This is a genomic window from Micromonospora sp. CNZ299, from assembly GCF_002754415.1.
The window spans coordinates 2,613,045-2,668,642 of sequence record NZ_PEFG01000001.1; the positions used below are offsets into that span (position 1 = coordinate 2,613,045).

Here is a 55,598-nt window from a genome sequence, read left to right on the forward strand (position 1 = left end):
CGCGAGTGTCGCCAGGGCCGGTGCGGGAGCGGGCACCGTCGAGGTCCGGTTGGGGTCACCCACCGGCCGACTGCTCGGCACGGCCACCGTGCCCAGCACCGGCGACGACTACCGGTACGTCAGCACCAGCACCGAGTTGGCCGGGGCCGCCGGCAAGCAGGACGTGTACCTGGTGTTCGACTCCCCGCTGCGGCTGGCGGAGTTCTCCATCAGATGACCGGAGCCCGGGGTCGGGTCGATCGTCGACCCAACCCCGGGCCGTTGCCCCGAGCCCGGCACCGACGTCCCTGGCGCTCAGCGGGCTCGCCACCGCGAGGACGCCGACGTTGAACCCCGGTAGGCGACGACCAGGGCCCTGTTGATCGGGGCCAGGGGGGTGGATCGCCGGTCCGTCCCGGGGGTGAGCCGCTCGGAGTCCCATGACCGCCAGCGTGGGCGTGGGCGGGGCTGAGTATCTGCGGTGCCTATGGAGCTGATGCCGCAAACGAATCAGGCGAGAGGACCCGTGGCGGTGATGTCGTAGGCGATTCAGCTCCAAAGGAGCGCCACCCCACCTGCGCCCCCTGGGCCGGCGGCCCGGTGGCCCCTGATCTACTCGCGACGGTTCAGCGGAAACCCGGGTGCGCGGCCTCCGCCACCCGAACAGGCCGGCCGGCGGCGAGTGGTGGTCTTCCGGTACGTGCGAGTGCTCGCGGGTCTCGACGACCAGCCCTGCGTCGCTGGGGATTCGTCGGACGACGCACGTAGGGGTGCGCCGTCGACGTGGTTGATCTGCCCGATCCGAGGGCATTTCGGCATAGACGCCCTCCAATTTCCTGTTGCATTGGTCAGACGTGTGACCTACGCTCCCAGTAAGAATTTCGGGGCGGTTAACAAAGAGTGCGGTCGGGGCGACGGAAGTCCCCGCCGGCCCTTAGTGGCGTCGCTGTTCCGTACTCGTCGCTCGATACGCACTTTCGGCACCACATCGACGGCCAGTGAGAGGAACAGACGTGAAGTCAGCCATATCCACCGCTCGAATGTCAGTGTTGGGGGTGGCGGCGCTTGTCGCCGCCACGCTGCCGGCCGTGCTGACAAACCAGCTACCGGCCGCCGCCGCAGTCCAGGCGACCTACTATGTCGCCCCGGACGGTAACGACGCCAACCCGGGCACCCTGCAATCGCCGTTCCGAACTCTGCAACGTGCCCGGGACGTCGTTCGCACGATAAACACGAACATGACCGGCGACGTCGACGTCCTGCTCCGTGGCGGCACCTATCCGGTGAGCAGCACTGTCGAATTCGGGCCGAGCGACTCCGGCACCAACGGATACCGGGTCATCTACGGCGCCTACCCCAATGAGAAGCCGGTCCTCGACGGCGGTGTCCAGGTGAACGGGTGGACCCAGCACAGCGGCAACATCTGGAAGGCGCCGCTCGACCGCGCCAACAAGCTGCGGGCGCTCTACGTCAACGACAAGCGCGCGTACATGGCGTCGAAGACGATCAGCTCGGCGGGCTGTTACGGGACGTACAACATCACGGCCAACCAGGCCGCGTGGGCCTGGGAGTCGGGGTCGCAGTGCGACGGCGCCAAATACAGCCTGAACGACTTCCCGGCCGTCGCCCGCAACCAGGACGACATCGAGATCGAGACGGGCACGACCTGGACCACGGCCATCGTGGGCGTCCGCCAGGTGACCACGAGTTCCGACGGCGCGAACCGGGTGGCCCTCTTCCAGCAACCGGGCGCTGCCATCGCCCAGGGCGCGTTCAACGGCAACGCCCAGGTGGGCGGCACCCACAAGCTCATGAACGCCTACGAGTTCCTGGACGCGCCCGGTGAGTTCTACTTCGACAAGGGCACCCGGACGGTCTATTACTACAAGGCCAGTGCCGACAACATGTCGACCGCGACCGTCTACGCGCCGAACAACGTCACCAACCTGCTGCGGGTCGCCGGCACCTCGACCAGCAGCCACGCGCGCAACATCACGTTCTCCGGGCTGACGGTGCAGCACTCCGACTGGAACCTGTTCAACGTCGCCGGCGCGTCCTTCAAGCAGGCGCAGCAGGGCAACCTCGGAGCCCAGGTGTACGCGAAGGGCAACTTCCACGTCTACCACTACCGGAACGTGGATGTGACGCCCGGCATCATCCAGATCCAGAACGCGGACGGGATCCTCCTGCAACGCAACCGGATCCAGCACACCGGCGCTGACGGGATCAACATGATCAACGACGTGCAGGGCACGCAGTTGATCGGCAACCACACGAACGACATCGCCGGGTCCGCCATCACCGTGGGCCATCCGCAGCACGTCTACATCGGAGACGGCACCTCGACCAACCGCGAGAAGTTCTCCGCACAGGTCGAAGGGCTGCCGAAGAACATCGACATCAAGAACAACTATCTGTACGACAGTGCTGTGCTGTTCAACGGGCACAGCCCCATCTCGGCGTACTTCGCCGACACCCTGACCATCCAGCGCAACCGGATCGAGAAGACCCCGTGGTCCGGCATCACGCTCGGCTGGGGCTGGTGGAACTTCGACGGATCGTCGGGCTCGATCGTGCCGAACCGACCGACCACGACGGCGAGAAACAACACCATCAGCTACAACCACATCATCGACACGGTGCAGCGGCTGAGTGACACGGCGCCGATCTACACGTTGGGCAGTCAGCCAGGAACCACGATTACCAACAACTATCTCCAGGGTGTTCCGTCGGGTCACAAGTACGGGCTGCACCCGGACGAGGGGTCGGCGTTCATCACGTTCCGCGACAACGTGCTGAGTATCGACAAGAACGTCACCTGGATGATCAACTCAGACGACTTCGGGCGTAAGCACGATCTGAGCATCACGCAGATCTACGGCCCGATCAACAAGGTCTCGAACAAGAGTCTGCCGAACAGCACGATCGGCGACATCCTCGTCTCCTCCGACTATGTCTGGCCGGCGGCGGCCTACGGCATCGCCGCGAATTCCGGCCTTGAGGACGCGTACCGGGACATCATTCCGGCGAGCACCTTCTCCGCACCGAACTACGTGCTGCCGGCCAGCACGTTCGTCACCAGTGCCACGGCGTCGATCCCGATCCGGAGCATCGGCGACGCCACCAGGTCGGTCTGGTTGGCCCCGTACGGCACGACCACCTTCACCGCCGGGGCGACCATGACCAGGGCAACCGGTACCGCCACGTCCATCGCCGTGCCGGCCACCCAGGGCGAGTACCGGCTCTACGTCGTCGACGCACAGGGCAACCGGTCGGCCGAGTCGACAGCGATCGTCCGGCAGCAGCAGGGCGGGGGCAGCGGTACGGGCAACGGACACCTCGTGGGTGGCCAGTCCGGTCGCTGTGTCGAGGTGCCCAACGCCTCGACCACCAACGGCACCCAGACGCAACTCTGGGACTGCTCCACCGGCACCAACCAACGCTGGACCCACACCTCCAGCAAGCAGCTGACGGTGTACGGCAACAAGTGCCTGGACGCCTCCGGGGCCGGCACGGCCAACGGCACGGCGGTCATCATCTGGGACTGCCACGGCGGGCTCAACCAGCAGTGGAACGTCAACACCAACGGCACCGTGACCAACGCCCAGTCCGGGCTCTGCCTCGACGCCTTCGGCGCCGCCACCGCCAACGGCACGAAGCTCATCCTCTGGTCCTGCAACGGCGGCGCGAACCAGCAGTGGACGCTGCGTAGCTGACCGACCGGACCCCGGGGCCAGGCCGACACGGGCCTGGCCCCGGGCTATTTAAAAGGTGCTGCCGGACAACGAGTGGGTAATGGTGGGCGATGACCTCAACCTGGAAGCCTCACGAGAAGCACGGTGGCCTGTCGAGCAAGGACAAGCGCGAGCTGCCGGAGACCGTCTTCGCGTTCCCCAAGGAGCGCAAGGAACCCATGACCGACGCCGGTCACGTCCGTAACGCCATCGCACGCTTCGACCAGGTGCAGGGCGTCACCAACGCGGACCGGGACCTGGCCTTCCAGAACATCCTCGCCGCCGCCAAGCACTACGGCGTCGACGTCGCGGAGACCGACTGGCGCCAACTCGGTCGACTGCCGCACACGCCGAACCCCGCTCACTGAGGCAACCCCACGCGATATGGCGCTACCGCCGGATAGGTTCGCCTTCGGCGGGTAAGCGGCGCGAATGCCCGCGAATCAGGAGCCGGCAGCCCACTCCGACCCGGCATCGGGTGAGGCGTCCCGGACCGACCGGACGGTGGCCGGCCTGCGCGCGCGGCTACGACACGCGGTAAGTGCCCGCGTCTGGCGGTTCCGCCTCTTCGGGCTGCTCGCCGTGCAGGCCGGCGTCGCGGCGACGCTCGCCTGGTTCGTGGGAGCCCAGTTCCTGGACAACCCCTCCCCGGTCCTCGCGCCCACCACCGCGGTCGGCATCGTGGCCGCCTCGATGGGCACACGCCTGCGGCGCACCATCGAGCTGCTGGTCGGGGTGGTCCTGGGCCTCGCCGTCGGCGACGTGCTCATGTCGCTGTTCGGTATCGGGCCCTGGCAGACCGGTCTGGTCGTGGTGCTGGCGATCATCGTCGCCGTGCTGCTCAAGGGCGGTGGATCCCTGCTCGCCCAGGCCGGCGGCACCGCGGTGCTCATCGCCACCCTGGAACCGCCCGTGCGTGAGCTGTCCGTTCCCCGCTTCGTCGACTCCGCAGTCGGCGGGCTCATCGGTCTGGCGGTCGGCCTGCTGTTGGTGCCCATCCACCCGCAGCGGACGGTGCAGCGGCTGGCCGAACCGGTCCTCGACCCGACCATCGCCGCCCTGCACAACCTGGCCGCGGCGCTGCGTCGTCGGGACCTTGGCGGCGCCGAGCAGAGCCTGACCGGTCTGCGGATTCTTGGATCACGGATGACCGCGCTGGACGAGGGGCTCGGGGCTGCCCAGGAAGTGGTGCGACTGGCGCCACTACGGTGGCACCAACGCAAGATTCTGGCCCAATACACCCGGTCCATCCACCATCTCGAACGCAGCCTGTACGGCTGTCGGGCCGTCGCGAGGAGGCTCACCAAGGCTCTCCGGGACGATGAGCCGATACCGGATGAGTTCGCGGCTGCCATCGACCTGCTGGCCACCAGCGTGCAGACGCTGAGACGCATCACCACCCCCGAGCGTGCGGACCCTCAGGACGCGCGCCGGCAGATCCTCACCGCTGTCGCGCTGGTCGGAAAGGCGCAGGGAAAACCCGCGCGGGATCCCACCCGTCCGCACACCCACCGGTTGGGCTACTCAGGAATGATCGCCGCGGGTGAGTTCCACACGGCCGCCCACGACCTTCTCATGGCCAGCGCGATGGGCACCGACGAGGCGGGAGAGCTGGTACGGCAGACACTGGATCGGGCCGGTCGGGACTGAGCAGGCGGGGCCTGCGCGGGCACCGCCGCCGCGTCGGGAAAGCCCAGTGCGTCACGTCGCCTTCAGCGACGCGAGGATGTCGAGGTAGTGCGGGTTCCTCATGACGCCCAGCACGTTGCCGAACGGGTCGACCACCGCTGCCGTGATGAACCCCTCGTCGCCGTGCGGAGTGATCGGTTGGTACTCCGTGGCCCCCAGCGCCAGCAGCCGCTCGACGGCGGCGTCGAGGTCGTCGACACACCAGTGCATGACCGCGCCGCCCGGCCCCGTCGCGGCCCCGGGCGGCGCGTACCTGCGGTCGATGATGCCCAACTCGGCCTGGTAGTCGCCGATCCGGAACTCGGTGTAGGCCGGGCGCCCGTCGGGCCCCGGGCGCATGAAGTACGCCTCGACCCCGAGGAAGTTCGCGTACCAGGCCGTTGCCGCCTCCACGTCGTCGGCCCAGATGTTGAGTGTGGCGAATCCTCGCAGGCTCATCAGGTGTCCCTTCGTCGATGTCGTCAACAAGGACGCTATCGGCGATTGCGGAAGGTTTGCTTCCGCAATGACCAGCGGGTTGGGAGGAGTTCGCGTGTAGCCCGCAACTTCCCCGGGTAGTCGCCGCCGTTGCCATCACGAGCGGCGGGGGACCAACGTGGAAGCGACGTATCCGGCGATCGAGGCGCACGGTCTGATCGGTGACCTGCAGACCGCCGCGCTGATCAGCGCGGACGGCGCGGTCGACTGGTTCTGTGCGCCCCGTTTCGACTCACCGAGCGTCTTCGCTGCGCTGCTCGACCATGACAAGGGTGGCCACTTCCGGCTCACGCCCGACGGCATCGACTACACGAGCAAGCAGCTCTACCTACCCGGTACGCCGATCCTGATCACCCGCTTCCACAGCGCCGACGGAGTGGGGGAGTTGTTGGACTTCATGCCCGTCACCGGCGAACGCGCCACCGACCAGCACCGGTTGATCCGGCTGGTGCGGATGGTCCGGGGGAGCATGCGGTTCCGCTTCGACTGCCGTCCACGGTTCAACTACGGGCGTGACCCGTACGAGCTTGAGGTGCATCCCGAGGGCGACGTTTTCCGGAGCCCGACTCTGGCCCTCACCCTGGCCGCGTTCAAGGACTCGGAACGGAAATTCGATGCGACGGGGATCCGGCGGGACGCGGACGGCGTGTCCGCGTCGTTCACCCTGCACGCGGGTGACATCGGCGGGGTCGTCCTGGAGACGGCCTGCCCGCATGCGCCCCGCGCGATAAGCACCGAGGAGGCGTGCGACCTGCTCGCCGAGACCCGCGACTACTGGCGGCGGTGGGTGGGCGGCTCCCGCTACAAGGGCCGCTGGAGGGAGGTGGTCGAGCGGTCGGCGATGACGCTCAAACTGATGACGTACGCGCCGACCGGCGCCCTGGTCGCCGCACCGACCGCCGGGTTGCCGGAGCAGATCGGCGGGCAGCGGAACTGGGACTACCGCTACACCTGGATCCGGGACGCGTCCTTCTCCGTGCACGCGCTGCTGCGGCTGGGCTTCACCGACGAGGCCCAGAAGTATCTGTTGTGGCTGAACGAGCGCATCCGCGAGGCCCGGGACGGCGGCCTGCCCCTTCAGGTCATGTACCGGATCGACGGCTCACCGGACCTCAACGAGGAGGTGTTGGGTCACCTGGAGGGATACCGGGGCTCGGCGCCGGTGCGGATCGGAAACGGCGCAGCCGGCCAAGTGCAACTCGACATCTACGGCGAGGCGCTCCTCTCGTTGGAACTCGCGGACCGGAACGGGCTGATCCCGCCGTACGAGGGGTGGCAGAAGACGGCGGCTCTGGTGGACTGGCTCTGCGAGCACTGGGACCAGCCCGAGGACGGCATCTGGGAGACCCGGTCCGGCCGGCAGGACTTCACCTACGGGCGGGTGCTGTCCTGGGTCGCACTCGACCGTGCGATCCGCATCGCGCACCGCCGAGGGCGCCCAGGCGACACCGCCCGGTGGGCCACCGAACGGGACGCCATCTACCAGCAGGTCATGACCCGCGGGTTCAACCAGGAGCGTCGCGCGTTCGTGCAGCACTACGGGTCCGACATCCTGGACGCCTCGCTCCTGGCGATGCCCGGGCTGAACATCATTTCGCCGACCGACCCGATGTGGGAGTCGACGCTGCGGGCGATGGACGCCGAACTGGCCTCCGACAGCCTGGTCTACCGCTACGACCCGAAGGCCTCCCCGGACGGCCTCGCCGGCACCGAGGGCACCTTCAACATGTGCACCTTCTGGTACGTGCAGGCACTCGCCCAGGCCGGTCGGCTCGACGACGCCCGGTTGACCTTCGAGAAGATGCTCACCTACGCCAGCCCGCTGGGTCTCTACTCCGAGGAGATCGCTCCGACCGGTGAGCAGATCGGCAACTTCCCGCAGGCGTTCAGCCATCTCTCGCTGATCAGCACCGCTGCCCACCTCGACGACCTGCTCGACAAGGAGCAGTGTTGACCCGCCCGGTCAGAACAGCGTCAGCGGCTCGACCGGGATCGGCTCGGGCAGCGCGTCCAGCTCGGGTACGCGTGCCCGTACCTCGTCGTGGAACCGGCGGGCGAGCACGGGCGCCTCGGCGTTGTCCGGGGTGTGGACGAACATCGTCGGTGAGCGACCCTCCCGTAGCCAGGCCACTGTGACGTCGACCCAGTGTCGCCACCCCTCGACGGTGCGCGTCGAGTCGTCGCGGCCGAGGTAGCGGACGACCGGCCGGTCCGTCAGCGCCAACGACCGCAGCGGCACCCGGGGCTTCTTTGTCCAGGCGTCCCGCTCCGCGTCGCTGGTCGGCGGGCTCGCGAAGAAGGCGGTCGTGTCGAAGGGGATCCATTCGGCGGACGCGGCGGTGAGGGTCGCCTCCAGCAGCCGGGTAGCGCGGTCGTCGGTGAAGAACGCGGGATGGCGCACCTCCACCGCGTACCGGTGTGATCGGGGGAGCTGGGCCAGGAAGCGGGTCAGGGTCGCAACGTCGGCGGGACCGAACGAGCCGGGCAACTGGATCCAGAGAGCGTGGGCACGCGGGCCGAGCGGCTCGATCGCGTCCAGGAAGGCGCGCAACGGCTCGCCGACGTCGGTGAGCCGACGTTCGTGCGTGATGACCTTCGGAAGCTTGAGGACGAACCGGAACTCGGGTTCGGTCTGCGCGGCCCACGACTGCACGGTGTCCCGGGCCGGGGTCGCGTAGAACGTCGTGTTGCCCTCAACGGCGTCGCACCAGCTGCCGTAGTGCCGCAGGCGCTCCGCGGAGGGCAGCCGGTGACCCGGCCACGACCGGTGGCTCCACATCGCGCACCCCACGTGCAGACGCATGACCGCCCTTTCCGCCAGTGAACCGCGCCCTGACCGCAGCCACCGTATACGCGCCACCAGACGCGACCCGAGCGACGGGTAGCGTCCGGCGCCATGCGTGTGCTGTTCGCCAGTCTTGCGTCCGTCGGTCACACCTATCCGCTGATCCCGCTGGCGATCGCCGCCCGGGACGCCGGTCACGAGGTGCACTTCGCCGCCGGCCCGGCGGTGCACGCGCCGCTGGCCGCGAACGGCCTGCGGCCGTTCCGCCCGGGCGACGCCTTCTACGAGGTGTACGCCGAGGATCTCGAACCGGAGCTGGCGCGGCTGAGGCCCGACCTGGTGGTGCACGAGTGGGGGCTGCCCGGGGCGGCCGTCGCCGCTCATCGGGCCGGCATCCCGGGCCTCTGGCACGGCTTCGGGCGGATGTTCCCCGACGGCATCGGCCTCGACCTTCCCACCCGCAACACCGAGGTCGTCGGCCGACCGCACCTCGACATCTGCCCGCCTTCGCTCCAGGACGCGAACTTCCTCGCCACCGAACGTCGGATCGAGCTGCGACCGGTCCCGTTCTCGACACCGACCCCGCTACCGGCGTGGGTGAGCCGTCGGACGTCCCGGCCGCTGATCTACCTGACCCTCGGTACGGCGTTCGGCACACCGGAGCTGCTCCGCACCGTCATCGCCGGCCTGGCGACGCTGGACGCGCAGGTGGTGGTCGCGGCGGGCCGGGTGCCTCCGGAGCAGCTTGGCGAGCTGCCCGACCACGTCACCGTGCACCCTTGGGTGTCGCAGGCGGAGCTGCTGCCGCTCGTCGACGTGGTGGTGCACCACGGGGGCAGCGGCACAACCCTCGGTGCGCTCGCGGCTGGCGTACCGCAGGTGGTGTTGCCCCAGGGTGCCGACCAGTTCGCCAACGCCGACGCCCTCGACTCCGCCGGTGTCGCCGTGCGGCTGCTTCCCGAGGAGGTGAACGCGGACGCCGTCGCCGAGCGGACGCACCGTCTGCTGCCGCAGCACGGCAACGCCGAGCACCGCGACGCGGCCCGGGTGGTCGCCGAGGAGATCGCCCGCATGCCGTCGCCAGCGACCGTGGCCGAGCGACTACCGGAGTACGCCGGCTCGGGAGCCTGAGCGCAGGAACGAGATCGTCAACCCAGGGTTGACGATGACGCTACGTCAACCTATGGTTGACGCATGACGGAACCTACCCAGATGAGCAGTCGGGTCAAGCTCGACGACCTGATCCAGGCGATCAAGACGGCACACACCGACGCCCTCGACCAGCTCACCGACGCGGTCATCGCCGCCGACCACCTCGGTGAGATCGCCGACCACCTGATCGGTCACTTCGTCGACCAGGCTCGGCGCTCGGGCGCCTCCTGGACCGACATCGGCCGCAGCATGGGAGTCAGCAAGCAGGCCGCCCAGAAGCGCTTCGTGTCGAAGGCGACCGACGGGCCGCCGCTCGACCCGAACGACGGCTTCGGCCGGTTCACCCCCCGGGCCCGCAACGTGGTGATTGCCTCGCAGGAGGAGGCCCGGGCCAGCGGAAACGCCGAGATCGGGCCCGAGCACCTGGTGCTGGGTCTGCTGGCGGAGCCGGATGGGCTGGCAGCCAGGGTGATGGCCGGTCGGGGCGCGACCCCCGAGGCGGTGCGGGAGACCGTCGGCGCGGCCCTGCCGCCGCGGGTCGACCAGGTCCCGGACCTTATCCCGTACGACGCGCGCGGCAAGAAGGCGTTGGAGCTGACCTTCCGGGAGGCGCTGCGCCTCGGGCACAACTACATCGGCACCGAGCACATCCTGCTCGCCCTGCTGGAGCAGGAGGACGGCACCGGTGTGCTCACCAACCTCGGCCTGACGAAGCCGTCGGTCGAGGCCGACCTCGCGACCGCCCTGGCCGCGGTGGTCAAGGCCACCTCCACGGGCGGCGACGCCCAGTAACGGCACCAGGACCACCATTCCGCGCCGTCCCGCGAGTGTGAATGTCCTCGCTGGGGCGGCGCGGCGTTTCCCTCGCCTCAGGCGGCGTATGACGTAGTGCCGGCGTGGGATCGCTTGCCGACGGCGGGATCCGGGTTGTAAGTCCGGAAGGTTGTATATGCCGTCACGGTCCGCGCGTCGAGCGGCCCTCACCTAGCCTCGGGTGGCCATGCGCACATCAACGTATCGGCATTCGTGAACGGGTGGCCGAATTGAGAAATTCCTCAGTCAGTTTGTGCGGCGTGCTGTGGCGGCTGCCGTCGTGCTGACCGTGGCGGGCCGAATGTTCGCCGCGCCAGCGCATGCCGACCCACCGACTCCGGCTGGGCGAGAACTGCTGACCAGAGCAAGGGTCCGGGCGGTGGGCGTCCTGGTGACGCTCGCCGCCCTGGCGGGGCTGACCGCCTGCTCCCCGGCAGGCAAGCCGCTGACTGCGCTACGAGTCGTCAACGGGCAGCCGGTTCTGGTGGTGGCGGAGTGTGCCGTCTTCACGGCGACCAGGATCGCCGTCTTCACCGGAGAGCCCGCGCCGCCCGCGAAATGGGCAATCGAACGTGCAGGCACCGAGCAGCTTGCGGCGGTGACCCTGTTGCAGCCACCGCCAGGCTGGAATGTGGCCGAGCAGTCACTCGCCGCGTTCGAGCTCGACATCGAGTATGCGGTCACCGCCTACGGCGATCAGAACAAAGCCGAGTCCATTAATTTCACCCTGACACAGGTGAGCGAGCTGCGGCCGGACCAGGTTCTGGTCAGCGATGGCGGCACGAAGCGGAAGGCGGTCACCGAGACCGCCTTCCGTGATCGGGCGAAGAAGGCCTGCTGAAGCCGTTGGGTCAGGAGACGTCGGGGAAGCCGTAGCGCAGGGCGTGCTCCGGGTCGGCAGGGTCGATCTGGCGCACGCCCGCGTCGGCGAGGCGCTTGTTGACCTCGTCGAGCTGCTCGCGTACGAGTCGGGCCTCCTCCTCGGTGACCCGTCCCCGGTGCGGTTTGCCGGCGTGCTCCAGCGTGCCGTAGTCGATCTTCTCGGCGCTCTTGCGGGCCTTGGGCGGGCGGACCCGCTCGGCGGTCTTCAACAGCTGCGCCATCGGCACGTCGGTGGCCATCGCGTCGAACTCGCTGGCAGTCAACACCACCCGGCGGGGCTCGCCACCGCCGTGCCGGTCATGGATCTCCACCACCGCCACGTCCAGGGCGGCGTCGTCGAGGTTCTCCACCTCGGTCGGGGTGGCGTCCAACTGCACGGGCCCGGCGACCAGGTCCGGGTGCTCCAGCACGACGACGCGGACCACCTCGTCGTCCTGCTGTAGAACCGTGCCGCTGAAGTCGGAGACGTGGATCGTCTTCTTGCCCATGCGCGGAGCTTCTCCTGTCGTTGGCCGGATGGCGGACCACAAGAAATTACCCGACAGGTGTGCGAAAGCCCTCGCTGGACCTCCCCGGTGTGTCGCCGTCCGGTTGAACTCGTCAGCTGCCCTTCGACCGGTGTCAGTGGGTGTTCAGGCGGTGCCTGCCGGAGCTGCCGACGGACAGCTTGTTCAGCCTGGACCAGGAGAGGGTGCCGCGGCCGACCGCCCGGGGGTTCCGGTAGCGCGGCTGGGGCGGGACGCCGCCAACGCTCTCCGCTGCCTGCCAGAGTCGCTCGGGGTCCTGCTGGTAGTGGTCGTTCGGCTGAATCGGCATGCGCCTACCGTCCCAAATAAAGGTGTCCAGGTATGGAAATACATATGACGGTCGATAGGTGAGGTTGGTTACCCGGCGTTCGTCCGGCTCCGGCCCTGACGGTTCGTCCGCCCGGCCCGGCCGCCCGGCGTACGGTGATCCACGACGGCCGGGGTGACGGGGGAGGTCTGCATGCTCGACCGGCGGCTCCAGCTGCACCTGGCCACCTGGCTCGGCCAGTGGCCGGCCGGGCCGGGGCTGCACGTGGTCGCCTCGCATCGGCGGGCCAGGCCGGCCTGGGACGGCCGACTGCGCCCCGCGCTCGCCGTGGACACCGGGCGGAGCGCAGTGCTCTCCGTGGCACCGGATCGGGTGGCGGCGATCCGCTCGCTGGTCCGGCGTACACCGGATCGGCTGCTCGCCGCGCTGCCGGAGGCCGTCGGGCTGCCCGACTGGTGCGTGCACGACGGCCCCTTCCGGTGGAGCGTGGCCCCCGCGCCGCTTCCCGACGTGGGGGAGTGGACCGAGCCGACGGCTCCCGGGTTGCCGCCCTGGCTGCGGCTCTTCGACCGGCAGGTGCTGGTGGTCCGTGACCCGGACGGCAGCTACCTGGCCGGTGCCGGGATCAAACGGCATGACGCGTACGGGCACGAGTTGGCCATCGGCACCGCGCCTGCTGCCCGGGGTCGCGGCCTCGCCCGCCGACTCGTGGCGCAGGCGGCGCGGCGGGTCCTCGACGAGGGGGCGGTGCCGACGTACCTGCACGAGCGGGACAATCAGGCCTCCGCCCGGGTCGCTGACGCGGCCGGTTTCCCGGACCGGGGCTGGCGCGCGTACGGGGTCTATCCGCGCTGAGCTCACAACGGGCGCGGACCGTGGACCCCGGGCCGGATCCACGGTCCGCAACCTCCCCCCAGGCCCCGGTTCCGGGTGTGCCGGTCGTGCTCTGCACGGGCCGGGACATGCCGATCACGCTACGTATCGATCAGGCGCTCGGCAAGGGGCGAGCTGTCGGTTCGGAGTGTCGAAAAGCGGACTTGACCTGCTTCTTCGCGGTCGAGCGGTGCCGGCCGGCTCAGTGACGGAGCGTGCGAATCAGCTCGAGCACCTGTCGGGTAACCGGCCGCAGGACCCGGAGCCGGGACAGCGCCACGAGCCGGTCGACCAGTGGTACGGCTCCGTCGATCAGCTGGCGGGTCTTGGTCTGGCCCGGCGATCGGTCGTGCACCCAGTAGAGGATCACGCCCATGTACGCGAGCCAGAGCAGCTCGGGCAGCTGTGGGCGCAGCTCGGCGTCGACCTTGGCCGTCGAGCCCGTCAACACCTCGCCGAAGAGGTCGATGGCCGCCTCTCGGGGGCCGGAGGACTCCGCCGAGAAGGGGCTCAACGGGGAGGTGGGCTCCGCCGCCGTCTTGAAGAAGGTCGCCGCGAACTGGTGCGAGGGCGTCAACACGTCGATCCCCGCGTGCAGCACTCCGGCGAGCCGCGGACCGAACGCCTCCTCCCGGTCGAGCACGGGCTGCGCGGCGGCCCGGTGCTCGATCTGGGACTGGGCGTAGAACTCCTGGATCAGGTGGTCCTTGGAACCGAAGTAGTAGTAGGCGTTGCCGACCGCCACGCCGGCCTCCTGCGCGATCGCCCGCATGGTGGTCTGGGCGTAGCCGCGTTCGCGGAACAGCCGCATCGCGGTGTCCCGGATCAGCTGCCGGGTCTGCTCGCCTCGGGCGGTGGCAGGGTCACCCGCAGTGGTGGTCTGCGCAGGCTGCTCGGTCATCGGGGCCACCGTATCCCGCCGTTTCGTCGATCGGCTCGGCCGACGGGTCGCGGAGCCGTTCCCGGATCGCCGAGGCGGCGGCCACCGTCTGCCGGGCGAGGGGCAGCAGGGCCGGCCGGGCCAGCCGCTCGGCCATGGGCCGATGGTCGGCCAGTGCCCAGAGGCAGGCGAACCAGGCACCGTCGCCCGCGTACACCTCGCCGGTGTCGGCGATCACGGTGAGGTCGCGCAGCGTCGCGTCGTGGTCCAGGCCGGGGAAGCGCCGCCGGGCCTCGGCGGACCCGGCCGGCACGAACTCCAGGGGTACGAGTTGGGCGCGGGACGACAACCAGCGGCGGGCGGCCCGGCAGAGCGGGCAGGCCGCATCGAACAGGACGGTGAGCCCCCGCATCCCACCGCCGACGTGAGCGGTGGGGTCCGGGAACCGGCCGACGCCATCGGCCGGGGGCATGGTCATCGGGTCGGCGGGTTGCTCGTCGGTCCGGTGCCCGGCTGCGGTCCGGCCGGCCGCGGACCGGTTGGCTGGGGTCCTGCCGGGTACGCGCCGGTCGGGTGGGGTCCCGCCGGGTACGCGCCGACCAGCTGCGCCCCGGGTGGGGTGGGCGGCATGGGGAGTCGACCGATCGGGGCCAGCGGGGGGTGGGTGGCGAGCTGGCGGAGTCGGTTCCGGCGGTAGCGGCCGAGTGCGAAGACGTTGAAGAAGTGCAGCGCGCCGAGCACCAGCAGCACCAAGCCGATCTTGAGAGACAACTCCTCCATGGCCTGGCTGGTCGATTCCACCGGGTCGGGGTGCTTCATCGCCACCGTGACGTAGCCGAGGTTGAGCAGATAGAAGCCGACCACCAGGAGACTGTTGACCGCTCGGGCGAGACGTTCCTCGGCGAACACCTCCTCCAGGAAGACCTGCCCGTTGCGGGACAGTGCTCGAGCCACCCAGATGGTCAGGCCGACGCTGACCGCGAGGTAGATCACGTACATCCAGACCTTGATGTCCATGTGGACGCCCTTCTTGAACGTGTTCAACTACCAGCATCGTCAGCCTAGGGCGCATATTGAACATGTTCAAGAAGAGGCGACCAGTGACTGTGGACACCGAGGCGGACGCTGCGGCGCGCCGACCCGGCCGGGCCTGGAGCCCGGCCGGAAGACGCCGTGGCCTAGCCGGTCAGACCGAGCGCCTCGGCCGCCGCCCGACCGTTGGCGTGGCTCGCGCCGTACGTGGTGACGAACGCGCGTACGCCCTGCGGGCGCCACTGTGCCGGCCACCCCATCTCCACCACGGTCACCGGATGCTGGGCGGCCAGGCCGGCGATCAGCTCGGGACCGCCGGGCAGCCGGTGCAGGTGCCGCCCGACCAGCACGATTGGCCGGTCCCCGGCAAGCTCGCCCAGTCTCGACGGGTCGGTCTCGGTGGCGATCACCCGCAGTTCCTGCACCCCGCTCAGGTGTGGACCGAGACCCCACGGCACCCGACCCTCGGCGATCGTCGACTCGGTGTGCAGTTGCACCACCAGTGCTCGGTCCAGGCCGTTGAGCACGCCGTCCACCCGGACCGCGCGGCGTGCTGCCGCGTACCCCAGCTCGGTGTCGCTGGCGGCCGTCGACCCGACGGCGGCCCGGGTCCAGGCGGCGAGGTCGGCGGCCCGGCCGGCTGCCTCCTCGACCCGTGCGGTCGCCAACCGGCCGTCGGTGAGGGCGTCGACGATCTCGGCGGCGACCCGCTCGACGAGCTGGGCGTCGACCTTCGCGCCGATGCAGAGCAGGTCGGCGCCGGCGGCCAGGGCCCGGACCGCGGCCGGCCCGACGCCGCCGGCAGCCACCGCGGCGCCCTTCATCTCCAGGGCGTCGGTGATGACGGTGCCGGTGAAGCCGTACTCGGCGCGGAGCAGGTCGACCAGGACGGCCCGGCTGAAGGTGGCCGGGTCGGTGCCGGTCAGTGCGGGCACCCGGATGTGCGCGGTCATCACGGCGCGGGCCCCGGCGGCGACGACCGCCGCGAACGGCGGCAGGTCCCGCTGCCGCAGCAAGGCCATCGGGGCGTCCACGGTGGGCAGCTCGTGGTGGGAGTCGGTGACTGTGGCACCGTGCCCGGGGAAGTGCTTGGCGCAGGCGGCGACGCCGGCGGCCTGCAACCCGGTCACGGCGGCGGCCGAGTGGGCGGCCACCCGCACCGGGTCCGCCCCGAAGGACCGGGTGCCGATCACCGGGTTGTCGTCGGCGGTGTTGACGTCCACCGTCGGGGCGAGGTTGACAGTGATGCCGAGCGCGGCCAGCTCGGCGCCGATCGACTGGTAGACCCGTCGGGTGAGCGCCACGTCGCCGATCGCGCCGAGGGCGGCGTTGCCGGGGTACGGGCTGCCGGTGGCGTGTGCCAGCCGAGTCACGTCGCCGCCCTCCTCGTCGATGGCGATCAGCGCGTCCGGCCGGCCGGCGCGCAGCGCGGCGGTGCTCGCCGCCACCTGCGCGGGGTCGTGCACGTTGGTGCCGAACAGGGTGTGCCCGGCCAGCCCGTCGGCCAGCAGGTCGACCGCCCAGTCCGGCGGGACGGGCCCCGGATACGCGGCCAGCAGCGTGCCGAGCGCCAGCCGGCGCAGTCCTGGATCCAGCCCCACGTGATCTCCCCCTTCGATGCCCCGGCGGGTACGGAACGTCGTACCGGTGGGGGTGTTCGCCCTGCCGAGTCGGCCGAGCGCCCCACCTTCGGGTGGCCGTTACGCTACGGCTACCCGTTCGCAGGTCGGTTTACAGTTAGCAAAGTTTACTAAAACTAGAGGACGTGTCATGAGTGCGACCCGGCTACCCGGCACCCCCCGCCTGTTGCGGGCGCTCAACGACCGTGCCGCGCTGGAGCTGCTCCTCGAACGCGGTCCGCTGACCCGGGCCCGGCTCGGCGAGCTGACCGGGCTGTCGAAGGTCACCGCCTCCCAGCTGGTCGAGCGGCTGGAGGAACGCGGCCTCGTCGCCCGGGTCGGCGAGCAGGCCGGCGGGCGGGGGCCGAACGCCCAGCTCTACGCCGTCCGTCCGAGCAGCGCGCACGTGGTCGGCGTCGACGTCGGACCGGATCGGGTGGTTGCCGCCTGCGCCGACATCACCGGCGCGGTCATCGGGCGGGTGGAGCAGTCGACCAGGGACACCGACGACCCGGTGGGCGTCGTGCACAACGCCGTGGTGCAGGCCGCCAGCAGCGCCCAGGCGCAGCTGAGCAGCGTACGGCGGATCGTGCTCGGCACGCCGGGCCTGGTCGATCCCGGCACCGGCGACATCACCTTCGCCTTCAACCTGCCGCGCTGGCACAGCGGCCTGCTCGCCGCGCTGCGCGACGACCTGGACACTCCGGTGGTCTTCGAGAACGACGTCAACCTGGCCGCGGTGGCCGAGGCGCAGTCCGGCGCCGCGCAGGGGCTGGCGGATTTCGTGCTGGTCTGGGTGGGCGCCGGTGTCGGCCTGGCGATCATGCTGGGCGGCCGGCTGCACCACGGCAGCAGCGGTGCGGCCGGTGAGATCGGCTACCTGCCGGTGCCCGGCGCGCCCATTCCGCGCGACGTCTCCCGTCGGGCCAAGCCGGCCTTCCAGCAGTTGGTCGGCGCGGACTCGGTGCGCGCGGTGGCCCGTGAGCACGGGTACCCGGACGCCGACGCCGCCGAGGCGGTCCGCGCGGCCGTCGCGGCCGGCGCCGACGGCGGCCCGATGCTCGACGAGTTGGCCCGCCGGCTCGCGCTCGGTGTGGCCAGCACCTGCGTGGTGCTCGACCCGCCGCTGGTCGTCCTCGCCGGTGAGGTGGGTCAGGCCGGCGGCGCCGCGCTCGCCGACCGGGTGCAGCACGAGGTCGCGGCGATCACCCTGGTGCAACCTCGGGTGGTGCCGACCGGGCTGACCGAGGAGCCGATCCTGCGCGGCGCGCTGCGCACCGCGCTGGACGCCGTGCGCGACGAGGTGTTCGGCTCCACCGTCGGCTGAGCCCGCTGCGGCGGTCACGTGAAGAAATATTTCACCGCCGGTCGGCCTGCTGCAAGCCCTTGCCGTCGACGCCCTGGTTTTCACCGGGCCGCCCGTGCGTGGACGGGCGGCCCGCTGCAAACTCAGATCAGGTCGCGTCGGCGGAACACGGCGAACGCCGCCGCGGTCACTCCGCCGGTGATGGCGAGCAGCACCAACAGCGACGGCAACCAGGTCAGCGTGTAGAACCCCTCGCAGGTGCCAACGCTGTTGCCCGTGCAGATCCGTGGGTCGTAGAAACGCGCCTCGCCGTTCAGCCACGCGCCGATGTAGCTGGAGAGCATGAACAGGTCCGACTGCGGGGCGTCGATGATCTCCAGGACCAGCCGGGCGCCCAACTCCCAGACCACCACATACGCGGCGAGCGCGCCGAGAGCCGCCGAGGTGTGCCGACCCAGCGTGGCGATCGCGAAGCCCGCCGCGGTGGTCAGCAGCACCAGCACCAGACCACGTCCGTGCAGCGCACCGAGCTCGCGCCAGAACTCACCGCTCAACTGGCTGGGCAGCCCGGCGGTCTGCCCGATCACCCAGAACGTGGCGAGGTAGGCCACCGACGCCAACAGGGCCAGGACCAGCACCGTGCCGAGCAGGGTGCCCAACTTGGCCCCGAGCACCGTCAACCGGCGTGGTCGCCAGAGCAGCAGGTTCACCACACCGCCGGAGTTCAGGTCAGCACCGATGTAGGAGGCACCGACCAGGAACCCGAACAGCACCAGGAACGCGATGAGGAAGAAGACCAGCGGCCGCGCCTGCTGGGCGAAGCTGAACACCCCCGGCAGGAAGTCGGCGGCGATCGGCAGCCGGGACTGCCGGATCGGGTCGATCTCCGAGCAGTCGGCGGGGAGGTACAACCCGCTGTCCTCCGTCGGCAGCGAGCCGCCCTGGCGGGCCAGGCACTCCTGGTACGCGGTCTCCATGCTCTGCCGGGCCTCGGTGGCCTGCGCGCGCGCCGAGTTCAGCTCGCTCGCACTCGGCTTGTGGGAACCCGCAAGCGTGGTCGCCGCCGTCACCGCGAACGCAAACGCCAGCAGGACGACCATGAGTTGCACGAAGCGACGGGCGGCCAGTCGCTCCAATTCGGCACGAACCAGGTTCACGCGTCCACTCCCCGATCGAGATCGATCACCGCATCGCCCTGACCGGCGTACGGCAGCGCCGAGTCGTCGACCTGCCGGGGCACCGACGGGTGCGCACCCGTCAGCTCAAGGAAGACGCTCTCCAGATCAGGCCGCATCGGCGTCAGCTCGCCGACCCACAGCCCCTGCTCGCCGAGCACCCGGCTGATCACCGTCGGGTCGCTCGTCCCACTCACCACCAGTGCCTCACCGTCGACGACCGCCGTCAGCTCGGCCGCGTGCAGCAGCTCAGCGGCGCGCTCCGGGTCGGCCACCCGCACCAGGAACTCGTGCCGGTCGTAGCCCGCCAGCACCTCGTCCACCCGGCCGGTCGCCACCCGACGTCCCTGCGAAATGATCGTGACGTGGTCGCAGATCAGCTGGATCTCACCCAGGATGTGACTGGACACCAGCACTGTCACCCCGCTCGCCGCCAGCGACCGCATCAGGTCCCGCATCTCCCGGATGCCCGCCGGGTCCAACCCGTTCGCCGGCTCGTCCAGGATGAGCAACCGCGGGTCCTTCAGCAGCGCGGACGCCACCGCGAGACGCTGCTTCATGCCCAGCGAGTAGCCCTTCACCCGCTCGTCACCCCGATCGCGCAGGCCCACCAGCTCCAGCGCCTCGTCCACCCGCGAGACCGGTACGTCGCCGGCGCGGGCCAACAACCGCAGGGTGCGGTACCCGGTGAAGTTGCCGAAGAACTGCGGGCTCTCCACGATGGCACCCACCTGGCCCGCCACCCGGGGCAGCAGCTCCGGCGACGGCTCGCCCAGCACGCTCATCCGGCCGCTGTCGGCGCGTACCAGCCCGAGCAGGGCACGCAGAGTGGTGGTCTTGCCGGAGCCGTTGGGGCCGAGGAAGCCGTGAACCTGGCCCGCCTCCACCAGCAGGTCGAACCCGTCCACCGCCACCCGCCGGCCGTTGCGCATGCTGTGGAAGGTCTTGCGCAGACCCTCGATCTCGATGACCGCGCTCATCCGCGCGGCTCCGTACCTCGGGGCATGGACCGTCCTCCGGACTTGGTGATCAACGACACGGCGCTTCACCCTATTGCCGAGGCGCCGCCCATGGGGGGCGCCCCGACGCTGCGTGGTTGGATGGAGCGGTGACTGACCTGATCCCCGGCGCTGCCGGCGCCGCGCCTGCCGCCGCTCCTGTGGACCCGGATCTGGTGGTCAGCCTCGACGGCGTCGGTGTACGCCGCTCTGGCACCGCCCTCCTCCAGGACCTGACCTGGCGGGTCGAGCTGGACGAGCGTTGGGTCGTGCTCGGCTCCAACGGCGCCGGCAAGACCACACTGCTCAACCTCGCCGCCGGCCGGCTGCACCCCACCACCGGTGTGGCGCACGTGCTCGGCGAGCGAATCGGCCGCACCGACGTCAACGAGCTGCGCACCCGCATCGGCCTGACCACCGCCGCGCTGGCCGAGCGACTGCCCGCCGACGAGCAGGTCAGCGACGTGGTGGTGACCGCCGCCTGGTCGGTGGTCGGCCGCTGGCGCGAAAGCTACGAGCGCGGGGACGTGGCGCGGGCGCTGGCCCTGCTCAGCCAACTCGGCGTCGGTGGCCTCGCCGAACGCCGTTACGGCACCCTCTCCGAGGGTGAACGCAAGCGGGTGCAGATCGCCCGTGCCCTGATGCCCGACCCGGAGCTGCTGCTGCTCGACGAGCCGGCCGCCGGCCTCGACCTGGGTGGTCGGGAGGACCTGGTCGCCCGACTGGCCGAGCTGGCGTACGACCCGGACGCCCCGGCGATGGTGCTGGTCACCCACCACGTCGAGGAGATCCCGCCGGGGTTCACCCACGCGCTGCTGCTGCGCGAGGGTGGCGTGGTCGCCCAGGGCCTGCTCGCCGAGACGCTGACCGGCGACAACCTCTCCAAGACCTTCGGCCTGCCGCTGGTGGTCGAGCGCCGGGGCGACCGCTACACCGCCCGGGCCGCCTGAGCGTCGGCCAGGGCGGAGACGACAGTGCCGCAGACCCGGGTTGCCGTGGTGGGCAGCGCCAACATGGACCTGGTCGCGATGGCACCAGCGCTGCCGCGACCGGGCGAGACCATGCTCGGCACCGACTTCGTGATGGTGCCCGGCGGTAAGGGCGCCAACCAGGCCGTCGCCGCGGTCAGGGCCGGAGCGTCCTGCGCCTTCCTCGGCGCGATCGGCTCGGACGCCTTCGGTGTCACCCTCCGGGCCCGCATCACCGCCGCCGGGGTGGACACCAGCCAGCTGCGCGTGGTCTACGGCACCTCCGGGGTGGCGCTGGTCATGGTCAACGCGCAGGGGGAGAACGCCATCATGGTGACCCCCGGCGCCAACGACGCGCTGGTCGGCCTCACCGAGGAGGAGTTGGCCACGGTGAGCGCCGCGGACGTCCTGGTCGCCCAACTGGAGATCCCGGTGCAGACCGTGACGGCCGCGGCGGTGGCCGCCCGCGCCGCCGGCACCCGGGTCATCCTCAACGCCGCCCCGGCGCGGGACCTCCCACCCGAGCTGCTCGCATCGGTGGACCTGCTGGTCGTCAACGAGGGCGAGGCGCAGGCACTTGCCGGCCGAGGTCGGGAGGAGCCCCGGGCGCTGCTCGACCTGGCCCCCCGGGCCGTGCTCACTCTCGGCGGCGAGGGCGCCTGGTACGTCGACCGCGACGGCGCCGAGGTGCACGTGCCAGCGGTACGCGTCGACGTGGTCGACTCCACCGCCGCCGGTGACGCGTTCACCGCCGCGCTGGCCGTCGGCTGGGGCGAGGGACGTGACCTGGTCGACGCGGTGCGCTGGGCGTCGGCGGCCGGCGCTGCCTGCGTACGCAAGCTCGGTGCGTCGGTGGCGCTCCCGCAACGCGCCGAGATCGACGAGCTGTACGCGCCGGTCTGATCCACCCGCGTCACGCCGGCCGGCCCGCGCCCGTCCGGAAGGCCCTGCGGTACGCCGACGGCGAGGTCAGCATGAGCCGACCGAAGTGGTGCCGGTAGGTGACCGGAGTGTCGAAACCCACCGAGCGGGAGACCTGCTCGACCGGGGCGTCCGTCTCCTCCAGCAGGGTGAGGCTGGCGCGGACCCGCTGGTCGATCAGCCAGCGGATCGGGCTGGTCCCGGTGGCCCGGGCGAAGTGCCGCAGGTAGGTGCGGGGCGACATGTGCGCCTGCCCGGCCAGCTGCGCCACGCTCAGCGGCTCGGCGAGATGGGCGAGTGCCCAGTCGATGCTGCCGGCGATCCGGTCGTCGTCCGGGTCGGTGGGCACCGGCACCTCGACGAACTGGGCCTGCCCGCCGTCGCGGTGTGGCGGGATCACCAGCCGCCGGGCGACCGCGTTGGCGATCGCCGCGCCGTGGTCGCGCCGGACCACGTGGACGCAGAGGTCCAGCCCGGCGGCGCTGCCGGCGCTGGTGAGCAGGTCGCCGTCGTCGAGGTAGAGCACGTCCGGGTCCACCTCGATGAGTGGGTAGCGCCGCGCCAGCAGCTCGGCGTACTGCCAGTGGGTGGTGGCCCGCCGGCCGTCGAGCAGCCCGGCGCCGGCCAGCGCGAACGCGCCCGAGCAGATCGACATGATGCGCGCCCCGCGTCGGTGCGCCCGGCGCAGCGCGGTCACCAGCTCGGGTGACGGGTCACCGGTCACGTCCGGCACGCCGGGCACGATCACCGTCCGCGCCTCCGCCAGCTCGGCCAGGCCGTACGGGGTGTGCAAGCTCGCCCCGCCGACCACCGGCACCAGCCCCGGCCGCTCGGCGCAGACCACCAGGTCGTACCAGTCGACGTCGAACTCGGGTCGGGGCAGCCCGAACACCTCGGTGACGATGCCGGTCTCGAACACCGACATTCCCGGGTACGCGAGCACTGCCACGCGGTGCGCGGCTGCCGGCCGTCGGGGTGTCGGCAGCAGGCGCGGGCCGGTGGTCGTGGTGGGCCGCATCGGCATGGCGGGATGTTAGCGCAGGACGTCATCTCCGCCACTCGCCGCGGCCACGCGGACTGGCGAGGATCAGTGCATGACCTTCACCTTCGCCATTCCGCCGGCCGATCCGGCCCGCGCCGTCGCCCACTTCCGCGCCCGCCTCAGCGTCGAGACCGACGTCAGCGACGTGCACGCCGACCTGTCTGCGCGTACGCCAGCTCTGGTGGTCGTCGACTCCCGGGGCGTGGCCGCGTGGACGCAGGGGCACCTGCCAGGCGCGGTGCACCTGCCCACCGCCGAGATCGCGACCCGCGCGGCGGAGCTGATCCCGTCCGGCTCGGCGGTGGTCACCTACTGCTGGGGGCCGGGCTGCAACGGCGCGACCCGCGCGGCGCTGGAGTTCGCCCTGCTCGGCTACCCGGTCAAGGAGATGCTCGGCGGGTTCGAGTACTGGGTACGCGAGGGGCTGCCGGTGGTGACGGAGACCGGGTTGACCCGGCGCCCGGTCGACGACCTGACCGCGCCGACCGCGACGATCACCTGCGACTGCTGATCCCCGCACGCACGCGGGGGAGGGCTCAGCCGACGGGCTCGTCGGCGAGCTTCTCGCCGCGTCGGCGCAGCATGCCCAGCCCGGGGATGCCGGCCACGGCGAGCTTGAGGTCGCGGGTCACGTCGAGCAGGTCGTGCAGGTCGGGCCCGACCCGGTCCAGTGTGGCCAGGATCGGCAGGATGTCGGCCGTCAGGTGTTGCTTGAGTTTGGGCAGCTCGTCGATCAGGTGGATCGCCGCGCTGATCTCCTCGTGGCTCAGCTCCTCGACGAACCTCGCCGCCATCGGCGCGGCCCGGCGCAGCGCCGGCTCGTACGCCGCCAGCAGCTCGGCCGCCGTGGCGGCGGCCTCCGTCGCGGTGCCCACGGTGACGGCGGCCCGGCCGGCCACGCCCTCGGCCTTGGCGACCACCGTGGCGGCGGTCCGGGCGACGCGGTCGGCGTCGGCGACCACCACGGCGGCGGCAGTGGCCACCTCGGTGGCGGTGTCGATGGCGGTGGTCGCGGCGGCGCTGATGACGGCCACCTCACGGACCGCCTCCTCGGCGTCGGTGAGCACCTGATCGGTCCGGTCCAGGGTCGTCTCGATGCGGTCGACCACGCCGTTGATCCGGGCCAGCAGCGCCTCCACCCCGTCCAGCACCGCGAACGCGCGGGCGGGCACGGCGGCGAACGAGGCGGCCGAGCCGAGTGCCTGGTCGAGAGCGGATCGGGTCAGGCCGACCACGGCGGTCGGGGTGGGGAGGGGAATCGCCATGGGATCAAGTGTGCGTCGGCCGCACCACAACCGCCCGACGGCCTCGGTCGGCGGGCGCTCGGGAGGGGCGCGCGGCGGTAGGGTGCCGGCATGTCGGCACCCTCGCCGCACCGCCCACCCCGCACCCGCACCGCCGTCCTGTTCGCCGTGTTGGCGGCGGTCGCCGCCGGGCTGGGCACGCTGGTGCTGGTCCGGGCGGACGCCGGCCTCACGGCCCGGCAGGTCACCGTCGGCGGGGTGCCGATGACCGAGGTACGCGCCGGTCCGCCGACGCCCGGCGTCCGCCGACCCGGTGTGGTGATCGCGCACGGCTTCGCCGGCTCGGCCCAGCTGATGCGCCCGATCGCCGACACCGTCGCCCGGCGCGGAGCGGTCGCGCTGCTGTTCGACTTCGCCGGACACGGTGCCAACCCGGCTCGGCTGCCCGGCGCGGGCTCGAACACGTCCGCCGCCACGCTCGACGCAGACCTGGACGCCGCCGTCGGCTACCTACGTTCCCGGCCGGACGTCGACGCGGACGGAATCGTCCTGGTGGGGCACTCGATGGGCGCTGGCGCCGTCACCCGGTACGCCACCGGGCATCCGGAGATCGCCCGGACCGTGGCGATCTCGCTGCCCGAGGCGGGCGAGCTGCCCCCGGGCCGGCCGACGGAGTTGCTGCTGATCGTGGGAGGCGCGGAGTTTCCCGCCTTCCGCAGGGCGGCCGACGACGCTGCCCGACGTGGCGCGTCAACGGGCCGGCGGTCAGCGGTCGTGGTGCCCGGCGTGGAGCACATCTCCGTGTTGTTCGCCGCGCGTACCCACCGGGAGATCGCCGACTGGCTGCCCGGCGGTGAGGGCACCGCCCGGCCGCGGCCGATCGCCCGGCTCGCCGGGGCGGCGTTGCTGGTGTTCGCCTTCGGCATCGGCGTGGTCCCGCTGGCGGCCCTGCTCCTGCCGCGCAGGGCGACGGGCCGCCGACCGACCGACCCACCCTCCGGCCGGGAACCCGACGCCCCGGCGCAGACCGACAGTCCGGCGCTGTCGGGGGATCGGGTGCCGTTCGGTGGTTTGCTGCTGCTGTTCGGGTTGGCGGTGCTGACGGCCGTCGTCGGCGCGGCCGTCGCCGCGGTGCTGCCGACGGCCCGGCTACCGCTGGCGGTCGGCGGTCACGTCGCCGGCTTCCTGCTGGTCACCGGCGTTCTGCTGGTCGCGGGTCAGCGCTGGCTGCCGGGCTGGTTCGGCGTATTTCAACCACCGCCCGGCACGCCCGTGTCGGCGTCCCGACGGGCAACGGCACGGACCGCCGTCGCGACGCTGGCGTTGACCGGGTACGCCGTCCTCGCCGTCGCCCTGCCGATCCACCTGGGTCTGACCTCGGCGCTGCCGGTCGGCGCCCGCTGGTGGCTGCTCCCGCTGGTCGCGGGCGCCTGCCTGCTGTTCCTGCTGGGCGTCGAACTGGTCGCCGCCGGGCGGACGGGGCGACACCTGCTGGTCGTCGCAGTCACCGTGGTCGTGCTGACCGCATCGACGATGGTCGGTCTGGCACCCGGCTTCGTCGTGCTTGTGGTGCCGCTGTTCGCGCTGCTGCTCGGCTGGCAGGCAGCCTGGGCGACAGTGCTGCGCCGGTACGCCGGCCCGCGCTGGCTGCCGGCCGTGTTGGGCGCCGCCCTGGTGGGATGGCCGATCGCCACCACCCTGCCGCTGAGCTGACCGGCCTGCACGTGAGCTCACCGGCCCGGGGCCTACCGGCCGGCGCGGGCGACGCGCAGAGCCCACCAGATCAGCGGCGCCTGCATCGGCACCCGGCCGTACGCGATGGCCCGCTTCGTCGGGCGGCGGTGCCGCCAGTCCACCGCCATCTTCACGTTGGCGGGCAGCACCGCCACGAAGAGGGCGGCTGCGGCCCGACCGCCGGCCCGTCGGGTGGTCGGGTTGGCCACCGCCGCCGCCACCGCCAGCTCGGCGACCCCGCTGGCGTACGTCCAGAATCGGGCCGGGCCGGGCAGCGCGCCCGGCACGATCGGGTCGTAGAAACCGGGGCGCACCAGGTGGGTAACGCCGGCCACGGCGAGCAGCCCGGCCAGCGCGGCGGCCTCGCGGCGGTTGCTCATCAGTGGTCCCCCTGCTGTTCGACGGCGCGCTGCACGGCCCGGTAGATCTGCCCGAACCGTAGCGCGTCCGGTGTGCGCACCAGCAGATCCTCCCGACCGTGGTGCTGCACCCACAACTCGTGCACATGGCTGCCGCGCTCGTAGGAGCGGTCCAGCCAACCCAACGGGATTTCCAGGAACGGCAGCGACACCAGGGCCCCCACCGCGCAGGCCGCGAGGATGATCAGCGCCAGCTTCCAGTTGCCCCGGTCCTGTGCGGACCAGGCCAGTGACAGCACGCAGACCACGGCGATCAGCGGCGGCAGCGAGAGCAGCAGGACGAGGACACCGCGACCCAGCACCCGGCCGCGTACGGCGAGGGTCTTCTGCCCGCGCGCGTGCCACACGAACGTCACGTCGGACAGGGCGATCACGTGACCACCCGCCCGGATCGACTCGGAGGTCACCTGCACCGCGTCGTCCCGGTAATAGAGGGTCATCACTAAGCCTAACCACCGGCCGGCAACTTCGCCTCCCTCGGACCGCCCCGGCTCGACCTCGTCCCCGAGAGCTCGACGGGGGTCGAATCGAGGGGTCTGGAGTGATGCTTCGGTGTTCCTATGGACCTGAATCGTTTGGGACATCGCGCCTCGTCGCGCGCGCCGGATCTTCCGATCGCTGGATAGCCGCACTGCCGCTCCGGGGCCTCGTGGGGGACCGATTCGTCTGCGACATCAGCTCCAAAGGGTCCGCCGGTATACCGCTGCCCTCGCAGCGACCAGGCTGACGCAGGCGACCGCGGGAGCGCGGGAGCGCGGGTTCGCGCCGCTGGTCCCGCCGGCGGCGATCGGGCTGGCCGGGCGGGACGTGAACGGAATTAGGGGTGGCTAGCGGCGGGTGACGGGGCGCGCCGGTTGGCTGTGCTCGACCGCGCGCTGCACCGCCCGATAGATCTGCCCGAAGCGCAGCGCGTCGCCGGTGCGCAGCAGCCGCACCGGCTGACCGCGCCAGCGGGCCCAGATCTCCAGTTGGCGGCTGCCCCGGGAGTACGAGCGGTCCAGGTGTTCGAAGAGAAAGTCGGCGACCGGCCCGACGGCCAACCCGACCAGCACCGACGCGCCGACGATCGCGATCGTCACTGTCGGTGAGCGGTGCAGCCAGACGGCCACGCCGATGCCGAGCACCGCCGCGACCAGCGGACCGGCGAGTGCGGCACCGATCGCGCCCCGCCCGACGAGCACGCGCCACGAGCGGGTGCCCCGGCGGTGCCAGATCATGGTGATGTCGGCGAGCGCGTAGGCGCGGCCGTCGACGCGGACGGTGGTGGAGGTGACCTGCACCGACCTGTCGTCGTAGTACGTCGTCATGGCTGGACTCCCGCCCACGGGGCTGACACCACACTACTTACCCAAACGAGCCGGGTCGTAAGGTTGGCACGCGACTTCGACGAGGAAGTGAGGGCAGCGTGGGCGAGTTCGTTCGGCTGGAGACCAAGGACGGCATCGGCACGATCCGGCTGGAGCGGCCGCCGATGAACGCGCTCAACACCCAGGTGCAGGAGGAGTTGCGCGCCGCCGCCGCGGCGGCCACCGCCGATCCTGAGGTCCGCGCCGTCATTGTGTACGGCGGGGAGAAGGTCTTCGCCGCCGGCGCGGACATCAAGCAGATGGCCGAGATGTCCTATGTCGACATGGCCGACCGTGCGGCGAATCTGTCCAGTGCGCTCGGTGCGATCGCCCGGATCCCCAAGCCGGTGGTCGCGGCGATCACCGGGTACGCCCTCGGTGGCGGCTGCGAGCTGGCGTTGGCCTGCGACTGGCGGGTCGTCGCCGAGGACGCCAAGCTCGGCCAGCCGGAGATCAAGCTGGGCATCATCCCCGGTGCCGGCGGCACACAGCGGCTGGCCCGCCTGGTCGGCCCGGCCCGCGCCAAGGACCTGATCATGTCCGGCCGGATGGTGGACGCGCAGGAGGCACTGCGGATCGGTCTGGCCGACCGGGTCGCCCCGGCCGCCGAGGTGTACGACACGGCCGTCGCGCTGATCACCCCGTACCTGACGGGTCCCGTGCAGGCGCTGCGCGCGGCGAAGCTGGCGGTCGACGGCGGCCTGGACATGGACCTGAACTCGGGTCTGGCCTGGGAGAGTCAGCTCTTCGCGGCGCTGTTCGCGACCGACGACCGGCGTGAGGGCATGGCGGCCTTCGTCGAGAAGCGCAAGCCGGACTTCACCGGCCGCTGACCGGGTGGGGGCTGGCGGCTCGTGCCGCCAGCCCGACGGCGAGCCGAGAATTGTTCACATTGTGCCTACCGGCCAGTAGCGTGTGGCTTCGGTCATGAGCGACGAGAAGGAGCGGCGATGACGGAGCGGATCGAGGGTCACGGCGGCGAGTTGGCGCTCGCGGCACTACGCGCGCAAGGCGTGCGGGAGATGTTCACACTCTCCGGCGGGCACGTCTTCCCGCTCTACGACGCCGCGCACAAGACCGACTTCCCGATCTACGACGTCAGGCACGAGCAGTCCGCGGTCTTCGCCGCCGAGGCGGTGGCCAAGCTGCAGCGCCGGCCCGGTCTCGCCGTGCTCACCGCCGGGCCCGGTGTCACCAACGGCATCTCCGGCATGACCAGCGCCTTCTTCAACGCCTCGCCGGTGCTGGTGCTCGGTGGCCGCGCGCCCGCGTTCCGCTGGGGCTCCGGCAGCCTCCAGGAGATGGACCACCTGCCGCTGGTCGCCCCGGTCACCAAGCACGCCGAGACGGTGTTCAGCACCGACGACATCCCGCGCGCGGTGGGTGCGGCGCTGCACGCCGCGCTCACCCCGCACCGCGGCCCGGCCTTCCTCGACTTTCCGCTGGAGACGGTCTTCTCGGTCGCCGAGGTCGAGATGCCCGCCGTGACGGGCGTCGACCCGGTCGTACCCGACCCGGAGGAGGTCGGCCGCGCCGCGATGCTCATCGCCGCGGCGCAGCGACCGGTCATCATCGCCGGCTCCGACGTGTACGCGGGCGACGCGGTCGCCGCACTGCGCGAGGCGGCCGAGGCACTGCAGGTGCCGGTCTTCACCAACGGCATGGGGCGCGGTTCACTCCCGCCGGAGCACCCGCTCGCGTTCGCCAAGGCCCGACGGGCCGCGCTCTCCGGCGCCGACGTGGTCGTGGTGGTGGGCACCCCGCTGGACTTCCGGCTCAGCTTCGGTGACTTCGGCGAGGCCAAGGTGGTGCACATCGTCGACGCGCCGAGCCAGCGGGCGACGCACGTGCAGCCGGCCGTCGCCCCCGCCGGCGACCTGCGTCTGATTCTCTCCGCGCTGGCCGACCACGCCGGCGACCGGACCGACCACTCCGACTGGATCGGCGACCTGCGGGTCGCCGAGGACGCGGCGAAGGCGCGGGACGCCGCGGAGATGGCCGCCGAGACCGACCCGATCCGCCCCGCCCGGATCTACGGCGAACTGCGTCGGGTGCTGGCCCCCGACGCGATCACCATCGGCGACGGCGGTGACTTCGTGTCGTACGCCGGGCGTTACCTGGAGCCGGCCCAGCCCGGCACCTGGTTGGACCCGGGCCCGTACGGCTGCCTGGGCACCGGCATGGGCTACGCGATGGGTGCCCGGGTCAGTCACCCGGACCGGCAGATCTGCGTGCTGATGGGCGACGGCGCGGCCGGCTTCTCGCTGATGGATGTCGAGTCGCTGGTCCGTCAGAAGCTGCCGGTGGTGATCGTCGTCGGCAACAACGGCATCTGGGGGCTGGAGAAGCACCCGATGCGGGCCATGTACGGCTACGACGTGGCCGCCGACCTCCAGCCGGAGCTGCGGTACGACACGGTGGTCAGCGCGCTCGGCGGTGCAGGGGAGACGGTCGCCAAGGCGGCCGACCTGGGTCCGGCCCTGAAGCGGGCGTTCGACGCTGGAGTGCCGTACCTGGTGAACGTGCTCACCGACCCGACCGACGCGTACCCCCGGTCGTCGAACCTGGCCTGAGTCGCACCCGCCGCCGTCGTCGCCCCGCCCGGGGCGGCGGCGGCGCGCTCACACCTCCGGTCGGTCACCCTCGCGGGGCGGGTCACCGTCGCGTCGGCGCAGGTCGTCCTCGCGCCGGCGCAGGTCCTCCTCCCAGCGGCGGAAGAGCTCCTGGTCCTGCTGCTTGGCCCGGTCCTGCACGGAGCGCAGGAACTCCGGGTCGTCGTCCGGCGCGACCGGCCGGGGGCGCTGCCGCTCGGGGGACGAGGTGCCACCGGGCCAGCCCTTGCTGGCGCCGGAGCTGGGCTGCCGGCCGACGATGAACCAGGCGATCGAGCCGACCAGCGGGAAGAACAGGATGATCAGCACCCAGGCGATCCGGGGAAGGGCACGGATCTTGCCCTCCTCGGCGGAGAGACAACTGATCAGCGCGCAGACGGCGAGGACAATCTGCACCAGGAAGAGGAGTACGCCAAGCCGGGCCATGCACCCATGATGACTCACCGGATCGCGTCACCCTAGTCCGCGAAGAACCAGCAGCACTCCCAGTAGTGCGAGCCCCACGGTGCCGAGCGCGACCAGGGGCAGTGTCCGGCCGCCGGTGCGGGCCGGACCGGTGCCGGTGCCCCGGGGCCAGCAGAGCACCAGCAGAGCGCCCCACAGCAGGACGGTGACGCCGGCGACCAGTGCCCCGACCGGGCCTCCGGCCGACGCCAGCCGGACCGCCAGCGCGGTGACCACGGTCACCGTGAGCAGGGTGCGCCGCCAGGCCAGCCGGGTCCGCTCCGCTTGCAGCCCCGGGTCGCGGCCGGTGCTCACGGCCCGCCGATCGCCCGTGCCAGGACGGCGACCACCAGCAGCACCGCCCCGGCGCCGACGGCGAGGGCGAGGATGGCGGGAAACCGGGACGCGGGCAACTCCTCACCGAGCCGGATGGCCCGTTCGGTACGCGCCCAGTGGTCCACGGCGCGGATCGCGACCGCGCCGCCGAGCAGCAGCAGCGCTACCGCGATCACCTCCCGCAGGTGGCTCATCGGCAGGGGCGGCAGGAACTGCGCGGTGGCCAACCCGCCGCCGACCAGCGCCAGCCCGGTGCGCAGCCAGGCGAGGAACGTCCGTTCGTTGGCCAGGGAGAACCGGTAGTCCGGTGGTTCACCGACCGAGCGCAGCTCCGTCGGGTCGAACCATCGCCTGATCGCCTCCCACACGGAGCCGATTATCCGCTTCCCATCCCGCTTAGCCTGGGCCGGTGACTGATCTCGACATCCTGACGCTGCGTACCGCCTACGACAACCAGCTCCGCCCGGAGATCCCCGACCCGGTTCCGGCCGGGGTGACGGTGGAGCGGGACGGGCCGCTGGTCCGGATCACCGGGCTCGACGCCGGTGGGTTCATCACCTACCGCGATCTGGGCGGGTTGACCGGCGACGCGCTGGACGAGCTGATCGCCAGGCAGGTGCGGTTGTGCCGTGAGCGGGGCGAGTCGGCGGAGTGGAAGCTCAACGAGCACGACGAACCGGCGGACCTGGCGGACCGTCTGCGCGCCGCCGGCTTCGTCGCGGAGGACCGGGAGACCGTCGTGGTCGGGCCGGTCGCGCCGCTGGCCGCCGCGCTGCCGGTCATCCCCGAGGGGGTACGCCTGCGTGAGGTGACCTCCCGCGCCGACCTGGAGCGGATCGCCGCCATGGAGGAGGAGGTCTGGCAGGAGGACCGCTCGCACCTGGTCTGGGGGCTGGCGAAGGAGATCGACGCCGACCCGCACTCGATCACCGTGGTGGTGGCCGAGGCGGACGACACGGTGGTGAGCGCCGGCTGGGTGCGCTTCCCGGCGAACACCGGCTTCGCCAGCCTCTGGGGTGGGTCCACCCTCCCGCAGTGGCGTCGCAAGGGCATCTACCGGGCGCTGGTCACCTACCGCGCCCGGCTGGCCGACCAGCGGGACCGGACGCTGATGCAGGTCGACTGTTCCGAGGACAGCCGCCCGATCCTGCAGCGGCTCGGCCTCGTCGCGGTCACCACCACCACCCCGTACGTCTACACTCCGTGATCATGGAGCAGCGGTTGACGGACGAGGAGCGGTTGACCATCAAGACCGGTGCCTTCGGCGCCGTCTTCCTGGTCTCCAACGCCGATCCCGGGGTGCTGGGGGTGATCCGGGAGAGCATCGCGGCGTCCGGCGCGCTCGCCGACGCCAGCGGGGCGGTCAAGGAGGCGCTGACCACCGGTCCGCTGCCGTGGCTTCCCCGGGACTCACAGTTGGAGATCGAGTCGGTGGTGCTGCCGGCGTTGCGGCAGGCGGTGCTGATCCTGCGCGACAAGTCACCGGCGGACGTCGAGGCGTACCGCTCGGTGGTGTTGACCGCTGCGGACCGGGTGGCCCGGGCGCACGACGGGATCGCAGCCTCCGAGGCTGCGGCCATCGACCAGATCCGGGTGGCGCTCTCCGAGCCGACCTGAACGAACGCGCGTCGGTGAGCTGTGTCACTCTCGGTGCCTCGGGAGCGCAACCTACTGGCAGGTAACATTGCGCCGTGGGCAACTGCACAGCAGCCCCCGGTTGACCTGGCGTCGACCGACGCGCGACGCTGCGCCCCAGACCGGGCGAGCAAATAGCAACACCACACAGGAGGGTCGTCGAAGCGCGATGAATATCGTCGTACTCGTCAAGCAGGTGCCTGATTCGGGCGCGGACCGCAACCTGCGCAATGACGACAACACCGTCGACCGCGGTTCGGCGAACAACGTGATCAATGAGATGGACGAGTACGCCATCGAGGAGGCGCTGAAGATCAAGGAGGCGCACGGCGGCGAGGTCACCATCCTGACCATGGGTCCGGACCGGGCGACCGAGTCGATCCGCAAGGCGCTCTCCATGGGCCCGGACAAGGCCGTCCACGTGCTGGACGACGCCCTGCACGGCTCCTGTGCCATCGCCACCTCGAAGGTGCTCGCCGCAGCCCTCGGTCAGCTGAATGCGGACCTGGTCATCTGCGGCGCGGAGTCCACCGACGGTCGGGTCCAGGTCATGCCGCACATGATCGCCGAGCGGCTGGGCGTCGCGGCGCTCACCGGCGCCCGCAAGCTCACCGTCGACGGCGCGACGCTGACCGTCGAGCGGCAGACCGAGGAGGGCTACGAGGTCGTCACCGCCTCCACCCCGGCCGTGGTCTCCGTCTGGGACACGATCAACGAGCCGCGCTACCCCTCCTTCAAGGGCATCATGGCCGCGAAGAAGAAGCCGGTGCAGACGCTCTCGCTGGCCGAGCTCGGTGTCGCTCCCGCCGAGGTGGGCTTCAACGGCGCCACCAGTGCCGTCGTCGAGCACACCAAGCGCCCGCCGCGCTCCGGCGGCGCCAAGATCACCGATGAGGGCGAGGGCGGCGTCAAGCTGGTCGAGTTCCTCGCCACCGAGAAGTTCGTGTGAGAGGGGGGTTCTGACATGTCTGAGGTTCTCGTCGTCGTCGAAGCCACCAAGGAATTCGGCGTCAAGAAGGTCACCCTGGAAATGCTCACCCTCGCGCGTGAGCTGGGCACCCCGAGCGCGGTGGTGCTCGGTGGCGCCGGCGCCGCCGAGGCGCTGAGCGGCAAGCTGGGCGAGTACGGTGCGGAAAAGATCTACGCCGCCGAGGGTGACGAGATCGACGGCTACCTGGTGGCGCCCAAGGCCACCGTGCTGGCCGAACTGGTCAAGCGGGTGCAGCCGGCAGCCGTGCTGCTGGCCTCGGCCCAGGAGGGCAAGGAGATCGCCGCCCGCCTCGCCGTCAAGCTGGACAACGGCATCCTGACCGACGTGGTCGGCCTGGACGCCGACGGCACCGCGACCCAGGTAGCCTTCGCCGGCTCCACCATCGTCAAGGCCAAGGTCACCAAGGGCCTGCCGCTGGTCACCGTGCGACCCAACTCGGTCACCCCGAGCCCGGCCGCCGCCACCCCGGCGATCGAGCAGCTCACCGTGTCGGTCACCGACACCGACAAGCTGGCCAAGGTCGTCGAGCGGGTCGCCGAGCAGAAGGGCTCCCGCCCCGAGCTGACCGAGGCCGGCGTGGTCGTCTCCGGCGGTCGCGGTGTCGGCAACGCCGACAACTTCAAGCTGGTCGAGGAGCTGGCCGACCTGCTCGGTGGCGCCGTCGGCGCGTCCCGCGCGGCCGTCGACTCCGGTTTCTACCCGCACCAGTTCCAGGTGGGCCAGACCGGCAAGACGGTCTCCCCGCAGCTCTACGTCGCGCTCGGCATCTCCGGTGCCATCCAGCACCGGGCCGGCATGCAGACCTCGAAGACCATCGTCGCGGTCAACAAGGACGGCGAGGCGCCGATCTTCGAGCTGGCCGACTTCGGCGTGGTGGGCGACCTGTTCAAGATCGTCCCGCAGGCCGCTGAGGAGATCCGCAAGCGCAAGTGACACCCAGCACGTGAAGAAGTGGCCGCCCCCGATGGGGGCGGCCACTTCTCTTCGGTGGGAGCTGATCGGCGGGCCGGGGAGCTGAGCCGGCCCACCGATCAGCCCGTCAGGGTGCCCCTCAGCAGGCTGTCGCCGGAGTGGCGGGTGTTGTTGTCGTACTGCTCGGCGGAGACGTCGACCACCGAATAGCTCGTGAGGTCGACATTCGGGGGCAGGGGCAGCAGCGCGTCCGAACCGCCACCCAGGGTGCCCACAGAGAACATCTCCATCGTCGTCGGATTGATGAGCCAGACCTCGTAGTACCCAGGGACGCGCGGGAGATTCGCCACATGCAGATGCAGTTGGCCGTCCCGCAGAACCCGTGCGTCACCCTTGGCCGCCGGTGGCGTCGATCCGTACGCCGCCAGTGGCGCGCTCGCCACCACCACCTGCGTCGGAGCGGGTGCCGGGTCGTCCGGCCGCAGCACGGAGACCGTGCCCAGCACACCGACCGCCGCGGCGGCTGCCGCGGTCACCGCCGTGGCCGCCCAGCGCGACCAGCCAGAGCCCCGACGGGACCGGCGCGCCGAATCCAGCCGGGTGACCGTCGGCCGGGTCGTCGTGCCGGTGGCCTGCTCGCCCGTCGTGCCGGCGGATGGTGTGGCCGTCGTGCCGGTGGCCCGTCCGAACGGCGTGTCGTTGGTCTGCCCGGTCAGGGTGCCGACGCCCTGCCCAGGGACCTGCTGCCATCGGGTCTCGGCCTGGGCCTGCTGGGTCTCGGCCGCTCTGACCTGGGCGGCGATGCCCTGCCAGATGTGCTCCGGCGGGTCGGGTAGGTCAGCCAGGCCCTGCGTCTCGGTGCCGAGCCCGGCCACCTGCTGAAAGGTCGCCACCTCCGCACGGCAGAGCGCGCAGGTGCCGAGGTGGGTGCTCTCGGCGTTGTCCGCCTCGCTCTCACCGAGTGCCAGAAAGACCAGCCGGTCGTGGTCCAGGTGCTGCACCGTCCACCTCCCATCTGCGTTTCAAGCTCGCCATACCGCGCCGGATGTGGCTCTTCACGGTGCCCAACGGCACTCCGGTCACCGCGGCTATCTGCTGGTGTGTCAGGTCGTCGTAGAAGGCCAACTCCAGCATGCGTCGCTGGTCGTCCGGGAGACGGGCCAGCTCGTCGGCGATCACCAGCCGGTCCACCACGCGATCCGGGTCCGGGCCGGTCGGCGCCGGCTCGGGCAGCTGACGGACCGTCTCCACCACCCGGGTCTCCCGGGCGGAGGCGCGCATCCGGTCGATCACCTTTCGCCGGCCGATGCCGAGCAGCCAGCCGATCAGCGATCCCTTCGCCGGGTCGAAGGTGTCCCGACCCAGCCAGGCGGCGACGAACGTGGCCTGGGTCACGTCCTCCGCGTCGCTGCGGTTGGCCAGCATGGAGGTGGCCAGATGGAGCACGGCGCGACCGTACCGGTCGTACGCCTCGCGGAGGGCCACGTCGTCGCCCGCCCGGAAGCGGAGATCGAGGTCGTCCACCGGAGGGTCCGGTTCCTGTCGTATGGCCGTCATCGGGCGGCTCGCCTTCGATGGGGCATACCCGACTGTAGCTGCCACAGTCTCCGCCCCACTCTCCCGGTCGATGTCATCTCACCTGCTCTTCGTGTCCCAGGCCCGGTCCGGATGCAATCGAGGCCGGAAAAAGAAAAGTGCGGCCGAGCGCATCCACCCGTCGGAGAGCCGGCGTAACCCCTTCTGCAAGCAAGGCCTGACGAATCAGCAGTAATCAGCAGGAGGCAGACATGCAGCTTTCGTACTTCCGTCGGGTCGCCGCGGGCGGCGCGGTCGCCGCGCTGGCCTTCGCCGGCGTCGGCGCGCTCACCGCCACCCCCGCGTACGCCGCCACGGCGAAGGTCTCCGTCGTGCACGGCATCCCGGACACCCCGGTCGACGTCTACGTCAACGGCAAGAAGACGCTGGACAACTTCAAGCCCGGCGACGTCGCCGGCCCGCTGAACCTGGAGGAGGGCGACTACGACATCGCGCTCACCAAGCCCGGCGAGCCGATCGGCAGCGCGATCCTCAAGGTCGACAACGCGGCCGTCCCGGGCGGGGCGAACATCAGCATCGCGGCCCACCTCGACGCCGGCGGCCAGCCGAAGATCACGCCGTTCGTGAACGACGTCTCGAAGGTCGCCGCCGGCAAGGCCCGGCTCATCGTCCGGCACACCGCCGCCGCCCCCGAGGTGGACGTGCGGGCCGGTGGCACCCCGGTCTTCAAGGGGCTCACCAACCCGAACGAGGCCAAGGGCGACGTCGACGCGGGCAACGTGAAGGCGGACGTGGTGCTGGCCGGCACCGACACCGTGGCGATCGGCCCGGCGGACCTCAACCTCAAGGAGGGGACCGCGACGATCGTCTACGCGATCGGTTCCGCCGAGGGCAAGACGCTCGACGTGGTGGCACAGACCATCACCGGCCTGCACTCCGCCCCCGGCGGCGTGCCGAGCGGTGACGGTGGTCAGGCCGGCACGGGCGTGAACACCTGGTGGTACGCGCTCACCGGTGCCGGCGTACTCCTGCTGCTCGGTGGTGGGGTGCGGATGGCGACCGCGCGGACCGGTCGCAAGTGACGGTGCGCAACCGCGGCGCGCTGGCGGCCCTGGCCGCCGGCGTTGCCGCGCTCACCGTCTCCACCCTGGTGGCGTGCGGCTCCCAACCGGCAGAGAACGTGGGCGCCGACGAGGCGAGCACGCTGGCCAGCACTCCGGCGACCGCCACCAGCGCTCCCTCGGTCCCGGTGACCGTCGGTGAGCTGCCGGCCGACGCGGCGATCGTCCCCCCGGTCCGGTTGGTGATCCCGGGGATCGACGTCACGGCCACCGTCAACGCGGTCGGCATCAACGAGCGGACCAACGAGTTCGAGGTGCCGCCGAGCGTCGACCAGATCGGCTGGTACCGCTACGGCCCCGGCCTGGAAACGGACGCCGGCTCGGTGGTCATCGCCGGTCACGTGGACAGCGCCAAGCAGGGCAAGGGCGCGTTCTTCCGGCTGCGGGAACTGGACCAGGGCGACACCCTGACCGCGACCGGCAGCGACGGCGAGGCCCGGCAGTACCGGGTCATCGCCCGCGAGGAGTACGACAAGACCAAGATCCCGCTGGACCGGTACTTCGCCCGGGACGGCAAGCCGCGGCTGACCCTGATCACCTGTGGTGGGCCGTTCGACGCCAAGGCCCGCAAGTACCGCGACAACATCGTCGTCACCGCGGTGCCCGCCTGACGAGGACCACGACGTGCCGGGGTGGGGCTTCCCACCCCGGCCGTCGGCGGAGTCCCCTCCGGCATTCGGCCGCCGAGGTGTCGGCCGTAGGCTGAACCGTGATGGCTTACCTGGATCACGCGGCGACGACTCCGATGCTCGATGAGGCACTGGAGGCGTACGTCGCTACCGCCCGCGAGGTCGGCAACGCGTCCTCCCTGCACGCGGCGGGTCGCCGTGCCCGTCGCCGGGTCGAAGAGTCGCGCGAACGGGTGGCCGCTGTCCTCGGCGCCCGGCCATCTGAGGTGATCTTCACCGGTGGTGGCACGGAGAGTGACAACCTCGCGGTCAAGGGCATCTTCTGGGCCCGCCGGGGAGCCGGCTCCAACCGCCGCCGGGTGGTCTCCAGCGCCGTCGAGCACCACGCAGTGCTGGACGCGGTCGACTGGCTGGCCCAGCACGAGGGCGCCGAAATCGGCTGGCTGCCCGTGGACGCCGCCGGTCGGCTCGACCCGGAGGATCTGCGCGCCGAGCTGGCCGCGCACGCCGACCGGGTGGCCGTCGTCACCGCGATGTGGGCGAACAACGAGGTGGGCACCGTTCAGCCCGTCGCCGAGCTGGCCGCCGTCGCCGCCGAGCACGGTGTGCCGTTCCACACCGACGCCATCCAGGCGGTCGGTCAGGTGCCCGTCGACTTCGCCGCCAGTGGCGTCGCCGCGCTGACCGTGACCGGGCACAAGCTGGGCGGCCCGACCGGGGTGGGTGCGCTGCTGCTCGCCCGGGACGTCGCGGCCACGCCGCTGCTGCACGGCGGCGGGCAGGAACGCGACGTACGCTCCGGCACCCTGGACACCGCCGGCATCGTCGCCTTCGCGGTCGCGGTCGAGGCGGCGGTGAAGGGCCAACAGGAGTACGCGGCCCGGGTGGCCGCGCTCCGGGACGACCTGATCGAACGGGTCCGTCGGGCGGTGCCCGAGGTGATCTACAACGGTGACCCGACCGACCGGCTGCCCGGCAACGCGCACTTCTCCTTCCCGGGCTCCGAGGGGGACGCCCTGCTGCTCCTGCTCGACGCGCAGGGGATCGCCTGCTCGACGGGGTCGGCCTGCTCTGCCGGGGTGGCCCAGCCGTCGCACGTGCTGCTGGCGATGGGTGCCGACGACGACCGCGCCCGCTCCTCGCTGCGCTTCACCCTGGGTCACACGAGCACCCAGGCCGACATCGACGCCGTGGTGGCGGCTCTCCCGGCGGCGGTGGACCGAGCCCGCCGAGCCGCCGCGCTCCGCACCCCCCGCTGACCCGGCTCCGGGGGGTTTTCCGAGCTGGTGGATAGGGTTGTCGTGGGGACGGGGAAGGGAGTGGGTCGGTGAGGGTTCTGGCGGCTATGTCGGGCGGGGTTGACTCGGCCGTGGCGGCGGCGCGGGCGGTGGCGGCCGGGCACGACGTGACCGGCGTGCACCTGGCCCTGGCCCGCAACCCACAGACCTATCGGACCGGGGCGCGGGGCTGCTGCACCCTGGAGGATTCCCGGGACGCGCGGCGGGCCGCCGACGTGATCGGCATCCCCTTCTACGTGTGGGACATGGCCGACCGCTTCCACGAGGACGTGGTGGACGACTTCGTCGCCGAGTACGCCGCCGGTCGCACGCCAAACCCCTGCCTGCGCTGCAACGAGAAGATCAAGTTCGCGGCGGTGCTGGACCGGGCGGTGGCCCTGGGCTTCGACGCGGTGGTCACCGGTCACCACGCCCGGCTCGGCCCGGACGGGCTGCTGCGCCGCAGCGTCGACATCGCCAAGGACCAGTCGTACGTGCTGGCCGTGCTCACCCGCGAGCAGCTGGACCGGTCGATCTTCCCGCTGGGCGACTCGACCAAGGCGCAGGTCCGCGCGGAGGCCGCCGAGCGTGGCCTGGCGGTGGCCGACAAGCCGGATTCGCACGACATCTGCTTCATCGCCGACGGTGACACCCGCGGCTTCCTGGCCGGCCGGCTCGGCGAGGCGCCCGGCGACGTGGTGGACGCGAGCACCGGCGCGGTGGTCGGCAGTCACAGCGGCGCGTACGCGTACACGGTGGGGCAGCGTCGCGGCCTGCACCTGGACCGACCCGCCCCGGACGGCCGACCGCGTTACGTGCTCTCCATCACCCCGAAGACCAACACGGTGACCGTCGGCCCCGCCGAGGCGCTGGAGGTGTCCGAGGTCCGCGCCGTCCGTCCGGTCTGGACCGGCGGCGCACGCCCGGACGCCCCGGTGGAGTGCGAGGTGCAGCTACGCGCCCACGGCAGCGTGGTGCCGGCGACCGTCGCCCTCGACGGCGACACGATGCACGCCGACCTGCGCCAGCCGGTACGCGGCGTCGCCGCTGGTCAGGCCGTGGTCGCGTACCGGGCGGACCCGGCCGGCGACGTGGTCCTCGGCTCCGCGACCATCACCGGCTGACCGCACGGCCCGGGTGTTCGCGGGATAGCCTTCGGCCGTGACAGATCAGGCGTGGCCCTGGCCGGCCGGCGCGGCAACCGGAATTGGTTCGCTGCCCGGCACCGACATCGGCGAGGCACAGCGGGTGATCCTCGGTGAGCTTCCCGAGCTGCCCCACCTGCCCGAGTTGCCGGCCCGTGGTCCCGGCGCGGACATGATCGGCCGGTCCGCCGGGCTGCTCGTCGAGCTGCCCGTCGAGGTCTACGCCGGGCGGTGGCGGGTCGCCCCACGCTCGGGCCGCGATCTGCGCCGGGCCCGTGACCTGATGGAACGCGACCTGGACCAGCTCGCCGAGCAGGCCGAGGAGTACGCCGGGCCGATCAAGGTGCAGGCCGCCGGTCCGCTCACCCTGGCCGCCTCGCTGGAGCTGCCGATCGGTGGCCGTCTGCTGCGCGACCCCGGCGCCGTCCGCGATCTGACCGGCTCCCTCGCCGAAGGGTTGCGCGCGCACGTCGCGGCGGTGGCCCGACGGCTGCCCCAGGCGTCGGTGCTGCTCCAGCTGGACGAACCGTCGCTGCCGACCGTGCTGGCCGGGCGGGTGCCGACCGAGAGTGGGCTTGGCGCGTACCGGGCGGTCGACCCGGTGGACGCTGCCGCTCTGCTGCGCACTGTCGTCGAGGCGGTCGGGGTGCCGACGCTGGTGCACTGCTGCGCCCCGGACGTGCCGCTGGAGCTGATCCGCTCCACCGGCGCCGTCGCGGTCGCCCTCGACCTGGACCTGGTCACCAAACTGGACCCGCTGGGCGAGGCGATCGACGCCGGCCTCGGGTTGCTGGCCGGGGCCGCACCGACCCGGCCGCCGTCGGCCGGTGGCGCGCCGACCTCCGCGCAGATCGCCGATCGCGTACGCCAGGTCTGGGACCGCCTCGGCTTCCCTCGTCGGCAGCTGGCCGAGCAGGTGGTGATCACCCCCGCCTGCGGTCTCGCCGACGCCACCCCGGAGTACGCGCGCGCGGTGCTCGCGGCCTGTCGGGAGGCCGGTCGGCGGCTCGCGGAAGACTGAGGTTTTCTGTCGTACCCGGTGGGCAGGATGACGGTCATGATTGGACAGCTACGTTCAGTGGTGATCGACTGCCCGGACCCGCGGGCGTTGGCGACGTTCTACTCCGAGCTGCTCGGCGTGCCTTTCGTCGAGGGTGACACGGACGACGACTGGGTGGTGCTGGGCGGGCCGCCCGGTCACCAGCCGCGTCTCGCCTTCCAGCAGGCACTCAACCTACGGCCGCCGGCCTGGCCGGATCCGGAGCGTCCTCAGCAGTTCCACCTGGATGTGACGGTGGACGACATCGAGAGTGCGGAGAAGGCCGCGCTCGCGCTCGGTGCTCGGCGGCTGCCCGGTGAGGGCGAGGGCTTCCGGGTCTACGCCGATCCGGCCGGCCACCCGTTCTGCCTCTGCTGGGACTGAGCCTGACGGGGGTTGCGGCGGCCGGGCATCATGGCCGCCGTGATCCCTACCTCCCCGCTGCGCGCCTCCGGCTCACTCTTCGGCCTCGCCTACGGTGACGCGCTCGGCAAGCCGACCGAGTTCCTGACCGTCGCCGAGATCCAGCACCGTTATGGTCCGACCGGTCCACGGGAGTTGTCCGGCGAGCCGGCACTGGTCACCGACGACACCCAGATGGCCCTCGCGGTGGGTTGGGCGCTGCACGAGGCGCCCTCGCTCACCCCGGAGGCGGTGGAGCCACTGCTGCGGCAGCGTTTCCTGGCCTGGGCGGTCAGCCCGGACAACAACCGCGCCCCGGGCATGACCTGCCTGCGCGCCTGCGCCGAGCTGACCCACGGGGTGCGCTGGCAGGACGCCACCGTCATCGGGTCGAAGGGGTGCGGCGCCAACATGCGGGTCACCCCGGTCGGGCTGCTCGACGTCGACCTGGACACGCTCGCCGGCCTGGCCCAGCTACAGGCCGGGATGACGCACGGCCACCCGACCGGGCTGGCCGCCAGCGAGCTGACCGCGTACGCGGTCTTCGCGCTGCGCGCGGGCGCCACGCTGCCCGAGCTTCCCGCGCTGCTCACCGAGCGGGCACTCGCCCAACGCCTGATCTACCAGGAGCGGTGGCTGGGCGACCTCTGGCAGCGCGCCGACTCGCGTTCCCCGCAGGAGTTCATCGCCCACGGCTGGGACGAGTGCCTGACGGTGCTGGGCCGACTGACCAACGCCCTGGGCCAGCCGGACGACGGCGGTGACCCGTGCCGGGCCACTGGGGAGGGCTGGGTCGCCGAGGAGGCCCTGGCCACCGCGTTGCTCTGCGCCGTACGGCACGCCGACGACCCGGTCGCGGCACTGGCCCGGGGCGCGACCACCGCCGGCGACTCCGACTCGATCGCCGCCCTGGCCGGCGCGTTCGTGGGCGCGGCCGTCGGGATGAGCGCCTGGCCGAGCGGGTGGGCCGACCGCATCGAGTACGCGGACCAACTCGCCACCCTCGCCGAAGCCTGGGACTGAACCGCCCGGCCCCGCCCCTGCTCCGGCCTCGCCCTGCCTGGGCCCGCGCGGCCCGGCCCTGCGGGCGTGATCCACTCGGGTTCCTGGAAGTCGGGGTGTCCCACGGTCTCGGACGCCGCGCTTTTCAGAAACCCGAGTCGATCACTCTCTTGGCCAGTGCGACCAGGCAGCGACGACGCAGCGGCTCGTCAGGGGGTGGGCAGGTGACGCAGGCTGCGGACCTTCTTCCACAGGTCGGCGTCGCAGCGCCCGGCGTGGTCCTCGAAAGCCGCCGAGTTGAGTCGGATCGGCTCGGTCAGGCTCAGGTAGCTGTCGTGCTCCGCGCCGGGGTCCCAGTCGCGGGTGGGGATCCGCACGTGGTCGTCCCGGTCGCTCTTGTCCTGGCTGGTGATCTTCAGGACGTCGGCGCCCCGGGAGTCGGCGCGCAGCACCAGACAGGGACGTACCTTCGATCCGGTGCCGTCGGCGTACGGCACGTCGGCCCACCAGATGTCGCCCGGTGCCGGAGCACCGGCCGGCCGTCCGGTGTCGCGCGAGCGCGGCTTGGTGGCCGGTCGATCGGCGCCGCGTGGCCTCGGTGCCGTGGAACGACGGCCGGGGCGGCCGCCCCGACCCGGCCGGGTGCCCGGACGGCGGTTGGCCACCCGGTGTCGCCAACTGTTCCACGCCCAGCCAGCGGCCACCGCCAGCAGGATCGCCACCGCCCAGAGCAGCGCCTCGGGCATTCGTACCTCCGCCTCTCGGCGACCCACCGGGTCGCACCGTCCGGCGATCCTCGCACGCCGCCGCCCGTGCCGCCCGCCAACCCGGCGCGGGTGGGCGACGGATTGTCCCACCGGCCCGATACGGTGCCGGAGTAGCGTGATCAGGGAGGTCGCAGGCGTGTCCGAAGGTGGCGGTGTGTCCGAGGAACAGATCGGTCAGCAGGTCAGCCCGGCTCAGGAGGCGGCGGCCGGGGCCGAGCCCACGCCGCAGGCCCGAGAGCGGCACGCCACGCTCAGCCAGGAGCTGACCGAGCATCAATACCGTTACTACGTGCTGGACGCGCCGATCATCACCGACGCCGAGTTCGACAAGCAGTTGCGCGAGCTGGAGGCACTGGAGGAGGAGTTCCCGGCACTGCGTACGCCGGATTCGCCGACCCAGCGGGTGGGCGGCACGTTCTCGACCGACTTCACCCCGGTCGCCCACGCCGAGCGGATGCTCTCCCTCGACAACGCCTTCGCCGACGAGGAGTTGGCGGCGTGGGCCGAGCGGGTCGAGCGGGACGCTGGCGGCACGGTGCCCTACCTGTGCGAGCTGAAGGTCGACGGGCTGGCGATCAACCTGACCTACGAGGCCGGCCGGCTGGTCCGGGCCGCGACCCGGGGTGACGGCCGCACCGGTGAGGACGTCACCGCCAACGTCCGCAGCATCCGGGACGTGCCCGGCCAGCTGACCCCGTCCGACGACTTCCCGGACATTCCCGAGCTGCTGGAGGTCCGGGGCGAGATCTACTTCCCGATTGCCGCGTTCGCCGACCTCAACGCGGGCCTGGTGGAGCAGGGCAAGGCGCCGTTCGCCAACCCCCGCAACGCCGCGGCGGGCAGCCTGCGGCAGAAGGACCCGCGGGTCACGGCCTCCCGGCCGCTGCGACTGGTGGTGCACGGCATCGGTGCCCGCCGTGGGTTCCAGCCCACGGCCCAGTCCGAGTCGTACGCGGCGCTCAGGTCGTGGGGGTTGCCGACCAGCGACCGGTGGCGGGTCGTCCCGGATCTGAGCGGCGTGGCCGAATACATCGCGTACTACGCCGAGCACCGGCACGACGTCGAGCACGAGATCGACGGCGTGGTGGTCAAGGTCGACCCGGTGTCCATCCAGGGCCGGCTCGGCTCGACCAGCCGAGCCCCGCGGTGGGCGATCGCCTTCAAATACCCGCCCGAGGAGGTCACCACCAAGCTGCTCGACATCGAGGTCGGTGTCGGGCGCACCGGTCGGGTCACCCCGTTCGCGGTGCTGGAGCCGGTGCACGTGGCGGGCTCGACGGTCGCCCAGGCCACTCTGCACAACGCCCGCGAGGTGGAACGCAAGGGCGTGCTGATCGGCGACACGGTGGTGCTGCGCAAGGCCGGTGACGTCATCCCCGAGGTGCTCGGCCCGGTGGTCGACCTGCGCCCGGCCGACGCCCGTCCGTTCGTGATGCCCACCACCTGCCCGTCCTGTGGCACTCCGCTCGCCCCCGCCAAAGAGGGCGATGTGGACATCCGCTGTCCCAACGCGCTGAACTGTCCGGGCCAGATCCGCGAGCGGGTTTTCTACCTGGCCAGCCGAAAAGTGCTCGACATCGAGGCACTCGGCGAGAAGAGCTCTGCCGCGCTACTGGATGGGCAGATCATCACCAACGAGGGTGATCTGTTCCAGCTCGACGCCGAGCAGTTGTCCCGGTCCCCGTTCTTCGTCAACAAGGACGGCACCCTGGGCAGCAACGCGGTCAAGTTGCTGGACAATCTGGCGGTGGCCCGGGAGCGTGAGCTGTGGCGGTTCCTGGTCGCGCTCTCCATCCGGCACGTCGGCCCGACCGCTGCGCGAGCCCTTGTTCGGCACTTCCGTTCGATCGAGGCGATCGACGCGGCCAGCGAGGAGGAGCTCTCCTCTGTCGACGGGGTCGGGCCGACCATCGCGGCCAGCATCAGGGAGTGGTTCGCGGTGGACTGGCACCGCGAGGTCGTCCGCAAGTGGGCCGAGGCGGGCGTACGGATGGCCGAGGAGGCTGTCGACGAGGGGCCGCGCCCGTTGGAGGGGCTGACAGTGGTGGTGACCGGCACGCTTGCCGGCTACTCACGGGACCAGGCCGCCGAGGCCGTGCAGAGCCGGGGCGGCAAGCTCAGCGGGTCGGTCTCCAAGAAGACGAGCTTCGTGGTCGTCGGGGACAACCCCGGGTCCAAGGCTGACAAGGCGGCCAGCCTCAAGGTGCCGGTGCTGGACGAGGACGGGTTCCGATTGCTGCTGGACGCGGGCCCGGACGCCGCGCGGGAGGTCGCCCAGCCGGGCGGGTGATCCCGGTCGCGGCCTGCGGCGGCGACTGGCCGCGTATACCAACTTAATTACGACTACGACCGATTCGTGACTGTCATACCGGGAAACTGGGGGGCGAGGGCGTTTCATTGGGTCACGGCGTACCGCACCGGCACGCCGACTGTCGGTCGGGAGGTGTGGTGGAGGTCGCGGATCCACGCAACTCACTCCCGCCGGGACGGGCCACACCGTTCGCCACCTTCGTCGTCGGCATCCTGGTGGTCGCGGCGCTGACCGCCGCCGTACCCCTCGCGTCCCTCCCGGACGAGGTGTCCCGGCTGCCGGTGGCGTTCTGGACGATGGCCGTGCTCGCCGTGGTCTGTGACGCCCGGCCGTTCGTCCCGCCGGGGCGCCGGCAGACCTCCGCGGTGTTCCCGTCCACCTGCTTCACCTTCGCGATCCTGCTCGGCTGGGGCCTCGGCCCCGCGGTGGTGGTGCAGGCGATGGGGGTGATCGTCTCGGGCTGGCGGATGCGGCACGCAGCCTGGCGGACGGCGTTCAACGTCGGCCAGTACGTGTGCGCCCTCGCCGCCGCGTACGGGGTGATCCAGCTCGGCTCGGGCACCATCTTCTCCGGCGGGCGGTTGCACTGGACCGACGTGGCTGCCGTCGGCGGTGCCACGTTGGCGTGGTTCGTCGTCAACTACGGGCTGGTCAGCTGGGCGGTGCGGCTGCGTTTCGGCGACCGGTGGTGGCCCACGCTGCGCCGGGGCCTCGGCTTCGAGTTGCTCTCCACCGGTTCACTGCTGCTGCTCGCCCCAGTGCTGGTTGCCGCCGCGCGGGTCAGCGCGGCGCTGATCCCGCTGGTGCTGGTGCCGCTGTTCGCGGTCTACCGGATGGCCCGGCTGACCGTCGAGCAGCAGCACCTCGCCGCCGCCGACCCGTTGACCGGTCTGCCCAACCGCAAGGCGCTGCTGGCCGAGGTGGCGGAGCAGGTGCACCTGCACGCCGAGCGGACGGCCCGCGGCGAACCCGACGGGCAGTTGGCGCTGCTGCTGATCGACCTGGACCGTTTCAAGAACGTCAACGACGCGCTCGGGCACGCCGTGGGCGACCGGCTGCTGGTCGAGGTCAGCGCCCGGCTCACCGACGTGCAGCCCCGACCACAGATGATCGCCCGGCTCGGCGGCGACGAGTTCGCCATCGTGATGACCGGCCTGACCGACGTGGGTCAGGCCAGGGAGTTGGCCGACCAGGTGGTCCAGGCGCTGGCCGAGCCGGTGCCACTCGACGGGCTGCCGTTGGACGTGGGCGGCTCGATCGGGATCGCCCTCTTCCCCGAGCATGGCGAGGACTTCGCCACCCTGATGCGCCACGCCGACGTGGCGATGTACGACGCCAAGCACCGCAACGACACGGTGGCCGTCTACGCCCCCGAGTCCGACCACAATTCCGCCGAGCGACTCGGCCTCCTCGCCGACCTGCGCCGGGTGTTGGAATCCAGCCCGCCGAGTGAGCTGTTCGACGCCGACCCGGCGGACCAGGCCGACGCGGCTGTCGACGTACCCCTTGCGGCGACGGCGGAGGTGCGCGGCGGTGACGGCGCGGCGCTGCCCGTCGGGTCCCCGGCCGAGGCCGCACCCCACGCGGACCCGGCACCGGCGGTCGCCACGGCACCGCCGACCACCAACCGGTGGTGGGGACGCCGTCGGCGCAACGACGCCGAGCTGGTGCACGCCGACGAGTTGATCAACCGGATCGCGACCGGCGCCGACCCGATCCGGGGCCGTGGCTCCCGTTCCACGGTCACCGGCACCCGCTCGGGCTCGGCCCGGGAGCGACGCGCGGGAGCCGGCAACGGCCGCCGGTCACCGAACGGAAGCACGGTCCCCGCCAGGGGCAACGGCGGCCTCGGGCGGCGGCGTGACATCGGGACAGGCGGCCCGGGCCACCCGGTCGAATCGACGGGGTGGGCGCACGCGGACGGTGACACGGCAGAGGACGCCGGGGAAATCACCATGTACTACCAGCCGCAGATCGCCATCGCGACCGGCGAGGTGGTCGGTGTCGAGGCCCTGCTGCGGTGGCGGCATCCCCGGCGGGGCATGGTCGACCCGGAGGAACTCATCCGTGTCGCCGAGCAGAGCGCGGTGATGCGACTGCTCACCCGGCGGGTGGTCGACGACGTGGTGGAGCAACTCGCCAAGTGGTCGGCGGCCGGCATCGGCCTGCGCGCGGCGCTGAACGTGAGCGTGCGCGACCTGCACACCGGCGACGTCGCCGACCAGATCGCCGACCGGCTGGCCCGCTACGGGGTGCCTGCCGACCGGCTGCAGGTGGAGATCACCGAAGGTGCGTTGATGGCCGACCCGCGCCGGGTGCTGGCCACCATCTCCCAACTGCACCGGATCGGGGTGGCCATCTCGTTGGACGACTTCGGCACCGGCTACTCCTCGCTGCAACACCTACGCCGGTTGCCGTTGTCCGAGGTGAAGGTGGACCGGTCGTTCGTGCTCGGCATGGCCGAGGACGCCGACGACGCGGCGATCGTCCGATCGATGATCGAGTTGGCCGGGGCGCTGGGCCTGCGGGTGGTCGCCGAGGGCGTCGAGGACGAGCGGACCTGGCGGATGCTGCACGCCGCCGGCTGCGACGCCGCCCAGGGCTGGTTCTACGCTCGGCCCATGCCGGCCGAGGAGCTGGTCACCTGGCTGGCCCGGTACCGGCCGGTGCGCCCGAGCGGGCCCCCGCAGTCGGACATCGGCCGCCGCCCCACCCGCTGACCCCTCCGCCGGCATGGCATTCCGGCTGCCGGAGGGGGAGTCGGGGACGCGGCACCGGAGCGGAACAATAGACTCGCTCCGGTCACCGCGCGTCACGCTCCACCCGTCGCGCGGCCGGCACACCGCCCGACCAGCAGGACATCAGAAGGGGGCACGGATGGCCGCCATCTCCCGCGAGGAGGTCGCGCACCTGGCGCGCCTGTCGCGGCTCGCCGTCACCGAGGAGGAGCTGGACATGTTCGCCGGCCAGCTCGACGTGATCCTCCAGGCGGTCGCTCAGGTCGGCGAGGTCGCCGCTGCGGACATTCCGCCGACCTCGCACTCGGTGCCGCTGACCAACATCTTCCGCGAGGACGTCGTCACGCCGTGCCTGACCCCGCAGGAGGCGCTGTCGGGCGCACCCGACGCCGAGGACCAGCGGTTCCGCGTACCGCGGATCCTGACCGAGGATGTGGCCTCATGAGCGAGCGCCAGCGAGTGAATCATGGTTGCAGCGCGGTGGTGCCTCATGGCGTCATGGAGCGAAGCGGAGTGACGGCATGAGCGATCTCACCAGAATGACCGCGACGGAGATCGCGTCCCTGGTCGCCGGGGGCGAGACCTCCGCCGTCGAGGTGACCCGGGCGCACCTCGACCGGATCGCCGCGGTCGACGACCGGGTGCACGCCTTCCTGCACGTCGACACCGACGGCGCGCTCGCCGCGGCCCGCTCGGTGGACGAGCGCCGGGCCGCAGGCGAGGAGCTTGGCCCCCTCGCGGGTGTGCCGGTCGCGGTCAAGGACGTGCTCGCCACGCGGGGCGTGCCGACCACCGTGGGCTCGAAGATCCTGGAGGGCTGGCGCCCGCCGTACGACGCGACGATCGTGCAGCGGCTACGCGAGGCCGGCACGGTGATGCTCGGCAAGACCAACATGGACGAGTTCGCGATGGGCTCCTCCACCGAATACTCGGCGTACGGCCCGACGCACAACCCGTGGGACCTGAGCCGGATCCCGGGTGGCTCGGGCGGTGGCAGCGCTGCCGCGCTGGCCGCGTACGAGGCGCCGCTGGCGATCGGCTCGGACACCGGCGGCTCGATCCGCCAGCCCGGCGCGGTCACCGGCACCGTCGGTGCGAAGCCCACCTACGGCGGCACCTCCCGGTACGGGCTGGTGGCCTTCTCCTCGTCGCTGGACACTCCGGGCCCGTGTGCCCGTAACGTGCTCGACGCGGCCCTGCTGCACCAGGTGATCGGCGGGCACGACCCGCGTGACTCCACCTCGATCCCGCAGCCGGTGCCGGACGTGGTGGCGGCGGCGAAGCTCGGCGCGACCGGCGACCTGACCGGTGTGCGGCTCGGCATCGTCAGCGAGTTCGTCGGCGAGGGCGCCGAGCCGGGTGTGATGGCCGCGTTCCGCGAGTCGGTCGACGCGCTGACCAAGATGGGCGCCGAGGTCGTGGAGATCTCCTGCCCGACGTTCGCGTACGCGCTGCCGGCGTACTACCTGATCGCCCCGAGCGAGTGCTCCTCCAACCTGGCCCGGTTCGACGGCGTCCGGTTCGGCCTGCGGGTCGGCGACGACGGCAACCGGTCGCTGGAGGAGGTCATGTCGCTGACCCGCGAGGCCGGCTTCGGCCCGGAGGTCAAGCGTCGCATCATGATCGGCACGTACGCGCTGTCGTCGGGTTACTACGACGCGTACTACGGGCAGGCGCAGAAGGTCCGGACGCTCATCACCCGGGACTTCACCGCCGCGTTCGAGCGGGTCGATGCGCTGATTTCGCCGACCACCCCGTCGGTGGCGTTCCCGATGGGCGCACGGACCGCCGACCCCTACCAGATGTACCTGGCCGACCTGTACACGATCCCGACGAACCTGTACGGCGGGCCGGGCATCTCGGTGCCCTGTGGCATCTCCGAAGGGCTGCCCGTCGGCCTGCAGGTGATGGCCCCGACGATGGCCGACGACCGGATGTACCGGGTCGCCGCCGCGTTGGAGTCCGCAATCGGCACGTTCACGCCACCGGCGTTGTAAGCCGCGCAAGCGGCCGAGGCGGGTCGGGGACAGGCGGTTTCACGCCGGTCCGTGACCCGCCTCGACCGTGTTGGTCGTCGGCCCGGCGAGGTAGCGGCGGGCCTCCCGCAGGCCACGCCAGCGATACCAGGCGGCACCTCCCCAGAGCAGGAGCAGCAGTACGGCCAGCACTCGGCCGAACGGGCGGGCCGGGTCAACCAGGGGCGGCAGTTGGCTGAGGAAGCCCACCGTGAACAGCACCAGCAGCCATCGTTGACTGACGCGGGACCGGGCCTCCTTGCGAGCCAGCGCGTCCAGACGAGGGTCGTCGGTGGACCCGTCGCGTAACGCCTGCGCGATCCGTCGCCTGGTCGTCGGGTCGGCACCGGCCGTCCGGGGCATCCGCCTGATCAGCCGGCGGCCGAAGACGAGGGCGACGACCGCGCCGACCAGCGGCGGGATCAGCATCAGCGCGAACGCCGCGAAGAGGTCGGGGCCCCCGGACCGGCCGTCGACCATCGCGGCGGTGCCCATCGCGGCCGCGCCGACCACGACGGCCGCGGCGACGACGTACGTACTGCGGCGGTGCCGCCCCCGCGGCACCTGCTCGTCTGCGAGGATCACCTGCCGGGTCGGCGCTCCTGGTCGTTCCCCCGTATTCGTCATGGTCGCTCCGTACCCCACCGTCGGCGACGACACGCGCGCCCGGCGAAACCCGCCCGAGGATTGATCGGGCAACCCCATTAGGCTGGACAGGTTCTGTCCCGGATCGCGCCTGGAGCGTCTCATGACCACGACACTGCCCGCGTACGACGAGGTCGTTGCACGCTACGAACCGGTGATCGGCCTGGAGACCCACGTCGAGCTGGGCACGAACACCAAGATGTTCTGTGGTTGCCCGACCGACTTCGGTGGCGAGCCGAACACCCGGGTCTGCCCGGTGTGCCTGGGCCTGCCCGGCTCCCTGCCGGTGGCCAACAAGGCGGCCATCGAGGCGATCATCCGGATCGGCCTGGCGCTGAACTGCTCGATTGCCGAGTGGTGCCGGTTCGCCCGGAAGAACTACTTCTACCCGGACATGCCGAAGAACTTCCAGATCAGCCAGTACGACGAGCCGATCTGCGTCGACGGCTACCTGGACGTCGAGGTGGGCGGCGAGACGGTGCGGATCGAGATCGAGCGGGTGCACCTCGAGGAGGACACCGGCAAGACGCTGCACGTCGGTGGTGCCACCGGCCGCATCCACGGCGCGACGGAGTCGCTGGTCGACTACAACCGGGCCGGCATCCCGCTGGTGGAGATCGTCACCAAGCCCATCCCGGGCACCGGTGCGCTCGCCCCCGACGTGGCGAAGGCGTACGTCACCGAGCTGCGCGACGTGATCCGCACCCTCGGTGTCTCGGACGTGCGGATGGAGGAGGGTTCGCTGCGCTGTGACGTGAACACCTCGCTCAACCTGCCGGGGCAGGAGTGGGGCACCCGCACGGAGACGAAGAACGTCAACTCGCTGCGGTCGGTGGAGCGGGCGGTCCGCTCGGAGATGCTGCGGCAGGCGTCGGTGCTCGACGCGGGCGGCCGGATCACGCAGGAGACCCGGCACTTCCACGAGGACACCGGCGACACCACCCCGGGACGTTCGAAGGAGACGGCCACCGACTACCGGTACTTCCCGGAGCCGGATCTGGTGCCGATCGCCCCGGACCCGGCGTGGGTCGCCGAGCTGAAGGCCGCCCTGCCGGAGCTGCCCCGGGTGCACCGGCGTCGGCTCCAGCAGCAGTGGGGGCTCTCCGACCTGGACATGCAGTCGGTGCTGAACGCCGGCGCGGTCGAGCTGATCGAGGCCACAGTGGCCGCCGGCACCACCCCGGCGGCGGCCCGCAAGTGGTGGCTGGGTGAGCTGTCCCGCCGGGCCAACGAGAGCGGTGTGGAGCTGGCCGAGATCGGTGCCACTCCCGCCCAGGTCGCCGAGTTGCAGGGGCTGGTCGACGCCGGCAAGCTCAACGACAAGATGGCCCGCGCGGTGCTGGAGGGCGTGGTCGACGGTGAGGGCTCACCCGCCGAGATCATGGCCAGCCGGGGCCTGGAGGTCGTGTCGGACACCGGCGCGCTGACCGCCGCCGTGGACGAGGCGATCGCCGCGAACCCCGGCATCGCCGACAAGATCCGCAGTGGCAAGGTCGCCGCGGCCGGCGCGCTGGTCGGCGCGGTCATGAAGACCACCCGGGGTCAGGCCGACGCCGCCGCCGTCCGCACGCTGATCCTGGAGCGCCTCGGCGTCGAAGGCTGACCGGCACGTCACCCCTCTGCCGCCCCGGGCGGCGCGATCCACACCCCTCGCGAGGGCGTCAACGGCGACGCCTGGATGGAGCCACCGTGACCCAGCACGACCTCGATGTCCTTGACGAGATCCAGCGGCGGGTGCTGTGGCTCGCCACCCGGATCGTGGACGCCGCCAACCATGACCGGGCCACCGGAGACGGTGTGAAGGTCGGCGGCCACCAGGCGTCCAGCGCCTCCCTGGTCACGGCGATGACCGCGCTGTGGTTCGCGCACCTGGACGCCGAGGACCGGGTCGCGGTGAAGCCGCACGCGTCCCCGGTGTTCCACGCCATCCAGTACCTGCTCGGCAACCTGGACCGCTCGTACCTGCCACGGCTGCGGGCCAGGGGCGGCCTCCAGTCGTACCCGTCGCGGACCAAGGACCCCGACGAGGTCGACTTCTCCACCGGCTCGGTGGGTCTGGGCGCGGCCGCGCCGCTCTTCGCCGCCGCCACCCGTCGCTACGTCGACGCGCACTTCGGGGCCCGAGCGCACTCCCGGTTCGTGGCGCTGATCGGCGACGCCGAGCTGGACGAGGGCAACATCTGGGAGGCGGTGGCCGACCCGGCGACCACCGGGCTGGGCAACGTCATGTGGCTTGTCGACTTCAACCGGCAGTCGCTGGACCGGGTGGTCCCCGGCATCCGGATCAACCAGTGGCGGGGTCAGTTCGAGGCGGCCGGCTGGCACGTCGTGGAGGTCAAGTACGGTCGCCGGCTCGCCGAGGCGTACGCCCGGCCGGGCGGCGAGGCGCTGCGCGACTGGATCGACGCGATGCCCAACGAGCAGTACCAGTCGCTGTTCGGGCTGACCGGCCCGGCGCTGCGCAAGCAGTTCCTGGACGGCGCGCCGGCCGGCATCGACGAGCTGATCGCCCACATCAGCGACGAGGACCTCGGTCCCCTCGTCACCGACCTGGGCGGGCACGACCTGTCCGCGATGCTCGACGCGTACGCCCAGTGCGACGCGGTCACCGACCGGCCCAGCGTCGTCTTCGCGTACACCGTGAAGGGTTGGGGTCTGCCCATCGCCGGCAACCCGCGCAACCATTCCGCGCTGCTCAGCTCGGAGCAGGTCGACACGCTGCGGGCCGCGCAGGGGCTGACCTCCGAGACCGAGTGGGACCGCCTCGACCCGGCGTCACCGGCCGGCATCCGGGCCGGCGCCCGCCGGGAGGCGCTGTCCCGAGCGCCCCGCGAGCGCGCCTTGGGGGTCACCGTTCCGGAAAGCACGGGAGTACGCGCAACCAAGCCCATCTCCACCCAGGAGGTCTTCGGTCGGGTGCTGGTGGACCTGGCGCGGAACCGGGAGGTCGGCCGCTACCTGGTCACCACCGCCCCGGACGTGGCCACCTCCACCAACCTGGCCGGGTTCATCAACAAGACCGGGGTGTTCGCACCCACCGAGCAGCGCTCCTGGACCGAGGACCGGATGCTGCGCTGGACGGAGAGCCCCGCCGGGCAGCACATCGAGCTGGGCATCTCGGAGATGAACCTGTTCCTGCTGCTCGGCCAGCTCGGGCTCTCCTGGGACCTGTCCGGGCAGCCGCTGCTGCCGGTGGGCACGGTCTACGACCCGTTCGTCCTGCGCGGCCTCGACGCGTTCCTGTACGGCACGTACTCCGGCTCCCGGTTCGTGGTGGCCGGCACCCCGTCGGGCATCACCCTGGCCCCGGAGGGCGGCGCCCACCAGTCCACCATCACCGCGTCGGTCGGCCTGGAGCTGCCCGGGGTGACCTTCCTGGAGCCGGCGTACGCGGCCAGCCTCGACTGGCTGCTCTGCGACGCGCTGGGGCAGATCGCCGGCGGGTCGGCCCCGGCCGCGACCGCCGCGCCGACCGAGGACGGGGCGTACTACTTCCGGTTGAGCACCCGGCCGCTGGACCAGGCGCCGTTCGAGGCGGCCCGCGCCCGGCTCGGCGACGCGGTCCTGCGTCGGCAGGTGGTCGCCGGGGCGTACCGGCTGGTCGACGCGCACCAGGCGTACCCGCACCTGGTCGACGCCCCGGTGGTGCAACTGGCCGCCTCAGGCGCGGTGCTGCCCGAGGTGTTGGCTGCCGCGGCGGAGCTGGCCGACGAGGGCGTCGCCGCGCACGTGGTGGACGTGACGAGCCTCGACCGGCTCTACCGGGCCTGGCAGCGCACCCTGCGCCAGGGCGTGCGGACGGCCACCGTGCCCAGCGTGCCGGGCGCGCTGCGGTCCGCGTTCGTCGATCGGGTGCCGGTGGTGACCGTGCACGACGCCGCGTCGCACGCGATGGCCTGGCTCGGTTCGGCGGTCGGCGCCCCGGCGGTGCCGCTCGGCGTGGACGAGTTCGGCCAGTCCGGCAGTGTCGCCGAGCTGTACGAGTTGCACGACCTGCTGCCCGGCAGCATCGTCAACGCCGCGCTGGCCGCCATCGCCCTACGCTGACCGCGGCGGGGATCGTTATCACACTGAGTGATTCGCATAGGAAAGAACCCGTTCGCAACTCGCTGTAATCGTCTCTGTCGCTCACGCCACGCCGTTTCCTCCCTTTGCTCTGCTGCCGCCGATGCGCCACC

The 55,598-nt window shown here is 71.6% G+C and carries 55 protein-coding genes (1 of these 55 only partly in view); 33 read left to right on the plus strand and 22 right to left on the minus strand.

The window, feature by feature from the left end; all coding sequences use genetic code 11:
• The 4 genes from CLT68_RS12475 to CLT68_RS12490 all read left to right on the plus strand — a co-directional run.
• A protein-coding gene (locus CLT68_RS12475) for a glycoside hydrolase family 3 protein (protein ID WP_099857083.1) crosses the window boundary here: on the plus strand, positions 1-217 show its 3' portion. 2,768 nt of this gene lie to the left of the window's left edge; 217 of the gene's 2,985 nt are visible here — the last part of the coding sequence; its start codon lies beyond the left edge, outside the window; it ends in the stop codon at positions 215-217.
• Between the two features lie 802 nt (positions 218-1,019).
• Positions 1,020-3,695: a ricin-type beta-trefoil lectin domain protein gene (locus CLT68_RS12480; protein ID WP_486482155.1), complete on the plus strand. Its 2,676-nt coding sequence runs from the start codon at positions 1,020-1,022 to the stop codon at positions 3,693-3,695.
• 89 nt (positions 3,696-3,784) lie between these two features.
• Positions 3,785-4,081, plus strand: a complete 297-nt coding sequence (locus CLT68_RS12485) for a DUF6582 domain-containing protein (protein ID WP_099851008.1) — start codon at positions 3,785-3,787, stop codon at positions 4,079-4,081.
• 64 nt (positions 4,082-4,145) lie between these two features.
• The gene (locus CLT68_RS12490) at positions 4,146-5,363 is read left to right on the plus strand and encodes an FUSC family protein (RefSeq protein ID WP_099851010.1); all 1,218 of its coding nucleotides are present in this window, start codon (positions 4,146-4,148) and stop codon (positions 5,361-5,363) included.
• 51 nt (positions 5,364-5,414) lie between these two features.
• On the opposite strand, the gene CLT68_RS12495 is transcribed toward CLT68_RS12490, so the two are convergent.
• Positions 5,415-5,840 carry a VOC family protein gene (locus tag CLT68_RS12495; protein ID WP_099851011.1) on the minus strand — a complete coding sequence of 142 codons (426 nt, stop codon included), beginning with the start codon at positions 5,838-5,840 and terminating at the stop codon, positions 5,415-5,417.
• A 157-nt stretch (positions 5,841-5,997) separates the two neighbouring features.
• Between CLT68_RS12495 and CLT68_RS12500 the strand changes: the two genes are divergently transcribed.
• Positions 5,998-7,833, plus strand: a complete 1,836-nt coding sequence (locus CLT68_RS12500) for a glycoside hydrolase family 15 protein (protein WP_099851012.1) — start codon at positions 5,998-6,000, stop codon at positions 7,831-7,833.
• A gap of 9 nt (positions 7,834-7,842) precedes the next feature.
• On the opposite strand, the gene CLT68_RS12505 is transcribed toward CLT68_RS12500, so the two are convergent.
• On the minus strand, positions 7,843-8,658 hold the full coding sequence (locus CLT68_RS12505; RefSeq protein ID WP_199177218.1) for a DUF72 domain-containing protein: 816 nt from the start codon (positions 8,656-8,658) through the stop codon (positions 7,843-7,845).
• A 117-nt stretch (positions 8,659-8,775) separates the two neighbouring features.
• Here CLT68_RS12505 and CLT68_RS12510 point away from each other — a divergent pair, with 117 nt between their 5' ends.
• The 3 genes from CLT68_RS12510 (at position 8,776) to CLT68_RS12520 (ending at position 11,470) form a co-directional block, all read left to right on the plus strand.
• The gene (locus CLT68_RS12510) at positions 8,776-9,795 is read left to right on the plus strand and encodes a glycosyltransferase (protein WP_099851016.1); all 1,020 of its coding nucleotides are present in this window, start codon (positions 8,776-8,778) and stop codon (positions 9,793-9,795) included.
• A gap of 63 nt (positions 9,796-9,858) precedes the next feature.
• The gene (locus CLT68_RS12515) at positions 9,859-10,608 is read left to right on the plus strand and encodes a Clp protease N-terminal domain-containing protein (protein WP_099851019.1); all 750 of its coding nucleotides are present in this window, start codon (positions 9,859-9,861) and stop codon (positions 10,606-10,608) included.
• 400 nt (positions 10,609-11,008) lie between these two features.
• Positions 11,009-11,470 carry a hypothetical protein gene (locus tag CLT68_RS12520; RefSeq protein WP_099851020.1) on the plus strand — a complete coding sequence of 154 codons (462 nt, stop codon included), beginning with the start codon at positions 11,009-11,011 and terminating at the stop codon, positions 11,468-11,470.
• Between the two features lie 10 nt (positions 11,471-11,480).
• On the opposite strand, the gene CLT68_RS12525 is transcribed toward CLT68_RS12520, so the two are convergent.
• Both CLT68_RS12525 and CLT68_RS12530 read right to left on the minus strand, forming a co-directional pair.
• The gene (locus tag CLT68_RS12525) at positions 11,481-11,999 is read right to left on the minus strand and encodes a hypothetical protein (protein ID WP_099851022.1); all 519 of its coding nucleotides are present in this window, start codon (positions 11,997-11,999) and stop codon (positions 11,481-11,483) included.
• A gap of 133 nt (positions 12,000-12,132) precedes the next feature.
• Positions 12,133-12,327, minus strand: a complete 195-nt coding sequence (locus tag CLT68_RS12530) for a DNA repair protein (protein ID WP_099851024.1) — start codon at positions 12,325-12,327, stop codon at positions 12,133-12,135.
• A gap of 171 nt (positions 12,328-12,498) precedes the next feature.
• Here CLT68_RS12530 and CLT68_RS12535 point away from each other — a divergent pair, with 171 nt between their 5' ends.
• Positions 12,499-13,161: a GNAT family N-acetyltransferase gene (locus CLT68_RS12535; RefSeq protein WP_099857085.1), complete on the plus strand. Its 663-nt coding sequence runs from the start codon at positions 12,499-12,501 to the stop codon at positions 13,159-13,161.
• Positions 13,162-13,381: 220 nt separating this feature from the next.
• Here the strand turns inward: CLT68_RS12535 and CLT68_RS12540 are convergent, their stop codons facing one another.
• From CLT68_RS12540 to CLT68_RS12555, 4 genes are all read right to left on the minus strand, one after another.
• Positions 13,382-14,080, minus strand: a complete 699-nt coding sequence (locus tag CLT68_RS12540; protein ID WP_099857089.1) for a TetR family transcriptional regulator — start codon at positions 14,078-14,080, stop codon at positions 13,382-13,384.
• The gene (locus CLT68_RS12545; RefSeq protein WP_199177038.1) at positions 14,043-14,537 is read right to left on the minus strand and encodes a DCC1-like thiol-disulfide oxidoreductase family protein; all 495 of its coding nucleotides are present in this window, start codon (positions 14,535-14,537) and stop codon (positions 14,043-14,045) included. Before CLT68_RS12545 ends, CLT68_RS12540 begins: the two co-directional genes overlap by 38 nt.
• Entirely contained in the window at positions 14,534-15,103 is a 570-nt protein-coding gene (locus CLT68_RS12550; RefSeq protein ID WP_327649289.1) for a hypothetical protein, read from the minus strand. Before CLT68_RS12550 ends, CLT68_RS12545 begins: the two co-directional genes overlap by 4 nt.
• 134 nt (positions 15,104-15,237) lie before the next feature.
• Entirely contained in the window at positions 15,238-16,692 is a 1,455-nt protein-coding gene (locus CLT68_RS12555; protein WP_099851026.1) for a glycoside hydrolase family 3 N-terminal domain-containing protein, read from the minus strand.
• Between the two features lie 169 nt (positions 16,693-16,861).
• Here CLT68_RS12555 and CLT68_RS12560 point away from each other — a divergent pair, with 169 nt between their 5' ends.
• Entirely contained in the window at positions 16,862-18,037 is a 1,176-nt protein-coding gene (locus tag CLT68_RS12560) for an ROK family transcriptional regulator (RefSeq protein WP_088946501.1), read from the plus strand.
• A 122-nt stretch (positions 18,038-18,159) separates the two neighbouring features.
• Here the strand turns inward: CLT68_RS12560 and CLT68_RS12565 are convergent, their stop codons facing one another.
• Together CLT68_RS12565 and CLT68_RS12570 are read right to left on the minus strand one after the other, a co-directional pair.
• Positions 18,160-19,173, minus strand: a complete 1,014-nt coding sequence (locus tag CLT68_RS12565; protein WP_088946502.1) for an ABC transporter permease subunit — start codon at positions 19,171-19,173, stop codon at positions 18,160-18,162.
• A complete protein-coding gene (locus tag CLT68_RS12570) occupies positions 19,170-20,171 on the minus strand; it encodes an ATP-binding cassette domain-containing protein (protein ID WP_099851028.1) in 1,002 nt (333 codons plus the stop codon). The genes CLT68_RS12565 and CLT68_RS12570 overlap by 4 nt, the downstream gene beginning before the upstream one ends.
• Before the next feature lie 116 nt (positions 20,172-20,287).
• Between CLT68_RS12570 and CLT68_RS12575 the strand changes: the two genes are divergently transcribed.
• Both CLT68_RS12575 and CLT68_RS12580 read left to right on the plus strand, forming a co-directional pair.
• Positions 20,288-21,139: an ABC transporter ATP-binding protein gene (locus CLT68_RS12575; protein WP_099851030.1), complete on the plus strand. Its 852-nt coding sequence runs from the start codon at positions 20,288-20,290 to the stop codon at positions 21,137-21,139.
• Positions 21,140-21,163: 24 nt separating this feature from the next.
• Positions 21,164-22,060, plus strand: a complete 897-nt coding sequence (locus CLT68_RS12580; RefSeq protein WP_088946505.1) for a ribokinase — start codon at positions 21,164-21,166, stop codon at positions 22,058-22,060.
• A 10-nt stretch (positions 22,061-22,070) separates the two neighbouring features.
• On the opposite strand, the gene ftrA is transcribed toward CLT68_RS12580, so the two are convergent.
• Positions 22,071-23,096 (minus strand): transcriptional regulator FtrA, encoded by a 1,026-nt coding sequence (ftrA, locus tag CLT68_RS12585; RefSeq protein ID WP_099857093.1) that lies wholly within the window; start codon positions 23,094-23,096, stop codon positions 22,071-22,073.
• 76 nt (positions 23,097-23,172) lie between these two features.
• Here ftrA and CLT68_RS12590 point away from each other — a divergent pair, with 76 nt between their 5' ends.
• Positions 23,173-23,631: a rhodanese-like domain-containing protein gene (locus CLT68_RS12590; protein WP_099851032.1), complete on the plus strand. Its 459-nt coding sequence runs from the start codon at positions 23,173-23,175 to the stop codon at positions 23,629-23,631.
• Between the two features lie 25 nt (positions 23,632-23,656).
• Here CLT68_RS12590 and CLT68_RS12595 read toward each other — a convergent pair whose 3' ends face one another.
• On the minus strand, positions 23,657-24,385 hold the full coding sequence (locus tag CLT68_RS12595) for a hypothetical protein (protein WP_088946507.1): 729 nt from the start codon (positions 24,383-24,385) through the stop codon (positions 23,657-23,659).
• 90 nt (positions 24,386-24,475) lie between these two features.
• On the opposite strand from CLT68_RS12595, the gene CLT68_RS12600 reads away from it, so the two are divergent.
• Complete coding sequence (locus CLT68_RS12600; RefSeq protein ID WP_099851034.1) at positions 24,476-26,077, plus strand: alpha/beta fold hydrolase; 1,602 nt, start codon at positions 24,476-24,478, stop codon at positions 26,075-26,077.
• Between the two features lie 32 nt (positions 26,078-26,109).
• Here CLT68_RS12600 and CLT68_RS12605 read toward each other — a convergent pair whose 3' ends face one another.
• The 3 genes from CLT68_RS12605 to CLT68_RS12615 all read right to left on the minus strand — a co-directional run bounded on the left by CLT68_RS12605 (position 26,110) and on the right by CLT68_RS12615 (position 27,824).
• Positions 26,110-26,478: a hypothetical protein gene (locus CLT68_RS12605; protein ID WP_099851035.1), complete on the minus strand. Its 369-nt coding sequence runs from the start codon at positions 26,476-26,478 to the stop codon at positions 26,110-26,112.
• The gene (locus tag CLT68_RS12610) at positions 26,478-26,957 is read right to left on the minus strand and encodes a DUF6232 family protein (protein WP_099851037.1); all 480 of its coding nucleotides are present in this window, start codon (positions 26,955-26,957) and stop codon (positions 26,478-26,480) included. Before CLT68_RS12610 ends, CLT68_RS12605 begins: the two co-directional genes overlap by 1 nt.
• A 387-nt stretch (positions 26,958-27,344) precedes the next feature.
• A complete protein-coding gene (locus CLT68_RS12615; protein ID WP_099851039.1) occupies positions 27,345-27,824 on the minus strand; it encodes a DUF6232 family protein in 480 nt (159 codons plus the stop codon).
• A 98-nt stretch (positions 27,825-27,922) separates the two neighbouring features.
• Between CLT68_RS12615 and CLT68_RS12620 the strand changes: the two genes are divergently transcribed.
• Both CLT68_RS12620 and CLT68_RS12625 read left to right on the plus strand, forming a co-directional pair.
• A complete protein-coding gene (locus tag CLT68_RS12620) occupies positions 27,923-28,696 on the plus strand; it encodes an enoyl-CoA hydratase/isomerase family protein (RefSeq protein WP_088946512.1) in 774 nt (257 codons plus the stop codon).
• A 117-nt stretch (positions 28,697-28,813) separates the two neighbouring features.
• Complete coding sequence (locus tag CLT68_RS12625; RefSeq protein ID WP_099851041.1) at positions 28,814-30,436, plus strand: acetolactate synthase; 1,623 nt, start codon at positions 28,814-28,816, stop codon at positions 30,434-30,436.
• Between the two features lie 48 nt (positions 30,437-30,484).
• On the opposite strand, the gene CLT68_RS12630 is transcribed toward CLT68_RS12625, so the two are convergent.
• The 3 genes from CLT68_RS12630 to CLT68_RS12640 are packed head-to-tail and all read right to left on the minus strand — an operon-like array spanning position 30,485 to position 31,623.
• A complete protein-coding gene (locus CLT68_RS12630) occupies positions 30,485-30,901 on the minus strand; it encodes a PLD nuclease N-terminal domain-containing protein (RefSeq protein WP_088946514.1) in 417 nt (138 codons plus the stop codon).
• A 27-nt stretch (positions 30,902-30,928) separates the two neighbouring features.
• Positions 30,929-31,234: a DUF202 domain-containing protein gene (locus tag CLT68_RS12635; protein WP_088946515.1), complete on the minus strand. Its 306-nt coding sequence runs from the start codon at positions 31,232-31,234 to the stop codon at positions 30,929-30,931.
• Positions 31,231-31,623, minus strand: a complete 393-nt coding sequence (locus tag CLT68_RS12640; RefSeq protein ID WP_099851042.1) for a DUF202 domain-containing protein — start codon at positions 31,621-31,623, stop codon at positions 31,231-31,233. Before CLT68_RS12640 ends, CLT68_RS12635 begins: the two co-directional genes overlap by 4 nt.
• Before the next feature lie 41 nt (positions 31,624-31,664).
• Here CLT68_RS12640 and CLT68_RS12645 point away from each other — a divergent pair, with 41 nt between their 5' ends.
• The 4 genes from CLT68_RS12645 to CLT68_RS12660 all read left to right on the plus strand — a co-directional run bounded on the left by CLT68_RS12645 (position 31,665) and on the right by CLT68_RS12660 (position 34,814).
• Positions 31,665-32,462 (plus strand): GNAT family N-acetyltransferase, encoded by a 798-nt coding sequence (locus CLT68_RS12645; RefSeq protein ID WP_099851044.1) that lies wholly within the window; start codon positions 31,665-31,667, stop codon positions 32,460-32,462.
• A 2-nt stretch (positions 32,463-32,464) separates the two neighbouring features.
• On the plus strand, positions 32,465-32,872 hold the full coding sequence (locus CLT68_RS12650; protein ID WP_088951504.1) for a hypothetical protein: 408 nt from the start codon (positions 32,465-32,467) through the stop codon (positions 32,870-32,872).
• 187 nt (positions 32,873-33,059) lie between these two features.
• Complete coding sequence (locus tag CLT68_RS12655) at positions 33,060-33,839, plus strand: electron transfer flavoprotein subunit beta/FixA family protein (RefSeq protein ID WP_099851045.1); 780 nt, start codon at positions 33,060-33,062, stop codon at positions 33,837-33,839.
• Between the two features lie 15 nt (positions 33,840-33,854).
• The gene (locus tag CLT68_RS12660) at positions 33,855-34,814 is read left to right on the plus strand and encodes an electron transfer flavoprotein subunit alpha/FixB family protein (RefSeq protein WP_088946519.1); all 960 of its coding nucleotides are present in this window, start codon (positions 33,855-33,857) and stop codon (positions 34,812-34,814) included.
• Positions 34,815-34,912: 98 nt separating this feature from the next.
• On the opposite strand, the gene CLT68_RS12665 is transcribed toward CLT68_RS12660, so the two are convergent.
• Positions 34,913-35,794, minus strand: coding sequence for an anti-sigma factor (locus CLT68_RS12665; protein ID WP_099851046.1), 882 nt, complete (start codon positions 35,792-35,794; stop codon positions 34,913-34,915).
• Complete coding sequence (locus CLT68_RS12670) at positions 35,748-36,350, minus strand: RNA polymerase sigma factor (RefSeq protein ID WP_088946521.1); 603 nt, start codon at positions 36,348-36,350, stop codon at positions 35,748-35,750. Before CLT68_RS12670 ends, CLT68_RS12665 begins: the two co-directional genes overlap by 47 nt.
• Positions 36,351-36,580: 230 nt before the next feature.
• Between CLT68_RS12670 and CLT68_RS12675 the strand changes: the two genes are divergently transcribed.
• From CLT68_RS12675 to CLT68_RS12705, 7 genes are all read left to right on the plus strand, one after another.
• The gene (locus CLT68_RS12675; protein WP_099851047.1) at positions 36,581-37,411 is read left to right on the plus strand and encodes a DUF4397 domain-containing protein; all 831 of its coding nucleotides are present in this window, start codon (positions 36,581-36,583) and stop codon (positions 37,409-37,411) included.
• A complete protein-coding gene (locus tag CLT68_RS12680; protein ID WP_099851049.1) occupies positions 37,408-38,061 on the plus strand; it encodes a class F sortase in 654 nt (217 codons plus the stop codon). Before CLT68_RS12675 ends, CLT68_RS12680 begins: the two co-directional genes overlap by 4 nt.
• Before the next feature lie 101 nt (positions 38,062-38,162).
• Entirely contained in the window at positions 38,163-39,338 is a 1,176-nt protein-coding gene (locus CLT68_RS12685) for a cysteine desulfurase family protein (RefSeq protein WP_099851050.1), read from the plus strand.
• Between the two features lie 68 nt (positions 39,339-39,406).
• Entirely contained in the window at positions 39,407-40,480 is a 1,074-nt protein-coding gene (mnmA, locus tag CLT68_RS12690) for a tRNA 2-thiouridine(34) synthase MnmA (protein WP_199177039.1), read from the plus strand.
• Positions 40,481-40,517: 37 nt separating this feature from the next.
• Complete coding sequence (locus CLT68_RS12695; RefSeq protein WP_099851053.1) at positions 40,518-41,522, plus strand: methionine synthase; 1,005 nt, start codon at positions 40,518-40,520, stop codon at positions 41,520-41,522.
• 36 nt (positions 41,523-41,558) lie between these two features.
• Positions 41,559-41,924: a VOC family protein gene (locus tag CLT68_RS12700; RefSeq protein WP_179782464.1), complete on the plus strand. Its 366-nt coding sequence runs from the start codon at positions 41,559-41,561 to the stop codon at positions 41,922-41,924.
• A 30-nt stretch (positions 41,925-41,954) separates the two neighbouring features.
• A complete protein-coding gene (locus CLT68_RS12705) occupies positions 41,955-42,965 on the plus strand; it encodes an ADP-ribosylglycohydrolase family protein (RefSeq protein WP_199177040.1) in 1,011 nt (336 codons plus the stop codon).
• A 188-nt stretch (positions 42,966-43,153) separates the two neighbouring features.
• Here the strand turns inward: CLT68_RS12705 and CLT68_RS12710 are convergent, their stop codons facing one another.
• Entirely contained in the window at positions 43,154-43,717 is a 564-nt protein-coding gene (locus CLT68_RS12710; protein WP_231927239.1) for a type II toxin-antitoxin system PemK/MazF family toxin, read from the minus strand.
• 148 nt (positions 43,718-43,865) lie between these two features.
• On the opposite strand from CLT68_RS12710, the gene ligA reads away from it, so the two are divergent.
• The 4 genes from ligA to gatA all read left to right on the plus strand — a co-directional run bounded on the left by ligA (position 43,866) and on the right by gatA (position 50,757).
• On the plus strand, positions 43,866-46,001 hold the full coding sequence (gene ligA, locus CLT68_RS12715) for an NAD-dependent DNA ligase LigA (protein ID WP_099857097.1): 2,136 nt from the start codon (positions 43,866-43,868) through the stop codon (positions 45,999-46,001).
• 158 nt (positions 46,002-46,159) lie between these two features.
• Positions 46,160-48,742, plus strand: coding sequence for a GGDEF domain-containing phosphodiesterase (locus CLT68_RS12720; RefSeq protein WP_099857099.1), 2,583 nt, complete (start codon positions 46,160-46,162; stop codon positions 48,740-48,742).
• Positions 48,743-48,899: 157 nt separating this feature from the next.
• A complete protein-coding gene (gene gatC / locus CLT68_RS12725) occupies positions 48,900-49,205 on the plus strand; it encodes an Asp-tRNA(Asn)/Glu-tRNA(Gln) amidotransferase subunit GatC (protein WP_099851058.1) in 306 nt (101 codons plus the stop codon).
• 76 nt (positions 49,206-49,281) lie between these two features.
• Entirely contained in the window at positions 49,282-50,757 is a 1,476-nt protein-coding gene (gene gatA, locus CLT68_RS12730; protein ID WP_099851060.1) for an Asp-tRNA(Asn)/Glu-tRNA(Gln) amidotransferase subunit GatA, read from the plus strand.
• Between the two features lie 39 nt (positions 50,758-50,796).
• On the opposite strand, the gene CLT68_RS12735 is transcribed toward gatA, so the two are convergent.
• Positions 50,797-51,402 (minus strand): hypothetical protein, encoded by a 606-nt coding sequence (locus CLT68_RS12735; RefSeq protein WP_143743176.1) that lies wholly within the window; start codon positions 51,400-51,402, stop codon positions 50,797-50,799.
• Between the two features lie 121 nt (positions 51,403-51,523).
• Here CLT68_RS12735 and gatB point away from each other — a divergent pair, with 121 nt between their 5' ends.
• Positions 51,524-53,023: an Asp-tRNA(Asn)/Glu-tRNA(Gln) amidotransferase subunit GatB gene (gene gatB, locus CLT68_RS12740; RefSeq protein WP_099851064.1), complete on the plus strand. Its 1,500-nt coding sequence runs from the start codon at positions 51,524-51,526 to the stop codon at positions 53,021-53,023.
• Between the two features lie 86 nt (positions 53,024-53,109).
• The gene (locus CLT68_RS12745) at positions 53,110-55,467 is read left to right on the plus strand and encodes a transketolase-like TK C-terminal-containing protein (RefSeq protein WP_099851065.1); all 2,358 of its coding nucleotides are present in this window, start codon (positions 53,110-53,112) and stop codon (positions 55,465-55,467) included.
• Positions 55,468-55,598: the final 131 nt, after the last annotated feature.

Coding starts and splice junctions, on each gene's coding strand:
- CLT68_RS12480 (WP_486482155.1), top strand. CDS start 1,020: ATGTCAGTGTTGGGGGTGGCGGCGCTTGTCGCCGCCACGCTGCCGGCC.
- CLT68_RS12485 (WP_099851008.1), top strand. CDS start 3,785: ATGACCTCAACCTGGAAGCCTCACGAGAAGCACGGTGGCCTGTCGAGC.
- CLT68_RS12490 (WP_099851010.1), top strand. CDS start 4,146: ATGCCCGCGAATCAGGAGCCGGCAGCCCACTCCGACCCGGCATCGGGT.
- CLT68_RS12495 (WP_099851011.1), bottom strand. CDS start 5,840: ATGAGCCTGCGAGGATTCGCCACACTCAACATCTGGGCCGACGACGTG.
- CLT68_RS12505 (WP_199177218.1), bottom strand. CDS start 8,658: ATGTGGAGCCACCGGTCGTGGCCGGGTCACCGGCTGCCCTCCGCGGAG.
- CLT68_RS12510 (WP_099851016.1), top strand. CDS start 8,776: ATGCGTGTGCTGTTCGCCAGTCTTGCGTCCGTCGGTCACACCTATCCG.
- CLT68_RS12515 (WP_099851019.1), top strand. CDS start 9,859: ATGACGGAACCTACCCAGATGAGCAGTCGGGTCAAGCTCGACGACCTG.
- CLT68_RS12525 (WP_099851022.1), bottom strand. CDS start 11,999: ATGGGCAAGAAGACGATCCACGTCTCCGACTTCAGCGGCACGGTTCTA.
- CLT68_RS12530 (WP_099851024.1), bottom strand. CDS start 12,327: ATGCCGATTCAGCCGAACGACCACTACCAGCAGGACCCCGAGCGACTC.
- CLT68_RS12535 (WP_099857085.1), top strand. CDS start 12,499: ATGCTCGACCGGCGGCTCCAGCTGCACCTGGCCACCTGGCTCGGCCAG.
- CLT68_RS12540 (WP_099857089.1), bottom strand. CDS start 14,080: ATGACCGAGCAGCCTGCGCAGACCACCACTGCGGGTGACCCTGCCACC.
- CLT68_RS12545 (WP_199177038.1), bottom strand. CDS start 14,537: ATGACCATGCCCCCGGCCGATGGCGTCGGCCGGTTCCCGGACCCCACC.
- CLT68_RS12560 (WP_088946501.1), top strand. CDS start 16,862: ATGAGTGCGACCCGGCTACCCGGCACCCCCCGCCTGTTGCGGGCGCTC.
- CLT68_RS12570 (WP_099851028.1), bottom strand. CDS start 20,171: ATGAGCGCGGTCATCGAGATCGAGGGTCTGCGCAAGACCTTCCACAGC.
- ftrA (WP_099857093.1), bottom strand. CDS start 23,096: ATGCGGCCCACCACGACCACCGGCCCGCGCCTGCTGCCGACACCCCGA.
- CLT68_RS12590 (WP_099851032.1), top strand. CDS start 23,173: ATGACCTTCACCTTCGCCATTCCGCCGGCCGATCCGGCCCGCGCCGTC.
- CLT68_RS12595 (WP_088946507.1), bottom strand. CDS start 24,385: ATGGCGATTCCCCTCCCCACCCCGACCGCCGTGGTCGGCCTGACCCGA.
- CLT68_RS12600 (WP_099851034.1), top strand. CDS start 24,476: ATGTCGGCACCCTCGCCGCACCGCCCACCCCGCACCCGCACCGCCGTC.
- CLT68_RS12605 (WP_099851035.1), bottom strand. CDS start 26,478: ATGAGCAACCGCCGCGAGGCCGCCGCGCTGGCCGGGCTGCTCGCCGTG.
- CLT68_RS12610 (WP_099851037.1), bottom strand. CDS start 26,957: ATGACCCTCTATTACCGGGACGACGCGGTGCAGGTGACCTCCGAGTCG.
- CLT68_RS12615 (WP_099851039.1), bottom strand. CDS start 27,824: ATGACGACGTACTACGACGACAGGTCGGTGCAGGTCACCTCCACCACC.
- CLT68_RS12625 (WP_099851041.1), top strand. CDS start 28,814: ATGACGGAGCGGATCGAGGGTCACGGCGGCGAGTTGGCGCTCGCGGCA.
- CLT68_RS12630 (WP_088946514.1), bottom strand. CDS start 30,901: ATGGCCCGGCTTGGCGTACTCCTCTTCCTGGTGCAGATTGTCCTCGCC.
- CLT68_RS12650 (WP_088951504.1), top strand. CDS start 32,465: ATGGAGCAGCGGTTGACGGACGAGGAGCGGTTGACCATCAAGACCGGT.
- CLT68_RS12655 (WP_099851045.1), top strand. CDS start 33,060: ATGAATATCGTCGTACTCGTCAAGCAGGTGCCTGATTCGGGCGCGGAC.
- CLT68_RS12660 (WP_088946519.1), top strand. CDS start 33,855: ATGTCTGAGGTTCTCGTCGTCGTCGAAGCCACCAAGGAATTCGGCGTC.
- CLT68_RS12670 (WP_088946521.1), bottom strand. CDS start 36,350: ATGACGGCCATACGACAGGAACCGGACCCTCCGGTGGACGACCTCGAT.
- CLT68_RS12675 (WP_099851047.1), top strand. CDS start 36,581: ATGCAGCTTTCGTACTTCCGTCGGGTCGCCGCGGGCGGCGCGGTCGCC.
- CLT68_RS12685 (WP_099851050.1), top strand. CDS start 38,163: ATGGCTTACCTGGATCACGCGGCGACGACTCCGATGCTCGATGAGGCA.
- CLT68_RS12700 (WP_179782464.1), top strand. CDS start 41,559: ATGATTGGACAGCTACGTTCAGTGGTGATCGACTGCCCGGACCCGCGG.
- CLT68_RS12705 (WP_199177040.1), top strand. CDS start 41,955: ATGGCCGCCGTGATCCCTACCTCCCCGCTGCGCGCCTCCGGCTCACTC.
- gatC (WP_099851058.1), top strand. CDS start 48,900: ATGGCCGCCATCTCCCGCGAGGAGGTCGCGCACCTGGCGCGCCTGTCG.
- gatA (WP_099851060.1), top strand. CDS start 49,282: ATGAGCGATCTCACCAGAATGACCGCGACGGAGATCGCGTCCCTGGTC.
- CLT68_RS12735 (WP_143743176.1), bottom strand. CDS start 51,402: ATGACGAATACGGGGGAACGACCAGGAGCGCCGACCCGGCAGGTGATC.
- gatB (WP_099851064.1), top strand. CDS start 51,524: ATGACCACGACACTGCCCGCGTACGACGAGGTCGTTGCACGCTACGAA.